This is a genomic window from Vibrio caribbeanicus ATCC BAA-2122, from assembly GCF_000165125.1.
GTDB classification, from domain to species: Bacteria; Pseudomonadota; Gammaproteobacteria; order Enterobacterales; family Vibrionaceae; genus Vibrio; species Vibrio caribbeanicus.
On the sequence record NZ_AEIU01000052.1, the window covers coordinates 1 to 57,671 of the forward strand.

Annotated in this window: 49 protein-coding genes, 1 pseudogene and 1 riboswitch (1 of these 51 running past the window's edge); of the genes and pseudogenes, 24 read left to right on the forward strand and 26 right to left on the reverse strand. The window is 41.6% G+C overall.

Annotation, left to right across the window (positions count from 1 at the left end; translation table 11 throughout):
- Positions 1-293, reverse strand: a pseudogene (locus RH40_RS04740) (replication initiator protein RctB domain-containing protein); the annotation flags it as partial.
- Positions 294-1,510: 1,217 nt separating this feature from the next.
- Between RH40_RS04740 and RH40_RS04745 the strand changes: the two are divergent.
- The 8 genes from RH40_RS04745 (at position 1,511) to RH40_RS04780 (ending at position 12,952) form a co-directional block, all read left to right on the forward strand.
- On the forward strand, positions 1,511-2,728 hold the full coding sequence (locus RH40_RS04745) for a ParA family protein (RefSeq protein ID WP_009600233.1): 1,218 nt from the start codon (positions 1,511-1,513) through the stop codon (positions 2,726-2,728).
- Positions 2,729-2,735: 7 nt separating this feature from the next.
- Positions 2,736-3,707: a ParB/RepB/Spo0J family partition protein gene (locus RH40_RS04750; RefSeq protein ID WP_009600234.1), complete on the forward strand. Its 972-nt coding sequence runs from the start codon at positions 2,736-2,738 to the stop codon at positions 3,705-3,707.
- Positions 3,708-3,826: 119 nt separating this feature from the next.
- Complete coding sequence (locus tag RH40_RS04755) at positions 3,827-5,845, forward strand: tRNA(Met) cytidine acetyltransferase TmcA (protein ID WP_009600235.1); 2,019 nt, start codon at positions 3,827-3,829, stop codon at positions 5,843-5,845.
- Between the two features lie 182 nt (positions 5,846-6,027).
- The gene (locus RH40_RS04760; RefSeq protein ID WP_009600236.1) at positions 6,028-7,707 is read left to right on the forward strand and encodes a flagellar assembly protein A; all 1,680 of its coding nucleotides are present in this window, start codon (positions 6,028-6,030) and stop codon (positions 7,705-7,707) included.
- A 425-nt stretch (positions 7,708-8,132) separates the two neighbouring features.
- A complete protein-coding gene (mrdA, locus tag RH40_RS04765; protein ID WP_439144643.1) occupies positions 8,133-10,037 on the forward strand; it encodes a penicillin-binding protein 2 in 1,905 nt (634 codons plus the stop codon).
- A gap of 138 nt (positions 10,038-10,175) precedes the next feature.
- Entirely contained in the window at positions 10,176-10,883 is a 708-nt protein-coding gene (locus tag RH40_RS04770; RefSeq protein WP_009600238.1) for a prephenate dehydratase domain-containing protein, read from the forward strand.
- Positions 10,884-11,003: 120 nt separating this feature from the next.
- Positions 11,004-11,106, forward strand: a riboswitch (TPP riboswitch).
- A gap of 69 nt (positions 11,107-11,175) precedes the next feature.
- Positions 11,176-12,006 (forward strand): bifunctional hydroxymethylpyrimidine kinase/phosphomethylpyrimidine kinase, encoded by an 831-nt coding sequence (gene thiD / locus RH40_RS04775; protein ID WP_009600239.1) that lies wholly within the window; start codon positions 11,176-11,178, stop codon positions 12,004-12,006.
- Between the two features lie 274 nt (positions 12,007-12,280).
- On the forward strand, positions 12,281-12,952 hold the full coding sequence (locus RH40_RS04780; protein ID WP_009600240.1) for a phosphatase PAP2 family protein: 672 nt from the start codon (positions 12,281-12,283) through the stop codon (positions 12,950-12,952).
- Between the two features lie 39 nt (positions 12,953-12,991).
- Here RH40_RS04780 and RH40_RS04785 read toward each other — a convergent pair whose 3' ends face one another.
- A complete protein-coding gene (locus RH40_RS04785; protein ID WP_009600242.1) occupies positions 12,992-13,282 on the reverse strand; it encodes a hypothetical protein in 291 nt (96 codons plus the stop codon).
- A 161-nt stretch (positions 13,283-13,443) separates the two neighbouring features.
- A complete protein-coding gene (locus tag RH40_RS04790) occupies positions 13,444-14,301 on the reverse strand; it encodes a LysR family transcriptional regulator (RefSeq protein ID WP_009600244.1) in 858 nt (285 codons plus the stop codon).
- A 101-nt stretch (positions 14,302-14,402) separates the two neighbouring features.
- On the opposite strand from RH40_RS04790, the gene RH40_RS04795 reads away from it, so the two are divergent.
- The 3 genes from RH40_RS04795 (at position 14,403) to RH40_RS04805 (ending at position 18,025) form a co-directional block, all read left to right on the forward strand.
- Complete coding sequence (locus tag RH40_RS04795; protein ID WP_009600245.1) at positions 14,403-14,774, forward strand: YybH family protein; 372 nt, start codon at positions 14,403-14,405, stop codon at positions 14,772-14,774.
- Positions 14,775-15,333: 559 nt separating this feature from the next.
- On the forward strand, positions 15,334-17,031 hold the full coding sequence (locus RH40_RS04800; RefSeq protein ID WP_009600246.1) for a hypothetical protein: 1,698 nt from the start codon (positions 15,334-15,336) through the stop codon (positions 17,029-17,031).
- A gap of 211 nt (positions 17,032-17,242) precedes the next feature.
- Positions 17,243-18,025, forward strand: a complete 783-nt coding sequence (locus tag RH40_RS04805; RefSeq protein ID WP_009600247.1) for an AraC family transcriptional regulator — start codon at positions 17,243-17,245, stop codon at positions 18,023-18,025.
- A 37-nt stretch (positions 18,026-18,062) separates the two neighbouring features.
- Here the strand turns inward: RH40_RS04805 and RH40_RS04810 are convergent, their stop codons facing one another.
- The 16 genes from RH40_RS04810 to RH40_RS04885 form a co-directional block, all read right to left on the reverse strand.
- Positions 18,063-21,170, reverse strand: a complete 3,108-nt coding sequence (locus RH40_RS04810; RefSeq protein ID WP_009600248.1) for an efflux RND transporter permease subunit — start codon at positions 21,168-21,170, stop codon at positions 18,063-18,065.
- Positions 21,170-22,324: an efflux RND transporter periplasmic adaptor subunit gene (locus tag RH40_RS04815; RefSeq protein WP_009600249.1), complete on the reverse strand. Its 1,155-nt coding sequence runs from the start codon at positions 22,322-22,324 to the stop codon at positions 21,170-21,172. Before RH40_RS04815 ends, RH40_RS04810 begins: the two co-directional genes overlap by 1 nt.
- A gap of 78 nt (positions 22,325-22,402) precedes the next feature.
- Positions 22,403-23,116 carry a glutamine amidotransferase gene (locus RH40_RS04820; RefSeq protein ID WP_009600250.1) on the reverse strand — a complete coding sequence of 238 codons (714 nt, stop codon included), beginning with the start codon at positions 23,114-23,116 and terminating at the stop codon, positions 22,403-22,405.
- A gap of 94 nt (positions 23,117-23,210) precedes the next feature.
- Positions 23,211-24,776 carry an ABC transporter substrate-binding protein gene (locus tag RH40_RS04825; RefSeq protein WP_009600251.1) on the reverse strand — a complete coding sequence of 522 codons (1,566 nt, stop codon included), beginning with the start codon at positions 24,774-24,776 and terminating at the stop codon, positions 23,211-23,213.
- Entirely contained in the window at positions 24,773-24,967 is a 195-nt protein-coding gene (locus tag RH40_RS04830; RefSeq protein WP_050790426.1) for a hypothetical protein, read from the reverse strand. The genes RH40_RS04825 and RH40_RS04830 overlap by 4 nt, the downstream gene beginning before the upstream one ends.
- A 142-nt stretch (positions 24,968-25,109) precedes the next feature.
- On the reverse strand, positions 25,110-25,979 hold the full coding sequence (locus RH40_RS04835; RefSeq protein ID WP_009600253.1) for an L-ribulose-5-phosphate 3-epimerase: 870 nt from the start codon (positions 25,977-25,979) through the stop codon (positions 25,110-25,112).
- Between the two features lie 56 nt (positions 25,980-26,035).
- Complete coding sequence (locus RH40_RS04840; protein ID WP_009600254.1) at positions 26,036-26,683, reverse strand: 3-keto-L-gulonate-6-phosphate decarboxylase UlaD; 648 nt, start codon at positions 26,681-26,683, stop codon at positions 26,036-26,038.
- On the reverse strand, positions 26,673-28,169 hold the full coding sequence (locus RH40_RS04845; protein WP_009600255.1) for an FGGY-family carbohydrate kinase: 1,497 nt from the start codon (positions 28,167-28,169) through the stop codon (positions 26,673-26,675). Before RH40_RS04845 ends, RH40_RS04840 begins: the two co-directional genes overlap by 11 nt.
- A gap of 51 nt (positions 28,170-28,220) precedes the next feature.
- Positions 28,221-29,051, reverse strand: coding sequence for a Cof-type HAD-IIB family hydrolase (locus tag RH40_RS04850; protein ID WP_039954253.1), 831 nt, complete (start codon positions 29,049-29,051; stop codon positions 28,221-28,223).
- 2 nt (positions 29,052-29,053) lie between these two features.
- Positions 29,054-29,752, reverse strand: coding sequence for an L-ribulose-5-phosphate 4-epimerase (locus tag RH40_RS04855; protein ID WP_009600257.1), 699 nt, complete (start codon positions 29,750-29,752; stop codon positions 29,054-29,056).
- A 127-nt stretch (positions 29,753-29,879) separates the two neighbouring features.
- Entirely contained in the window at positions 29,880-31,007 is a 1,128-nt protein-coding gene (locus RH40_RS04860) for a lactonase family protein (RefSeq protein WP_009600258.1), read from the reverse strand.
- Between the two features lie 29 nt (positions 31,008-31,036).
- Positions 31,037-31,909: a carbohydrate ABC transporter permease gene (locus RH40_RS04865; protein ID WP_009600259.1), complete on the reverse strand. Its 873-nt coding sequence runs from the start codon at positions 31,907-31,909 to the stop codon at positions 31,037-31,039.
- Positions 31,909-32,826 carry a carbohydrate ABC transporter permease gene (locus RH40_RS04870; protein ID WP_009600260.1) on the reverse strand — a complete coding sequence of 306 codons (918 nt, stop codon included), beginning with the start codon at positions 32,824-32,826 and terminating at the stop codon, positions 31,909-31,911. The genes RH40_RS04865 and RH40_RS04870 overlap by 1 nt, the downstream gene beginning before the upstream one ends.
- A gap of 74 nt (positions 32,827-32,900) precedes the next feature.
- A complete protein-coding gene (locus RH40_RS04875; protein ID WP_009600261.1) occupies positions 32,901-34,250 on the reverse strand; it encodes an extracellular solute-binding protein in 1,350 nt (449 codons plus the stop codon).
- Between the two features lie 67 nt (positions 34,251-34,317).
- Positions 34,318-35,406 (reverse strand): ABC transporter ATP-binding protein, encoded by a 1,089-nt coding sequence (locus RH40_RS04880; protein WP_009600262.1) that lies wholly within the window; start codon positions 35,404-35,406, stop codon positions 34,318-34,320.
- A 6-nt stretch (positions 35,407-35,412) separates the two neighbouring features.
- The gene (locus RH40_RS04885) at positions 35,413-36,144 is read right to left on the reverse strand and encodes a FadR/GntR family transcriptional regulator (protein WP_009600263.1); all 732 of its coding nucleotides are present in this window, start codon (positions 36,142-36,144) and stop codon (positions 35,413-35,415) included.
- 446 nt (positions 36,145-36,590) lie between these two features.
- Between RH40_RS04885 and RH40_RS04890 the strand changes: the two genes are divergently transcribed.
- The 4 genes from RH40_RS04890 to RH40_RS04905 all read left to right on the forward strand — a co-directional run bounded on the left by RH40_RS04890 (position 36,591) and on the right by RH40_RS04905 (position 40,165).
- Positions 36,591-36,977 carry an MAPEG family protein gene (locus tag RH40_RS04890; protein ID WP_009600264.1) on the forward strand — a complete coding sequence of 129 codons (387 nt, stop codon included), beginning with the start codon at positions 36,591-36,593 and terminating at the stop codon, positions 36,975-36,977.
- 118 nt (positions 36,978-37,095) lie between these two features.
- A complete protein-coding gene (locus RH40_RS04895) occupies positions 37,096-37,686 on the forward strand; it encodes a TetR/AcrR family transcriptional regulator (RefSeq protein ID WP_009600265.1) in 591 nt (196 codons plus the stop codon).
- Between the two features lie 77 nt (positions 37,687-37,763).
- On the forward strand, positions 37,764-38,633 hold the full coding sequence (locus RH40_RS04900; protein ID WP_039954260.1) for an alpha/beta fold hydrolase: 870 nt from the start codon (positions 37,764-37,766) through the stop codon (positions 38,631-38,633).
- A gap of 101 nt (positions 38,634-38,734) precedes the next feature.
- Positions 38,735-40,165: an NAD-dependent succinate-semialdehyde dehydrogenase gene (locus RH40_RS04905; RefSeq protein ID WP_009600267.1), complete on the forward strand. Its 1,431-nt coding sequence runs from the start codon at positions 38,735-38,737 to the stop codon at positions 40,163-40,165.
- Positions 40,166-40,272: 107 nt separating this feature from the next.
- Here RH40_RS04905 and RH40_RS04910 read toward each other — a convergent pair whose 3' ends face one another.
- Both RH40_RS04910 and RH40_RS04915 read right to left on the reverse strand, forming a co-directional pair.
- Positions 40,273-41,151, reverse strand: coding sequence for a dihydrodipicolinate synthase family protein (locus tag RH40_RS04910; RefSeq protein ID WP_009600268.1), 879 nt, complete (start codon positions 41,149-41,151; stop codon positions 40,273-40,275).
- Positions 41,152-41,161: 10 nt separating this feature from the next.
- Positions 41,162-41,938 (reverse strand): aldolase, encoded by a 777-nt coding sequence (locus tag RH40_RS04915; RefSeq protein ID WP_009600269.1) that lies wholly within the window; start codon positions 41,936-41,938, stop codon positions 41,162-41,164.
- A gap of 115 nt (positions 41,939-42,053) precedes the next feature.
- Between RH40_RS04915 and pdxR the strand changes: the two genes are divergently transcribed.
- Positions 42,054-43,526 carry a MocR-like pyridoxine biosynthesis transcription factor PdxR gene (gene pdxR / locus RH40_RS04920; protein WP_009600270.1) on the forward strand — a complete coding sequence of 491 codons (1,473 nt, stop codon included), beginning with the start codon at positions 42,054-42,056 and terminating at the stop codon, positions 43,524-43,526.
- A 312-nt stretch (positions 43,527-43,838) separates the two neighbouring features.
- The gene (locus RH40_RS04925; protein WP_009600271.1) at positions 43,839-45,431 is read left to right on the forward strand and encodes an ATP-binding cassette domain-containing protein; all 1,593 of its coding nucleotides are present in this window, start codon (positions 43,839-43,841) and stop codon (positions 45,429-45,431) included.
- A gap of 89 nt (positions 45,432-45,520) precedes the next feature.
- On the opposite strand, the gene RH40_RS04930 is transcribed toward RH40_RS04925, so the two are convergent.
- The 3 genes from RH40_RS04930 to RH40_RS04940 form a co-directional block, all read right to left on the reverse strand.
- Positions 45,521-46,486, reverse strand: coding sequence for an ABC transporter substrate-binding protein (locus RH40_RS04930; RefSeq protein ID WP_009600272.1), 966 nt, complete (start codon positions 46,484-46,486; stop codon positions 45,521-45,523).
- A gap of 118 nt (positions 46,487-46,604) precedes the next feature.
- On the reverse strand, positions 46,605-47,318 hold the full coding sequence (locus tag RH40_RS04935) for a response regulator (RefSeq protein WP_009600273.1): 714 nt from the start codon (positions 47,316-47,318) through the stop codon (positions 46,605-46,607).
- Between the two features lie 76 nt (positions 47,319-47,394).
- Positions 47,395-49,020: an ATP-binding protein gene (locus RH40_RS04940; RefSeq protein ID WP_009600274.1), complete on the reverse strand. Its 1,626-nt coding sequence runs from the start codon at positions 49,018-49,020 to the stop codon at positions 47,395-47,397.
- A gap of 232 nt (positions 49,021-49,252) precedes the next feature.
- Between RH40_RS04940 and RH40_RS04945 the strand changes: the two genes are divergently transcribed.
- From RH40_RS04945 to RH40_RS04970, 6 genes are all read left to right on the forward strand, one after another.
- Positions 49,253-50,251, forward strand: a complete 999-nt coding sequence (locus RH40_RS04945; RefSeq protein WP_009600275.1) for a tripartite tricarboxylate transporter substrate binding protein — start codon at positions 49,253-49,255, stop codon at positions 50,249-50,251.
- 100 nt (positions 50,252-50,351) lie between these two features.
- Positions 50,352-50,822 carry a tripartite tricarboxylate transporter TctB family protein gene (locus tag RH40_RS04950; RefSeq protein ID WP_009600276.1) on the forward strand — a complete coding sequence of 157 codons (471 nt, stop codon included), beginning with the start codon at positions 50,352-50,354 and terminating at the stop codon, positions 50,820-50,822.
- 3 nt (positions 50,823-50,825) lie between these two features.
- On the forward strand, positions 50,826-52,382 hold the full coding sequence (locus RH40_RS04955; protein ID WP_009600277.1) for a tripartite tricarboxylate transporter permease: 1,557 nt from the start codon (positions 50,826-50,828) through the stop codon (positions 52,380-52,382).
- 214 nt (positions 52,383-52,596) lie between these two features.
- Positions 52,597-53,040: a hypothetical protein gene (locus tag RH40_RS04960; protein WP_009600278.1), complete on the forward strand. Its 444-nt coding sequence runs from the start codon at positions 52,597-52,599 to the stop codon at positions 53,038-53,040.
- A 183-nt stretch (positions 53,041-53,223) separates the two neighbouring features.
- Positions 53,224-53,733 (forward strand): copper-resistant cuproprotein CopI, encoded by a 510-nt coding sequence (gene copI, locus RH40_RS04965; RefSeq protein WP_009600279.1) that lies wholly within the window; start codon positions 53,224-53,226, stop codon positions 53,731-53,733.
- A 468-nt stretch (positions 53,734-54,201) separates the two neighbouring features.
- Positions 54,202-54,921, forward strand: a complete 720-nt coding sequence (locus tag RH40_RS04970; RefSeq protein WP_009600280.1) for a CPBP family intramembrane glutamic endopeptidase — start codon at positions 54,202-54,204, stop codon at positions 54,919-54,921.
- On the opposite strand, the gene RH40_RS20785 is transcribed toward RH40_RS04970, so the two are convergent.
- Both RH40_RS20785 and dsdA read right to left on the reverse strand, forming a co-directional pair.
- Complete coding sequence (locus tag RH40_RS20785) at positions 54,916-55,110, reverse strand: hypothetical protein (RefSeq protein ID WP_158091818.1); 195 nt, start codon at positions 55,108-55,110, stop codon at positions 54,916-54,918. The genes RH40_RS04970 and RH40_RS20785 overlap by 6 nt on opposite strands.
- A 125-nt stretch (positions 55,111-55,235) precedes the next feature.
- On the reverse strand, positions 55,236-56,567 hold the full coding sequence (gene dsdA / locus RH40_RS04975) for a D-serine ammonia-lyase (protein ID WP_039954257.1): 1,332 nt from the start codon (positions 56,565-56,567) through the stop codon (positions 55,236-55,238).
- 260 nt (positions 56,568-56,827) lie between these two features.
- On the opposite strand from dsdA, the gene dsdC reads away from it, so the two are divergent.
- A protein-coding gene (gene dsdC, locus RH40_RS04980) for a DNA-binding transcriptional regulator DsdC (RefSeq protein WP_009600282.1) crosses the window boundary here: on the forward strand, positions 56,828-57,671 show its 5' portion. The gene runs 95 nt beyond the window's last position; the window shows 844 of its 939 coding nt (coding positions 1-844); the start codon lies at positions 56,828-56,830; its stop codon lies off the right edge, out of view.

The following is a 57,671-nucleotide window of genomic DNA, read 5'->3' on the forward strand; positions in this document are numbered from 1 at the left end:
GGCACTTGCTGAAAGAGGCCAATATTGACTGCGGCTCTGAGTCGTTGTTGTATTGCTGCTCTGGTGATATCTCCATCTGTAGCATTAATTAATTCAGTGGTGGAGACTAAGCCGTCCTTACTACTAAAGCCTTGTAACGATATTAAGTTCAATAGTTCAACAATACTCTTTGTTACACCTTTGAAATGCTGATATTGCTCTATCCAATTTACCGCAAGTTCAGAGACTTCAAATAAATGCCCATCTTTATGACTTCTAGGCGCTTTGATTAGTAACTTTTCGTTCAAACTCATTGTTAATTCCATGTTACATTTGCCGTAGTTGCGGCATAGTTCCGAAAGAATAATGAATATTAGATCATAAATAAAGAAAAATTTGCTGTTTTTAAATAACTGATCATAGTGATTATTTTGATCTAATATGATTATATGATCTAATGATCCAGTTAGGTTTCTGGTTTTATTGTATTGATTTTAAAGAGTATTTTTTTATGGCTCTTGAAAGCATGATCATAAGTTTAGGAAAGCATGATCATTAACTTATTGAAAGAATGATCAAATTCCGATGAAACAATGATCATCATTCTCTCGTAAAGATGATCATTAAGAAATGGAAACATGATCATCTAACATACACATCTTATCCACAACCGGGAGTGAAAGTTGTGGGCTTGAATAAGAAATTATAGTATTTGTCTGTTCAGTTTCATTGGAACAATGATCAAGGTGTGAGTCCTTTCTCTAACAAATGTACCAATTAAGCAAAGAATGTGGAGTTGAACATCTTCTTTGGAGCTTTTAAGCCCGGCAATAACCTTTATAAAGCCTCTTCGCCACTTCTCGAAAGCATGATCAAGAGATACATGCTGATATCGTTCTAAAGAGTTATGTTGTTGGATTGGTACAATCAAAATTGCATTTTAAACATAAATCCAATATCTGCCTGCATTCTTCCGTAATTTGTCTGCCTTTTTACATGCTTCCGGTAACTTAAGTTACTTGATCATTGATCCGTAATGGATCGTGTGATTCTTGTGTATTGAACCTGATATGATATAGCTTTTATTTCCTTGATCATTGATCCATAGTGTTATTTACTCCCAGAAGCATGATCAAGGATATAACCTTGATCATGCTTTCATACCTGAAGTTATATCAAAACATGGATTGTTCTTTCGTCGATTTTTGGTTTCTGAAAGTTGATTTATCAGAGGCCGTAAAATAGCGGCTATTCTCAATCGTTCCGATAAATGGCATAAATTTATACCCTTTACAATGTAAATAAGTGACACTGTAATATTTTAAAAATATTTTTTATCGCGATTACAAACCTGTTTGAGAAACTAAATATTTGACTCTTATTTAACGTTATCTTTCAGAATTTCGTAAAATTTAGTGTTAAATTACTCTTTAATGTGATTTTAATCAATTATTGCTTGGTCAGCTTTTTGTTGTTTATGTTTAATTTTGCTGTACAATTAGTAATAAGTCATCGTAATGGATAACAGTAAATGAAACGAGAAAATACAATTGATAATCTCATTCAATTAGCTGAAAAAACTGCTCAAGTTCAGGCAGACAGAATTGAGATTGTTTTAGAAGAGCGAAGTGATGAACATTTTCCTGCTATGTCAAAAGCATTAATGGAAACTCGTTCTGGTTTAACGCGTCGAAAGCTGGATGACGCCATTAGTAAACTCGAGTCTTCAGGACATCAGTTCACAAAAAATAATGCTAATCATTACTCAATATCATTACAAGAAGCGCATATGTTGATGGATGCTGCAGGCGTTCCCAAATTCCATCAAAGGAAAAACTCGGGTAACAACAAGCCTTGGATTATCAACGTTCAAAATCAAAAAGGCGGTACAGGAAAGTCTATGACGGCTGTTCACCTTGCTGCCTGTTTAGCCCTTAATTTAGATAAGCGTTATCGCATCTGTCTTATTGACTTGGATCCACAAGGCTCCTTGCGCTTATTTTTGAATCCTCAAATTAGCCTGAACGAGCATGATAATATCTATTCTGCGGTTGATGTTATGTTGGATAATGTGCCAGAAGAAGTAGAAGTTGACAGTCAATTTCTGCACAAAAATGTTTTACTTCCTACCCAGTATCCTAACCTTAAGACAGTGTCTGCGTTTCCAGAAGATGCCATGTTTAATGCTGAGGCTTGGCAGTCATTATCCCAAAACCAGTCGCTTGATATTGTTAAGCTATTAAAGGAAAAACTCATAGATAAGATCGCAAATGACTTTGATGTCATCATGATTGATACCGGCCCACACGTTGATCCTTTAGTGTGGAATGCTATGTATGCATCAAACGCATTGCTTATACCATGTGCGGCCAAGCGTTTAGATTGGGCGTCGACGGTTAACTTTTTCCAGCATCTCCCAACGGTTTATGAAATGTTTCCTGAAGATTGGCAAGGCCTGGAATTTGTACGTCTGATGCCAACCATGTTTGAAGATGACAATAAAAAACAAGTGGCTGTTCTGACAGAAATGAACTATTTACTAGGTGATCAAGTGACTATGGCGACGATTCCGCGTAGTCGGGCATTTGAGACTTGTGCAGATACCTACAGTACAGTATTTGACTTGACTACGAATGATTTCGAGGGGGGGAAGAAAACCCTGGCGACTGCACAAGATGCCGTTCAAAAAAGTGCGCTTGAGCTCGAACGAGTGCTTCATTCTAATTGGTCATCATTAAATCAAGGGTAATTAAATTATGGCTATTAAGACTTCAGATTTAAATGCACGTCTATTCGGAAAAGCGAACAAGCGACATGTATCTACCCCTCAAGAAGCTCAGCAGGCTGCAAAAGAGCAAGCGCAAATAATCGAGTTAGCTGTCGCAGGAGAGAAAACGGTTCAGTTTGAATTAGTGCGTATCCCTGCTGATGCTGTGAGTGAAAGAACAGTCGTTTTTGCTGAAAATGCTCGTGAGCAATCTTTTTTAAACGAACATGCTCTATCCGATGTTTTGGTTACGCTCAAAGAACGAGGCCAGCAATATCCTGCTGTTGGAAGAAAGCTAGAAAATGGAACAATAGAAGTTCTTGATGGTAGCCGGCGAAGAATGTCTTGTATTTTAGCCAATCAAGAGTTTCTGATTTATGTGGGGAAAGATATTAGTAAGGAACATGCAAAGTTTCTTTCTGATGTTGCTAATGCCCATAAGCCCCTTTCTTTATACGAAAAGGGAAAAGAAATGTTAGCCAAGTTAGAAAGTGGCGATGCTGAAGATCAGAAAGCGCTGGCGAAAATATTTCAATGTAGTGAAGCTCTTGTGAGTGGTGCGTTAAAAGCCGCTGATTTGCCGCTAGAGCTACTTCAAGCCTACCCTAGTGTTGCAGAGCTTGGACGACCGACGATCGTTAAACTGCATAAGCAATATTACCAATTAGAGCCATCTGGACAAAAAAAATTATTGGAAAAGTGTCGTTTAGGTGATGGTTTTATTTGGCAAAAGAGTCAATCGCAAGGCGTGGCTCGAATTACCAAAGAGGTAACCGAGACAATAGAAACATGGATTTCTGAATTGGCTCCAAACCCTAAGAGCAACACAATGAAAAAAGAACTGATCAAAGGAAGAGTTGCCTATACCAGAAAAGGCAGTAACCTTACACTAAATCTGAAGAAGGTGGATGAGCAATTTACTCAGGAATTGTTCGACTTTATCTCTAGCAGGTTAAGTTAGAAATATTATTAACCCAATCACTAAAGCCGCCGTCTGGCGGCTTTTTATCATAACGAAGGCACTTTGCTGTAGAAGTAATCCCTAGGTAATTTGGTTATAATACCTGTGTTTTATTTAACTTGGCATTAAGTTATGAACCCTCAAAGTACAGACACGTTTTTGTTGAACTTTTAAAATCTGCCTTATTCAGTAATCATCGCTTTGGTTTGGTTCTTGAGGGAGATGATAATTGGATAAAGCAACAGTGTTCCGCTCTATCCCCAATTTTTTCTCAAAACGTCGTTTTTCAGCTCGGCGGAAATCAGATAGACGAGTCGAAAAAAAGTGTTCGATACAATCAAGGACATTTTTTGTTAGGACAAGAGTGCCGTATTCTTATTTGTGATTTGCGAAGCGGCTTTGATGCTAATGCTTTTACCGCGGCCTCAGGCACTGTACTTGGTGGTGGGATAGTCCTCATTATCAAAAACCCCGACACCTTCAAAGGCTCTATTGCTAAGAAGTGGTTAAATGGCGCTTTTTCAAAGCTTAATGTGATCTCTCAAAACTCGCTTCTACCATCTTTATCCGTTTCTGAGCAGGCTTCTAAAAAATCTTTTGAAGAGCAACATAATGCGATCGAGAAAATTATCCGTGTTGCAGATGGACACAGAAAAAGACCACTTATTATGACAGCAGACCGTGGTCGGGGTAAGAGTAGTGCGTTGGGTATTGCTGCAGCGAAACTCATTATAAAAAAGCAACGTCATATTATAGTAACAGCGCCAAGTATTGCAGCTGTTCAACCTGTATTTGAGCATGCTAAACGTGAATTAGTTAATGTCGTTGAAAAGAAGACTTCGCTTCAATATGGACAAGCTACAATCGAATTTGTTGCTCCTGATGATTTGTTAACGCGATTGCCAAACTGTGATTGCCTTTTTGTGGATGAAGCTGCTGCTATACCTATCCCTATACTACAAAAGATAGCTCTGCATTATAATCGTTGCGTGTTTTCTTCGACAATACATGGATATGAGGGCAGTGGACGCGGTTTTTCTCTCAAGTTTCAAGCTTGGTTGAAAACGGTTCGTCCGAATGGTAATACGGTTCATATTCGCCAGCCAATTCGCTGGGCTGACAACGATTCGTTTGAGGAGTGGTTATTTGATACGTTTTTACTCAACGCTGAAAATGAACCTTACGCAGAGCCATTATCTAAAACAACCTTTTGTCGGATCCCACAACAACAATTAATCGAACAACCACACATATTAAAATCGTGCTTTGCACTTTTGGTGAGTGCTCATTACCAAACAACACCGAATGATTTGTTACTCTTATTAAGCGATGAGGCGGTACATGTTTATGCCGCGTTCACTAACAATCAATGTGTCGGATGTATTTTAGCGGTTGAGGAGGGAGAGCTTGATGATGACATACTCTCTGATATTCAGAACGGTAGTCGAAGACCTAAAGGTCATCTAGTGCCAGTTTTGCTTTCTAACCATCTTGGTTTGTCTGAAGCAGCACAACAACGAAGCTTACGTATAATGAGGATTGCCGTACATCCTGATTTGCATTCTAGAGGCATTGGTAGTGAGATGCTTTCAAAGCTCTTAGGCCTTAATGAATATGAATATTACTCATCAAGTTTTGGTGCTACTGAGGAATTAATTCGTTTTTGGCACAATAATGAATTTGTCCCGATTAAGCTAGGGAGCCACAAAGACCAAGCGAGCGGAACATACTCAGTTGTTATGGTGCATGGTCAGCATGGCTGGATTGATGACGCGCAGCAGTATTTTCGTGATGCGCTTTGCTACGGAGTTAGTAGTACGTGGTCTGAAATTGATACATGTCTTGTTCGAGCGTTATTGGGGACGTTAGCTCCGCTGAGCTCTAGCTCAATTCCTTACAGTTTATTAAAGCGTTACGCTGGAGGGGGAGCTAACTTTGATAGCGTTGCTGCCATATTGGATAAATGGTGGCAAGCTGAAACGAGCTTGATAACTAAGGTTGAAGATTTATTCATTCGGAGAGTTGTACAGAGAAAAGCTTGGTCTTACTGTGCAAGAGAGTTTGGCCTTACCGGGAAAAAACAAACAGAAAAAATGTTTCGAGAACAGTTGGGTAAACTATTAAAATCTTTGAATTAGGAGACAGTTTACAGTGTAAAGCTTAAAAGTAAGTTTGTTTAGATACCTTCTAGCCAATGTGCGCACATTTACACTGTAAACTTGTATTCTAGTGATGTAACCCAGAAAATGTCTAACTTATGATACAGAATTGAGGAAAAGTTAAGTAATATCAGAAGAGTGTATGCATAGGGAGTTTTGGCATGTGGGACAAGCTCATTACTTTTTCTGATGATAAACGGTTCGTTATTGCTAAGCTATCGGATGAACAAGTTACTGATAGCGATTTCAATACAGAAGACTTAGAAAACGCGCTGCAATTAATTGACGCCAAAGATTATTGCTTATTACAAGATGAAGTCACACGATTTATCAATTCTGCTAAAGAAATGAAAAGTGAGGCATATGAAGGTATTACGATTGCAGAGGTGCGAGATGCCAGTATTGAAGTTCTACTCTCTGATCAAAATATGCTTGCCAGCATGGTCGTTACTGGAGCGTACCGAGGAAAGCCTCTTAAAGGGCCCCAAATTGTACATGCTCTCGCAAAGGCGTTCGTTACCAAAGGAATAAACAAACTCGCTTTAAAGAAAGTTCTTGTTGTGAGTCATCAGCTTGGCGCCGGGGAAACCTTTACACAAGTTGTCGCCAAAGGAAAAGCGCCTATTCAAGGAACTGATACCAAGTTTACCCCATTAGTTGATGATCCAACAAAGCAGGTTTTGGCTCCCAGAGATACTAATAACGATGGGAAAGTCGATATGCTAAACCTTGGTGAAACTATAACGGTTGCTAAAGGACAACCTTTGATGAGGCGAACTCCAGCAACGAAAGGAACGCCTGGTTTGACAGTGCAAGGAAACGTTATTCCCTGTACCGCGGGTAATGAATCCACTTTTTATATTGGTATCGGAACAAAAGTGTCTCCGGAAGATCCGAACTTACTTATTGCAGAAGAAGGTGGAATGCCGATTCTTCAGGAGAGAGGGATGGATGTGGAGGATGCACTTTGCCTACCGAATATCGGTGTTGCTACCGGGCACGTAAAGTTCAAAGGTCATGTGGTGGTTACCGATAATATTGAGTCAGATATGATTGTTAGAGCGACTGGCTCTCTGACCGTTGGTGGGTTTATTGAGTCCGCTGATGTACAGGCTCAGGGTGACATTAATGTCGCGAAGGGGATCATTGGTCATAATGTTTCTGAAGATCAAAAAAGAAGTTGTGTAGTGAAGGCAGGAGGAAGCATTACCGCAAGCTATGGGCAATTTAGCGAACTTCAAGCAGGTGAAGATATCATCCTTTCGATTCACTGTATGAACAACGATATTCGTAGTGGAAGAGACTTAATTGTCTGCGATAGTGAATCAAAACAAGGGACATTGAGTGGAGGGCATGCTGTGATTGGAAGAAGAATTAGCTGCGTAAACCTTGGTGTAGAGGGAGATACAGCAACCTATGTCCAAGCATTTGCTCTGTACCAAAGATTCAAAGATCGTCAGGTGAAACTCCAAGAGGAATATAATGATGCTCAAGAGAGAACTATAGAGCTTGTACGCGAGGAGTTGGAGTTTAAGAAGATACCTAAAGGTGAGCGAGAACCAGAAAAAGAGCAACAGTTAGAATTGGATAAGAAGCTAGCAAAAGACAACCTAGAAGATGCTAAAAGCTTGAAAGAGACTAACGAGAGCGAGATGCAAATCGCTATAGATGAGAGTTATATTGAGGTTAAAACTAAAGTTTTTTCGCATGTTACTGTGCAATTTGGTGATGAAAAGGTAACGACTAAACGTTCTCATGGTCCAAGTTCGTTTAGATTTGATCAGTACAAAATTCATGTGACTTCTCTTCTGAAAGAAGATGATATCGAAGATAATGCTTAAACCAAATGAAAAAGAAGCCTACGGTGGCTTCTTCTTTTACTACACATTTCTTTCTTCTAATCAATTCTGGTTCAGCTCGATTCTTTTCTTTTGGAGTCTTTCCAATATTGTATGCGAATACGATGCAGTTGTGCTTTCCTAGCTTTCTTCATAAGTACCTACTTTCTTTGTTTATTTTTAATATGAAATAAGATTAGTACATTGGCTCTATAGTGCCAAAAAAAAAGTGTCAACATTTGCCTGCTAATGATCGCAAATTCCAATACTTGTAGAAGTAGGCTCGAATAAACTAACCACAGGCAAGTCAATCTCTCTATGTTGTTTACACTGCTCGTACATATTTTGATGACATAGCTGCTAGTGTTGGTAATAATGTAACAAAATGTAATTGTGTGGGTGTTTTTTAACCCAAGTTCCCAAATATGATTAGACATTATCATTCCAAAACAATTCGTAATTATCAGCAAGAAATAAGTCTATTTAGAAGGCGGGCACTTGCGGCTTTCATTGGAATATTAACTTTGATAGGAGTGCTCTTTTTGAATCTCTATCATCTTGAGGTTGAAGAAAAGAGTTATTACACAACTCGTGCCAATGATAACCGCATAAAAGTGGTTCCATTATCTCCCTCAAGAGGCTTAATTTTTGATAGGCATGGTGAAGTTCTTGCTGAAAACCTGCCGATATATGTTTTACAAATGATTCCCGAGAAAGTCGATGACTTAGCATCAGCTTTGGCAAGATTGAACAAGTACATAGACATAGAGGCTGATGATTTAGCTAAATTACGTAAGTCCCACTCTAAAAAATTTAATCCGGTGACGATAAAGACGGATTTAACCGATGAAGAGGTCGCAAGATTTTCCGTTCATCAATATGAATTTGAGGGCTTTTCAATTGATGTTAGGTATCGGCGTAACTATCCCTATGGTGAGATACTTACTCATGTCCTCGGCTACGTCTCACATATTAATGATAGAGATATTCAAAAACTGAGAGAGGCTGATGAGATATCCAACTATAGAGCGACAAAGGTAATCGGTAAACTTGGCATCGAAAAATATTATGAGAAATTACTACATGGCCAAGAGGGTTTCCAAGAGGTAGAGATTAATAGTCGAGGTCGCATAATTCGGGTTATTAAAGATGTTCCTCCAGTTGCGGGGAAAGACTTAATGCTAAATATAGACATCAACTTACAAAGGTTTGTGTTTGAAACTTTGGACCACCGTGAGGGTAGCGCGGTTGTTCTGGATCCAAAAGACAATAGTATATTGGCAATGGCATCAAGCCCGAGTTATGACCCTAACCTTTTTGTCGAGGGTATTTCTAGCAAGGATTATCAGAAATTACTCAGCAATCCCTTTCACCCTTTGGTCAATAGAGCAACGTTGGGGGTCTATCCACCGGGTTCAACCATTAAGCCATTTATGGCTGTGGCGGGGCTGAATGAAAATATCATAACACCGACAACGATACGTGATGATCATGGCACTTGGCATATCCCTGGTAGTGGTCGTCATGCAAAAGTGTGGCGCGATTGGAAACGTTGGGGACATGGGCCTGTTGATGTAACTATGGCAATCGAAGAATCAGTTGACTCATTTTTCTATCAAATGGCTTATAAGTTGGGTATTGACCGGATTTCTTCATGGATGAGAAAATTTGGTTTTGGTTGTCCCTCTGGAGTTGATATTCCAGAAGAAAGTTCTGCGAATATGCCGACCAGGGAGTGGAAAGAAGGACGCTATCGACAACCTTGGTATAAGGGAGATACGGTTCCTGTTGGTATCGGACAGGGATATTGGACAGCAACACCTTTACAATTAGCCAAAGCAACATCAGTCCTGGTTAACCACGGCTCAGTAAAAGTCCCTCACTTACTTAAAACTGTCATTGATCATGGAAATCCAGTAGCGTCAGCCACACTCAAGCAGACAGTCACTTTAGACAAGATTGAGGGAGTGAAGATGAGTACATGGGATCTTGCTTTAAATGCGATGCGCTTAGTTAACTCAGGCTCAAGAGGTTCTGGGCGACGTGCTTTCAGAAATGCGCCGTACTGCAGCGGCGGTAAATCAGGAACAGCTCAAGTATTTAGTTTAAAAAAAGATCAAGTTTACAAAAATATGAATGTCGCTTATAGCTTGAGAGACCATGCACTATATACAGCGTATATGCCATGTGAGCAGCCTAAATATGTTGCAACGGTTGTTATCGAGCATGGTGACGGTGGGGCAAAAGTTGGTGCACCATTTATACGTAAAGTGTTTGATTATCTTTATGTAAAAGAAGGCGCACATAAACAAGACAAACAAAAGACAAAGTGACGGTCGATTTACATTGTAAAATCAAGGAGTATGGATAAATACTCTGGAGTGGTGGGGATGTGATTTGAGTAATCCTGGGCTCGAGGAACAATAGATCCTGCCCACTTCTTTTTATTATTTGTCCAAGCTGGAATTTATATGAAACATCTGGTTATTGTTATTTCTTTTGTTATTTCATTGTGTTTTTTAATCTTTTCACGTGGCAGTGATACCATTTATGTTCAAGCTTCAAAAGGGAGTTTTAATGATGCCGCTATTCACCAGCTGTTTGAGCGAGATAAACATTTACAAGCGGAGCTCAACTTTTCTGGTACTCCCATCAATACCTTTATGAATGCTCATACTTATGGAGGTTATGCGTTTACTGCGGTAGAGAATAGCTCGATAGACGGCCGACTTGTACCAGCAACTGTTGAAGCATTAAAAAGCTATCAGATAGAAAAAGTTATAGCAAAAACCACTATGCCAATTGAGATGTGTGTATTGAGCAATCGTCGAGATGTTGAGAACAATATAGGAATAAGAAAAATAGCTTCTCATCCTGCGGCATTAAAACAAATATTGCGATGGAAAAGTGCTTTTTCGCCTGAAGAGATTGAGGTTCCAGAGGGGACTGCGTCTGCTGCTGAAAAGGTTGCTTTAAGTCAATTACCTCAGGGTACAGCAGCTATTGGACCATGTATTCTTGACCAAGTTTATAAAGGACTGGTAGTTGTTGAACGTGGAATTCAGGACAACAAGGATAATCAAACGACTTTTTTGCTTATGGATGTCAAGCCTAGAGATAAAAATGTTAGTGAACCTGAAGCTCGTCATGAGTTACGTATGGCGATTGAACGTGGCTAGATATCATATGGAGTTAATGTCAAACTAATCGAGAATACTTGTCTTGTAATTACTTGGAGATTTAAAAATCATAGCTTTAAATATTTAGCTGTAATGGTTGTAAATTTATTGGTAAGATTTTCGTCATAGTCGGGGAGCCTCAAAGATACAGGCTGAGATCGTCAAGAGACCCGTTGAACCTGATTCAGTTAATACTGGCGTAGGGAACTATGGATTTTAGTGTGCATTTTTGCGAGCTATTAAGTTCGGTGTACTTATTTTCTAGTTCTTATGCCTCTTCATAGGAGCTAAAATGCCATCTTATACTATGCCAAAACCCATTGTTCTTACCATTGCCGGCTCTGACAGTGGGGGCGGGGCGGGTATCCAAGCCGATATCAAAACAATATCGGCGACAGGCAGTTATGCGTGTTCTGTGATTACGGCGGTGACTTCTCAAAATACCCTAGGTGTTCAGGACATACACTCAATTCCTGCTCTGAATATTGAAAGTCAACTAGACTCGGTGTTTCAAGATTTAAATGTAGTGGCGGTAAAAGTAGGGATGCTTGCCAGTTCTGACATTATTTACATCGTTGCAAAAAAACTTCGACAGTACCGTCCCAAATATGTTGTGGTTGATCCTGTTCTTATTTCTACCAGTGGCTCTCGGCTTTTGAATTCAGATGCCTTAGTCGAGCTTAAAAAACAGCTTATCCCCATGGCTGATCTGCTGACACCGAATTTGTACGAGGGAGCAATATTAGCCTCAAGGTCGTGCCCCAGGAATGAACATGAAATGGAGGAAATGATCGAGCCAATGCGTGCTTTGGGTGCTAAGAGCATTTTACTAAAAGGTGGTCATTTGCAAGAGAGTCAGTACAGCAGTGATTTACTGATCCAACCTGACTCGAACGAGTTTCTAACCAGCAAAAGACATCAAACAAAAAATACACATGGTACTGGGTGTACACTTTCAGCAGCCATTGCTTCTTACTTGGCCCAAGGCAACTGTATCCACAAGTCGGTTTTTCTAGGTAAACAATATATTTCACAAGCCATCGCTTGTGCAGATTTACTTGAGGTTGGGAGTGGTTATGGGCCCGTCGAGCACTTCTTTTACGGGCATGAAAATGTTCGGTAATAAGGGATAGCAAGAAGCTCAACGAGTGAACTAATCGACGATTTATTCATCAGTTTTTAGTTTAAATGTAAGCTTAATCATGTGCTTATATTATTTCGAAGAGATTTATGGCGCAACTTTCAATAAATTGACACATTACTGATGAAGAGCTTACCCACCTAGGTCTACTATGCTGGTCAATAATAGTGTGCCGTGAATATGTGCCGTGAAAAATTTTGCAAATAATAACAGTAAAGGTCTTACCCTACTCACCATATATTTTTTGGTAGTGTTAATGCTATCAATTCTTGTGGGTAAAGTAGACTTACAAAGTAACGTCTCAGAGAGCGTGGGATTAATTATTAACCTAATTACTCATTCAGCTGGCCATGAAGGTTTTTGGATTACTTTACCTGTTCTAATTTTCTTATCGTGTAAACAATTAGTCAGTCGGCAAATTTTTTGGGTTAAAATGTTGCGGCTGTTACTCATTTTGGTTATCGGTTTTGCAGCAAAATCGGGTTTAAAAGCGTTGACCGAAAGTCCTCGCCCTTATACCGAACTACTCTCTTATGAGTTGCTGATACCAAACCCGGCACATTTCTATAAGTTGAGTAAATCACAACAAGATTTTGCCATTGATGAGCTCTCAAAGAGTGTTAGTGATTGGAGAACAAAAAATTGGAAGGGGGAGAGAGATTACTCTTTTCCTTCTGGTCATACTTTATTTGCTGCGATTTGTTTAGCTTTTTTTGGCGCTATTTTTTGGGAACAGCGACGATTTGGTTGGTGCATAATTTTAGGGTTTTGGGCGTCATCAGTCGCATTTTCAAGGCTGTGGCTAGGGATGCACCATCCCATTGACCTTTTAGGCTCGATTGTTTGCGTTGCCATTATTTACTTTTTTACAAGTAAAAGCGAGCCAATACTAGAAAGGTTGGGCAGTGCATTTGTAGGCTATTTTTGAAGAAACAAACAGGAGCCTTTTAACTCCTGTCTGAGCACTCTATAAATCGCGCATTAATATTTCGAACTCGTCTCTGGCTTCAGCGATTAGACGTGTCACCTCTTCTGCATCTTTTGAGTCCAAGTCTAATGTCCACTTTTTGCGCTCTTGTGTTCCGCATAAGCGAGTGTGATCCTCTATGGATTTGAAAGAAAGATCTTTAAACTCTGCCCAGTGGTGCTCTTTTTTCTCAACAATCTCAATATCAATGACACCGACCGGGTTGATTTCAATGTGAGCGTGGTTGTGGCTAATATCTTTAATTTCGTAAACGCGATGCACAGAAATCATAATCACTTCCTTATGTTGTTTTTCTGCATGGTTAGAAGATTATAGGACATAGAAATGAATAATTATTAACTATTTTATGGTTATTTTTGTGCGAGCGATCAATGAGATATCCATAGCATTTAATTTTTTATTTTTATCAATAAAATCATTTGCTTGGATGCCTAAAGATTGCTTAGTTCTTTACTTATAGCCTGTATAGCAAGCGAAACAGCAATAGGTGGCGTCCTTGGATACGGATGAATGGCATACACAGAAACTTTTGGTAAACGATGTTCTGGAAGACATGGGAATAGTTGAGGGCACCGTTTTAAGATAAACTCAGGAATCAGTCCAATTCCCATCCCAAGGCGAATCATAGATGCGACTTGATTGACGGAGTTCACCGTGTGTGATGCTGTGAATTGATACTCTAATGTAGATCCACTGGTTAGATGTTCAAATTTATGCGTGATCTTTTTGGGCTGCCAATGGTTAGCTATATAATCAGACTGACTCAGTACACTTGGTTTTGACTCTGAGCAGCAAAGTACATCTCTAAAACTACCAATTTTTCTTTGCTTATAATTACTGTCTGTAGATTCTCCAACTCGAATTGCAATATCAATATTACTCTGCATTAGATCTAACTGGTGATCGTCAGCTAAAAGCTCGAGCTGGACGTCTGGATATAACTTAAATTGTTCCGCTAGTGCTGTTGTGATGATTCCCTCCATTAAAGCATGTGGAGCTGTGATGGTCACTTTGCCTGAAGGAGTATTTTGTAGCTCAAGCATTTCATCCCATGCTCGATCAACAATATCGTTCATTGCTAAACAGTGTTGATAAAAGGCCTCGCCTTGTGGAGTGAGATGCTGTTTTCGAGTTGTACGTTTTAGAAGTACAGTTGATAGATCGGACTCAAGTTGTTTAAGTGCACTGCTCAATACTGATTTTGAAAGATCGAGTTTTTCTGCGGCTTTTGATATAGAACCGCAGTTTACAATGTGCATAAACAAGGTCATCTGGCGATGCTTTTTCATTTATTGTTCTCCATTTAAGAACATTAATTTCTAATATTTTTGTTTTTAAATGTCAATCTTCATTTTAAAGTGTCTCCATATTGTTAGAGGAGAAAACAAAAATGAACGAATCGGTATTGGATATTTGTAAATCAGCCCTTGAAGTGTGGGCAAATGCTTTTAATCGTCAAGATGCTAAGGGATGTGCGGAGCAATATGCTGAAGATTGTGTCATGGTTGCTAAGCCATTTGGACAATTCAAAGGTCGTGGAGAGATCGAAGCTCTCTGGCAAAATATCATTGATCAAGGCTTTAACGACGTTAATTATGTTGAGCCTGAATGGGAAAAAGTAGATGATAAAAGCTACATTCTGACTTCTAAATGGACAATGAATAAAGCTTATGGTGTTGTTCATAGAGAGCTATGGACCCTTCAAGAGGACGGCACTGCTAAGCTGACTTATGATGAATTTGAGGTTCAGGGCGAACGCTAGTCTACTGCCTTATAGTCTACCGCCTAAAAGCTGGGTAAACCGCCCAGCTTTTTCTCTTTCTCTAAACCAACAAGTTAAGCTTACTGTCTATTCTTCCTCAAATTCACCGTTCTGTAATAAATTTACCAAAAACAGTTTGGATAAATTGCACCCCTGAATCCTCTAGAATGAGGTGTCTTGACCCGCTAAGACGTTTTGATCGACTGTCTAGCACTTTAAATCTTTGCCTTGTCTTTAAGGTAAGTTATTCTCGCTTATATGTTTATAAGTAATAGATTTTTAGAGCTTTTTTATCTGTTTTTTCTTTTTAGTTGTTAGATATCTCATAAAATTAGTATTTATAAAATTACTAATGGGCTTGCGACGTTTATCATGTACTCCAAAGCTCAAGTGACTTAAAAGTATCGTTCTTGGAGTAGCATCACTGAGTGAGCTGTAGCAAAGTCAATAGATCAAGATTACTTGGTTATATTGCCTCTATAATAAGTGGATGTTTACTTTTTCTTATTTTTTTAGCTTCTCTTGATAGAGGCGTGTTCATTATTAATCGGAGTCGGCCGTGAAAAAATTAGTATTAGCAGCAGCAGTGGTTGCAGTGCTTGGTGTGGGTAGTTACGTTTATCAACAGAGTAAAGAGGCTAAAACAGGCGCTATTCTCGCACAAGTGCCTTCAGATACTCTGTTCTTATCTTATCAGACAGAAGCGATTGATTTGGGCGACTTCGTTGCCTCTACATCTGGTTCACAGCCAACTAGCACTCGAGAAATTTTTGCTGACGAGGATCTGTCAAGAGGTGCAAGCTTTATGCTTGATCTTTTTGATTCTTACTTACAGGCATCAACGAACCCGCAAGAACTGAAAGATTTTTTAGGTTTAGGAAACACAATTAATCCAGTGTTTTACACCCTTGGTGCGGTACCAGTGTTGAAACTTCCTGTCGAAAACCCAGCCGCTGTTTGGGATACCTTGGATAAGCAGGAAAGGAAGTCTGGATTTAAGCACGAACTGGTCAAAGAAGGTGCTATAGAATATCGTCGATATGAAATCAATAATGTTGGCGATAGCTTAGGTTTTGTCATAGCGGTCATCGATAATGTATTGACGGTTACTTTCGATGTGACCCCTTTTGGTCAAGATAATCCACTCAAACTTGCTCTTGGGCTCGAAAAGCCCGCTTCAAGTATGATGGATGTTGATCGCTTAACCAAACTAGAAACTCGTTATGGTAAAGAGAATACAGCATTTAGTTTTATCGATTTTCGCCAAGTTGCTACTGGCCTTACAACCAGAGATGGGAACTTACTTGCCCGTCAGATGAAGGTCTTCGAAAACGATGCAGAGTATGGTCAACTCCATATTTCATCGTGTAATACAGAGTTGACGCAAATTGCCAATAACTGGCCTCAATTGGTTGGTTTTGGTCGTTATGAACATAATTCTGATGAGCTTAATGTTAAAGGTAGTCTTGTTTTTGAGTCCAATAACCAAGTTATTATTGATGCTCTCAAATCTATTCGCGGTGCTCTCAATAGCACAGGTGAAACTCCGAGTATATTTGGCCTCTCGTTGGGTCTCGATGTTACTGCCTTGGCACCCGCTGTGAGTACAATATGGACGGAGTTGACCTCAACACAATACCAGTGCCCGATATTGGCTGATGCCCAGCTCAGTATGCAGCAAAATCCAGCTCCTATGATAGGTATGGGGGCAGGAATGCTGAACGGATTGAAAGGGGTAAGCTTCCAGTTATTTGATATTGATGTGGCAGCTAGTGGCATGAATGGGTCAGAAGTGAAGCAAATTGACGCTATGATTTCTGTCTCTGCGGACAATCCCGAAGCACTTCTCCAAACAGCAAAAATGTTTACTCCCGAACTGTCTAATATACAAATTCAGGCGGACAGTAAACCAGTGAATATTGGTCCTTTATTTACTCAGTACACTGGGATGCCAATGGATCTATATGCTCGTTTGAACGGAAGTCATTTGGCGCTTTATAGTGGTGAATTAGCGAAGAGTGCTAGTGAGAGTGTTATGATCAAACCGCTTTCCGCTGATGGCCTAATGAGCTTTAGCATGGATGGTCAGCGCTTATTCGAGTTCTCGAACAAAGCTGCTGAAATGACTGGAGAGGTGTTACCTAGTGATTTGACTTCTACTCTTGAAGGAGATGTTGTTGGAGAGATGAAAATGGATGTTATTGATCATGGCATTGCATTTGACTTTAACTATAAATTTACTAGCTTGAGCCACTAATAAAATAGTGAGTTGAGTATCGTAAGTCACTGCTCCTAGTGACCTCAAGCTGCTTACTCAATAGTTGGTTTGTGTGTAAAGTGCCACCTAAAAGGTGGCACTTTATTATTCTTATGAGTATGAAATATCGAGATTTTGCAATATATCCAAACATCTGGAAGCGACTCAGGTATAATGGTGCCGTTGTCATTGATTATACAGGGACGAGAGAATGGCGGTTCTGCAGTTTGGCGATCATTTTTGTGCTGATGAACATTTTGGATTAGTTACCGGTGTTGCTGCCGAGATAACCGGCCATGACTCTGGTTTGCACTTTCATAATAAAGACCAGCTGCTCTCATCCCAGCAGGGTTGTATGGTCATTACGCTTGATAACATTAAATATGTGCTTCCACCAATGCGGGCTGCATGGATTCCAGCTGGCTTAGTACACAACGCGCAATCTACTTACCTCGCTCACTATCGTTCTCTTTACTTTGATAACTCATTAATTCCCCGTCTACCACGCAAGGTGAAAATTCTGGATATCAGCCCTCTAATGCGTTTACTGATTGAACGTATGGCCTTTTGGCCTTTTGATAAACCAGACATTGAACAGCTCAATACGCTAAACCTTTTTATTGAAGAGTTAAATCAAGCCTCCGATGCACACCTTCACTTGCCGCTTCCTAAAGATCATCGTTTACAATCATGGCTAGCCGGAATTAATAATAGTGAATTTATGGCACCTACGCTTTCTGAGTTGAGTAAACAGGTAGGGGCCAGCGACAAGACTATAACCCGTATTTTTAATCGTGAAACAGGTATGCCTTATCAGAGCTGGCGTCAACAATGGCGTCTCTTGGGCGCCATTGAGCTATTATCAAATGGGATGAGCATCTCAGATGTCGCGCACCGCTTGGAGTTTTCCAGTGATAGCGCCTTTATCTATTTTTTTCGGCAGAAAACAGGAGTTACGCCTCTTAACTTTTTGTCACAGAAAGAGGGAAGCTAAAAGCCAGTCCTGTTTAGCTTCCGCTGGCTCCCTCAGGTTATTTCTTTTGCCCAATTTTTCTAGTGGCGAATGTCATCACGACGATAAAAAATACAGGGATAAAGAATATACCTAGGAACGTCGAGCTCAACATACCACCAAGCACAGCAGTGCCTAGCGCAGTTTTTGCTCCAGAGCCTACACCATGACTCATCGCTAAGGGCAAAACGCCCAAACCAAAAGCCAACGATGTCATAATGATGGGTCTGATTCTTGTCCTTACCGCATTGAGTGTCGCGTCGGTGAGAGATAGTCCTTGGGTGTACTGTTCTTTGGCAAATTCAACGATGAGAATCGCGTTTTTGGTTGCAAGTCCGACGGTGGTTAGTAGACCTACTTGGAAGAAAATATCATTCGACATTCCCCTTAAACCAACGGCGATTAATGTTCCAAGAATACCAAGTGGCACGACCAAAATAACGGCTAGGGGTACTGACCAACTTTCATAGAGTGCTGCAAGCACAAGAAAAACCACTAATATAGACAAGGCATATAAGAGAGGTGCTTGACTGCCAGCTAAACGTTCTTCATATGATAAACCATTCCAAGTGATATCGAATCCTTCTGGCAGCGATTTCTTCAAGCCTTCTATGTACTCCATGGCCTCACCCGTACTGTATCCCGGTGCAACATTTCCCTGAATATTAACGGCAGAAACAGCGTTGAAACGTTCTAGCCTGGGTGATTCGATAGTCCAATGTCCTTGAATGAACGAATTAAGAGGAATCATTTCACCGTGTGTATTTTTGGCATACCACATGCCAATATTATTTGGTGTTAGTCGGTAATCTTCATCACCTTGAATGTACACTTTTTTAATACGCCCACGATCAACAAAATCATTGACATAATTGCTACCGAATGCGCTGCTTATTATGCCGTTAACATCATCAACGGAGAGGTTGAATGCCCTTATTTTGCTGTTATCTATATCAAGTTGGTAAGATGGAGCATCCTCTTGACCATTCGCCCTCATACCGACGAGTTTCGGGTTTTTATTGGCTAGTTGAATGAGCTTGTCTCTAGCATTAAGCAGTGCTCTATGTCCGTGATTCCCTCTGTCTTGGAGGTAGAAGTCAAAGCCTCCTGATGTGCCTAATTCGAGTACTGCTGGGGGGGCAAAGGAAACGGCAACGGCTTCACGCATGCTAGCAAAGAAAGCCATAGAACGTTTGACTACAGAGTTGACATCTTGCCCTGCGCCTTGACGGTATTTCCAGTCTTTGAGGCCAATAAATGCTACGCCCATGTTGTTCCCGGTACCGGCAAAACTAAATCCGGAAGCAATAAAGACATTCTCGACGAGTTCAGACTCTTCTTCTCTAAAATACTTAGAGAGTTTTTCCATCGCTTGTTCGGTCTGTTTTTGGGTTGAGTTAGTGGGGAGAATGACTTGTGCAAACAAAATACCCTGATCTTCATCAGGTAAAAATGAGGTGGGTAAAGTGGCTGCATACCATGCTCCCAAACCAGTAAGTATGAGGAAGAGAAACATAAAACGAAGTGGTCTCTTTAACATCAAAGCAACACTCTTTTCATAGCCTTTAGCGCTGGTATCAAAATAGCGATTGAATAGGCGGAAAATGCCATTGGCCTGTTTCTCATTTTTTATAGGCTTGAGCATCGTGGCACATAATGCTGGTGTGAGGACTAAGGCCACGACCGCAGATAAAGCCATTGCCGTGATGATCGTTACAGAGAACTGACGGTAAATAACCCCAGTTGAACCGGACATAAATGCCATAGGGACAAAAACTGCGGAGAGTGTGAGCGCGATACCCACTAGAGCGCTTGAGATTTGCCCCATGGATTTATGTGTGGCTTCTCTCGGACTCAATCCATCTTCGTGCATGACACGTTCAACATTTTCAACCACGACAATGGCATCATCAACCAGTAAACCAATTGCCAGCACCATTGCAAACATGGTTAACGTGTTGACAGATAGCCCTAAAGCAAAGAGAACGGCAAATGTACCGAGCAGTACAACTGGTATGGCAATGGTTGGAATCAGTGTTGCCCTGAAATTTTGCAAAAACAGAAACATAATGAAAAAGACTAAAATGACTGCTTCAAATAGAGTATGAACCACTCCTTCTATCGATTTACCGACGAAAGGAGAGGTATCATATGGATATACCACATCCAAGCCATCTGGAAAAAAAGGCCTCAGTTCATCTATCTTTTGTTTTACTGCTGCTGAGGTTTGCAGCGCGTTTGCGCCAGGTGCGAGCTTCACTCCCAATGCAGCACTTGGGTACTGGTTATAAAAATTGGTCATGATGTAATCATCAGCGCCCAGTTCAACGCGTGCGACATCCTTTAGGAAAACACTGGCACCAACTTGATCCGATTTAATGATGATCTCTTGAAACTCATGAGCCGTTTTTAGACGGCTTTGCGCTGAAATGCTCGCATTTAGCTCAGTCTCGTTAGATGGGTTAGCTCCAAGTTGCCCTGCTGATACCTGCGCATTTTGTTCTTTAAGTGCTTTGATGATATCACTGCTGGTGAGCCCGTACTTCACAAGTTTCAGTGGATCAAGCCATATTCTCATCGCATAAGGTGCACCAAATATCTGAATCTCTCCCACGCCATTGACCCGGCTCAGCGGTTCACTGATATTTGAAATCATAAAATCTGAAATATCATTTTTATCCAAGCTGCCATCTTTGGAGTAAAAACCAGCGATAAGGAGGATATTAGCGCTCGATTTATTGACTTTGACCCCTTGCTGCTGAACTTCTAGAGGTAATAAAGGTAGCACCGATTGCAGTTTGTTTTGGACTTGTACTTGTGCGATGTCCGGATCGACATCAGAGTTAAAGGTGACGGTAATTGAAACATTTCCCGTATTGTCGCTGCTTGAGGAAAAATACCTTAAATGATCAATACCTGTTAAGGATTGTTCTATGACTTGGGTTACGCTATCCTCTACTGTCTTCGCATTTGCACCGTTATAGCGGGTGCTAATAATTATTGTTGATGGGGCAATACTCGGGTATTGCGAGACAGGCAGTTTGAATATAGCCAAAACGCCACATAGCATTATGAGGATAGCGATAACCCAGGCAAAAATGGGCTTATCGATAAAGTATCTGGACATTAATCACTTGCTCCTCTTCTAGGGGTGACTTCTTTTATCTTGGGTCTATTTTGTTCGATAGCTTCGACATGATCTCCTGAGTGGATCCTTTGCAGATTACTGATGACAACACGATCACCTTCTTCTAGGCCTGATGTGATGCGCCATTTATCACCAATGACTTCGGCTGTTTCAATTACTTTTTGTTTGACTGTGCCTTCTGGGTCAACGAGCATAACAATCGCTTGGCCTTTACTGTTTCTCGTCACCGCTTTTTGTGGAATTAAAATTGCGTTTGGGTCGGTTCCGATATTTAAACGTGCGCGCACATACATACCCGGTAGTAGGATGGCTTTTTTATTTGGAAATTCTGCTCGAATTGTCACCGAATCAGTGGCTGAATTCACGTTTACCTCAGTAAATTTGATTTTGGCGCGAGCTGGGTACTGTTGCGTTCCCATTAGTAGCGTAATGGTGGGCTCTGATTCTTCTCGAAACTCACCTTTTCGATAAGCATTCTTAATTTTGAATATTTCAGCGCTCGAACGAGAGAGGTCGATATTAATGGGGTCAAGTTGCTGAATTCTCGCAAGCATTTGTTCTTGCCCTGAAGTGACGAGCGTACCTTCGGTGACCAAAGAACGGCCAATTAAACCTGAAATAGGTGCTTTAACTTTGGTGTACTCAAGATTAATTTCAGCTTGATTTAATGCTGCCTCAGAAACTTGCAGTGCGGCTCGAGAAACTTTATAGGTCGCTAGAGTATCATCCAGCTCTTGCTGACTGAGTGCTCCACGTGAAACGAGGCGCTGGGTGCGTTTGAGTCGTGTTTCAGCGGCGTATAAGTTAGCTTTATTCGCTTCAACCTCAGCCTTTGCACTGACTAATTTTGCTTGATAGGGTGCTGGGTCAACTTGATAAAGAGATTCGCCTTGCTTAACAAAACTACCTTCGGTAAAGATTCGTTTGGTAATAATACCGTTGACTTGTGGGCGAACTTCAGCTTCCCTAAAGGCTTTGGTTCGGCCTGGAAGGTCAACCGATAAAGCTTGCTCGACTTGAGTTACTCTAATGGTATCGACTTGGATTGGCGAATTTTTTGGAGTTTGAGCTTTATCGCTATCGCATCCTACAAGGGATAGGATAGCAAGGAAAATGATGCCAGCTTTGTACATAGACCTTGAATTCTCTTATTGACAAATAATCTATTACTTTAGGCGCTGGCAGACAGTTTTTGTTAATGATAGTACGACTTAATATATCGATTTTAGGACAAGTTGATTAAATTTGGGCAAAATGGACTGCGCATTGACAGTGTCAGAAGTTCGATTAAGCCTTTGCTCAAGTTCTGATTGGGAAAGGTGTTGCCTATTGTCGTGCAAAATTGTTCGCATCACATTGGTACTAAACTCTGGGTGGAATTGGACGCCCCATGTTGTTTCTCCAATACGAAGAGCATGGTGGTTTTCCATATCATTGCGGGCAAGAATCGTGGCATTATCTGGCGCTGAAACAACGGATTGAAAGTGTATTGTATGAGCATCAAACTGCATTGGTAGAGTGGAAAATATAGGGTCAGTATGACTTTCACACGTTCGCCTCACTGTCACGGTTCCTATCTCTAGACCTTTCGGGTTCTCTGCCACATCGCCACCAAATGCCTTGGCGATCAATTGATGACCGAAGCAGATACCGAGTGTGGGAATACTATTTTCAGCCAGCCGTAGTACATCCACTTCAAGTTTTTTCATCCAAGGCAATTGCTGGGTTACCATCGCGGGCGAGCCCATGATAATTACACCTGCGAGTGAGTTCAGTGGAGGGAGCGGCTTATGAGTACCATCATGGAATTCCACTACGAGTTTCGTTTCACCAACAGCCGACTTAGCCCAATGTTCAAAGTTTCCGTATTTTTCGACCAGCAGTGTGGAAGCTGAACCGACATTTACTATCAATAAACGTTTCATATGTTTTCTATCTTTGCCAAGTAGGATCAAATAATCACATTATGGAAGTCGACCGAGTGAAACAATATAATTTATTGAAGTTGTGATTAAAGTGTTAATCCAGCCAAAGCTTTGCGAAGTCACACCAACCTATCTTGTTGATCTTGACATTTTTCAGGCGGGAAGGAACGTTGAGTGTTAGATCCTCTGAATTTATAATGGTCATTATATTGTCATCATCAAGCTGTTTTAGTATTTTATCGACGATATATTCCCTTTCATGAGGCGAGTAACTGGCTCGTATTTTTCTTATTTGGGCTTGTAACTTACTATGCTGATCCCAGCTTAAATCTCTCTTCCAGTATGGGTAAAGCTTGAAAAAAGCAACAAAGCTAGTCACTTTGTCATATTCACAGCGAATGCCACCAATCCTTATATCCTGACGTTGAGTTGAGTGCCCAAACGTTACCTCTTCACTTATTACGTTTGGCAAAATGCTTTTTAGTTTCTTCGCTAACTTTCTGCTTTCATTATTATTCTCATGGCTCAAGTTGACCGGGACAGTCAGGTTTAGATTGGGTGTTTCTCCCGTTTCTAGCAAGCGCACTAGCGGCTCTTTTATCTCATTGCGCTGAAGTTCTCTGCGATTTAACAGTAAAAAAAAGTAACCAATCTCTTTGGTTGATACTTGGTAACTATCTTCCTGATTGTGAATAAAAAAGAAGTTCTGGTCGCACTTTTTTTCCTCAGCCCAGTTTTCGTAAATCCAAAGCTCGATTTGATTAATAAGTGCTGTGACACCAGTGTATTGGGGGTAGCGTTTTAGGCGAATAAGACGACTAGAATGAATGTCGACCATAAAAGGACCAGAACCTATGGGCGTATAGGCATGGCTTGGTTGGTATATTTGATTACTGGGCATGATGGCTGTTTCTGCCCTACTAAGGAGCTGAGCAAAGCTATAGTCAGTTTCTGAAAGTGTAAACTGAGCCACATGCGAAGAAATGGCTTTTACCTCAATCATATGCTGGTACAAGGAGTGCCAGTAATCAGAGATAGATAGGGCTTTAAAGTTATTCACAACTTCGTATGCGTCTATGGGTGAGCCATCATGAAAGGTCGCCGACTCTCTCAGATAAAACGTCCATATTTTTCCATCATCACTACACTTCCAAGTATGTGCTAGTTCAGGCTTGATCTCGTGGTTTTCAGAGTTAACGAGAGTTTGGAAAATTTCATGAATAAGATGCCGCTCTGTTCTTTCAAAAGCCAAATGAGGATGTAGCTGGTTTATTTGACGATGGAATCTCGCAAAAATAGTGCTGGAGTTTTGTTTAACACTTGATGCTAGATAACGCTTGAGACCCATTGAGACGTCTCGTTGATTAAAGCCCAAAAGATGATCTACTTGGTCATATTTTTCTGCTGCGACGGCATGATTCACTAATAGGTAACAGGCACTTTCAGGCTCGATGAGACAGGTGATTTGTCCTTTCTGCCCACGACCTTTTGTAGGTAACCACTTCAACCATAGATAACTCGACATTTGCTTGAGTAATGTCCGGGCATGTCGTTCGCTACAAACAAAGGCTTTAGCAATGTCTGCCATCATAGTATGACTGGTGTGTGGCCCGTATTGCTTAAAAAGTGCTTCATAGAGCTCTAGTTTTCGTCTGTTCATTTGTGCTTTGCTTGATGCCCATTATTTTCAGGGGTATTTTCCCAAAATTTATCCGTGGCGTATATCTCATTGAGTCGCTCAATTCTTTGTGCTGGAGTGAGATAAAAACACTGAGCCAACCATCCAGTTTTTTTGTCGTAACGGTGTGATCGATTAAGTATCTCGGCGAAATGATTGCATATTTTCATCATAATTCCTCTTGATTGAAGTCAGATGAGATTAAATTGTCCAGCGACAAAAAAACCGGAACAAATAAAAAATTTGTTCCGGTTTAATTATGACTTAGGTTATCTCTGACAACGTAGAGAAAATTCTTGTTGTAAAATATGCTGCCTATAGGTCGAAACCAGCCCCGTGGGCGATCTCTTCAAGCTTGGTCTTGGCATCAATCATGTTCTGATACCAATGCTCGTCTTGCGCCCACATTTCAATGACCAAAGGAGCACAGTAATCCATATCCTTAAGTGCCGTAAAGATTGAGTGAAAATCGACTTGGCCTTCACCGATAACAAGATCACGAAATTGCCCGGGGTGGGTATCGGTTACTTTAAGTGTATCTTTTAAGTGGACTTGAACAATATGTGATTGGCTGAGTTTTAGTTCAGTTACAACATCATAGTTCCACCCTGTAATATTTCCGACATCGGGATAAGCCATAAAATAAGGAGATGGGATGTGACGCTTGAGTACCTCAAATTTACTCAAAGAATTCAGGTACGGTGTATCCATAATTTCGACACCGAGCACAATACCAGCCCGTTCAGCCATTTTGACAGCTTTTTGCATACCATCGATAAAGCGTAAATGCGTTTCTTGAGATTGTTTTTCGTAGTAAACATCGTACCCAGCCATTTGAATACATCGAATGCCAAGTTTGAACGCGAGGGTAATGGCTTTCTCCATAATAACAAATGCATGCTCACGAGTGGCCTCGTCCATCGATCCGAAAGGAAATTTTCGATGAGCGCTTAGGCACATAGACTGGAGCGGCATCTCGAGCTGTTCACACAAGTCTCGGATACGATAGATTTCTTGATCACTCCAATCTAGACGTGCACGACGTTCATCAGATTCATCGATCGAAATTTCCACAAAATCGAATCCAGCTTCTTTGGCTTTTTGAAGACGAGCTTCCCAATCTAATGAAGCTGGCATTGCTTTCTCGTAGATCCCTAAACGGAATTTTTTTTGGTGATTGATCATATATTGTCCTTGTTACGAAAATGCATGTTTCAGTTAATAAGTGGTGAAACTCTGTGTTACCAATAACGCGAGATTTCTTGACGAAATTCATTGGCGATATCTCGCCCTTTATCACTGGATAAAGCACGACCAGCAATGAATGATTTTACGTTAAGATCTTTAAATAAGGCGATATCTTGAGGGGAAATCCCCCCTGTAATCGAGAGTTCAATTCCTTTTTCGGAAAGCTGGTGCATTTTTTCTAAGTCATCTTTATTCCAAGTGACTCCTGACAATTCAGCATCACGAGAGCGATGGTATATTGCTTGAGAAATACCTAAATCACGCCAGTTTTGAACATCTTTCATAGTCCAATTACCGTAGAGCTCGATTTGTATTTCTCCGTTATACTGATCCATGGTCTCTTTTGCAGCACGAATGGTTTCAATATGTGCCGCAGCACTGACTGTTACCCAAGTCGCCCCATTTCTGGCCGCAATCTCGGTTAATATTTTGCTTGCATCGGTGATTTTCATATCACAGACAAGAATATGGTTGGGGTATTTCAGGCCTAATGTTTTGACCGCTTCCATTCCTTCACTAAACGCTAAGATCGTTCCGACCTCAATCACGTCAACAAACTGACTGACTCTATTTGCATGTTCTAATGCGTTGGCCAAATTGGGTGAATCGAGAGCGATTTGTAGTAGTGGCTTATTCGGCATCTTTTGATTCCTCCATTGCTTTAAATAAAGTCACCAGTTTTTGGTAGCGGGCATATTTTTTTTGATAATAATGTTTTTTTGAAAGCTGGGGTTCAAAGTGACGAACATCGCTTTCAAAATGGCTGATCGCAGAAACGACATCGGCATAATCTCCTGCACCCACCATCGCAATGGTTGCTGCACCCAATGCGCCAGTTTCTTGTACATTTGGAATTTCAACTTTCATCCCCGTAACATTCGCGAGCATTTGCATCCAAACATCGGATGCAGTTGGCCCGCCAGTAACCCGCAACACATCCGTATTAGGGAAACGATGCTTCATTCTATTCAAATGCAGATTGTGACAGAATAAAATGCCTTCCCAAACAGCTTTTACCAGGTCGCCTCGAGTGTGGTGCGACTGCAAACCATAAAAGCCTGAACGGAGGCCAAGGCCTTGGTTAGAGCCATAGAGAAAAGGCACGAAAAGTACGTCATGTTCCTCATCGATGACCTCAGTGACTTCTTTAGCAATGGTATCGTGGTCAAAGGCATTTTCATCGCCAAAGTAGCGGCAAAACCATTCATAATTACTGGCTGAAGTCGGGCTTGCCTCATGTACGATATATTGGTTTGCTATGGCGTGGTAGCCATAGACAAAATTGTATTCTTCTTGTGTGACTTTATCAGTGATGCCTGAGGTAACCGACCACGTTCCCATCACATAATTGAGTTTCTCGTTATCGGCATTAATGCCCGAGCAGAGCGCAGTCGAGACGACATCAAATAGTCCGCCGTAGACGGGAGTTCCGGGAGCTAAACGAGTTTTGAGTGCGGCTTCGTCGGTAATGTACCCTGCAAGATTATCGGAAGCGATAATTGGTGGAAGGGCTTCCCACATTTCTTCGATACCAAACATACTCAGAAGGTTTTTGTCGTAATCACTTGTCTGGGCGTTGAAAAAATTACTCTCAGACATATTTGTTAGCTCGGCATGGACTGAACCTGTAAGTCGATAGCGTAAATAATCGTGAGCCATAAAGATAGCACCGACATTTTTATAGTTGTCTGGTTCGTGTTCCTTTAACCAACGCATAATCGAAACAGGATGGCCTGTCCATAATGTTTGTTTGGTGGTTGGGTAAATTTCTGTATTTAGGCCTTCTTGGTGCCATTGTTTAACAATCGACAATGAGCGGCTATCTGAAGACAAAATACCATTGCGTAGATTATCTCCTTTTTTATCGATAAGGTATACACCTTTACCCTGCGCGGAAATACTGATCCCTTTGATTTTCGTCGGACAAATATCCGTTGTATCTAGAAGATTATTGATGGCGCTACATGCATCGCTCCACAAATGGTCGAGGTTTCGCTCTACCCAGCCTGGCTTTTCAGTGATAACACTGGCACTGACTTTGGCAAGGCCATGTAATTCTCCTGCACTGTCATAAAGTCCAGCTTTCATAAACGTGCCACCAGAGTCCAACCCGATGAAATAATTCATTAATCGTTTACCTCATAATCTATCTAAGTCCAATATGGCTCTACTATCGTTTTATTGGTGTTCAAATATTGAACTCAATAGCTCGGCGAGCCCAGCTTCACTATCGTGATCATGCTCTGTGACAAGTTGAGCATGTTCTTTGACCCCATCGGCGGAATTTTTCATCGCAATTCCAAGCCCAGCATATTGCAGCATAGAGAGGTCATTAAAATTATCACCTACTGCGACTACCTGACTCGAACTAACGCCTATTTTTTTTACATACCGTTCTAGTGCTGTGCCTTTGACATTACCCTTCATGGCAAAGTCGAATCGATTTACCCATGAGCGCTCCGCTGTGAAATGCTCTTGAACTAGGGCTTCTGACATAAAGTCTTTAAGTGCCTCTTGGCTGCCTTCAACGACAAATTTCCACACGTGATTGGTGTTGAGTATCTCGTTGTGGAAGTCGTCTACTTTTTGAATGTTTGGCTTTAGATGTCCTTGATACTGTTCAGACCATAACTTGAGGCGTTCCATATACTCGATGGGCCTAGAGTTGGAATACAGCATTGCATCAGCGATATAGACGACTAAATTAAGCTGGTACGAGTTTGCTAGGTGAAGGAAATTAGCCGCAAGATCTTTTGGGATGGCATTATGTTGGATAACTTTTTCTGACTGGTAGTCATATTCGTAAGTGCCATTACAGCAAATGATTGTTGTATCTAAACCCAGTTCATAATAATAAGGTTTTGCAGCAGTGTGGTGTCGCCCAGTGACAAGAATGACGTGGGTGGGACCACTGTGTATCGACGTTATGGTGTCTCTTAGTTGTTGGCTGATCTTTCCTTTCGAATTAAGAACAGTACCATCCAGATCCAGAGCTAATACGTTGTACATCATTATCCCTTTTTCTGTCCGTAATAAGCATCTTTGCCATGTTTACGGTTGTAGTGCTTGTCGAGTAATTCGTCTTGAATTCTTATCGAAGCATTAAGTATGCGAGTACTTGTCGCCATCGCTGCAATTTCTTCTAGCACTACGGCATTGTGCACTGCATCAAATGCATCCTTACCCCATGAAAAAGGTGCATGTCCTGAAATAATTGCACTAGGTAGTGCAGTAGGGTCAAGTTGGCGTTTGCCAAACTCCTCGACAATAACTTTGCCGGTATTCAACTCATAGTCATGCTGGATTTCGTCGGCAGATAACTGTCGAGTACAAGGTATGTCACCATAAAAATAATCAGCATGAGTTGTGCCTAAAGCAGGAATATCGAGCCCAGCTTGAGCCCATATGGTTGCATTTCTTGAATGGGTATGAACTATACCGCCTATGGTATCAAAAGCTCGGTAGAGCTCGACATGGGTAGGGGTGTCGCTTGAGGGATTAAGGCTACCCTCGATAATGTTGCCATCCAGATCGATCACCACGATATCATCGACCGACATGGTTTCGTAAGAAACACCTGATGGCTTAATAGCGATCACGCCTCTCTCTCTATCTATTTCGGATACATTCCCCCATGTAAATGTAACTAAGCCGTAAGAGGGCAACTGTAAATTCGCTTCCAAAACACGTCGTTTAAGTTCGTTATACATATAAACACCTTTAAATTAGTGACTTGCTCTGATGGCTTTGACAAGGTTGTTGCGTTTTATCAGACCAAGCCACTGTATAAAATTGTTTTATCCATCCACAGCTGTGAGGGCATGTGGTAGGTTAGTTTTAATCCAAAAAGCGGATGTAGTTAGGTGCTGGCACCTCAATGACTTCATCCGTCATTTTGATGATTCCTGTCTCAATATCTCGATCGAAAACAATGACATTTCCCGTGTCTTGGTTGGAAATAATGGCAGCCTTACCACAAGGAGATATGGCGAAATGACGCGGGAACTTGCCATTGGTTGGTACGATATCCACACGTGTCAGTTCGCCTGTCTCTGATACTTTGAAGATCGCAATAGAATTATCTCCACGGTTAGATACGTAGAGGAACTTGGCATCTGGAGAAAGCTTTATCTCTGAAACATAACTAATCTGATCGAGGTTTTCGATCGTCGACTCGTATTGGAATGGGATCAAACGCGGTTTAATGCTGTCAGGATCTGAATGATCCAATTTAGCCGCACAAACGGTGTTGAACAATTCGTTTGATACGTAGCAAATATCTAATGTAGGATGAAGGACCATATGCCTTGGCCCAGAGCCGGGCTCGAATTCGATCCAAGTTTCCCTAGTTAGCTGGCGAGTTTCTTTGTTCCAACGGTATTGGAAAACGGCGTTTTCACCTAGATCTGGGATAAACACCCAGTCATGCCAAAAATGGGCACAATGTGCGTGAGGACCGACTTGGCGGTTACCCCAGTGATCCTCCCGATTCTCTACTTGTCGCCATTGCTCTTCGGGACGATAGAATTGTTTAAAGCTCTGAATCACTTCACCCAACTTACCATTTTCATCAACGTCGACGACATCAATAATGGCATCCCAGTAGTTGATCACAATCGCGGCATCTCGATTGGGAGAGAAAGAGATATAGCAAGTAGATTTACCGTTAGCCCTAAAACTACTGATCTCAACCAGGCTACCATCATTTTGGACCTCATATTGAACAACGGTGCCATTTTCGCGAATGGTCTCTAAAATAGCATACAGATACTTTTTATCTGGGCTTGGGATCAATACCGCTGGGTTTGTCGCAGCTACTGAATCATTGACGATCAACTTGCCTGCTTTGGTCAATGTTGCACAGTACATGCCTTCACCTGGCTTTGGTGAGTAGGGTTGGTGCGCCAAAGCGTCAATATCGCTATATGTGCCGATGACTAGTTGATAATTTTTTTCTAAATTCATAACAATACCTAATTTCTGTTGAATTAAAATTAACCTTTTACTGCGCCGGCAGTCATGCCTGTAATGATTTGTTTTGAAGCGACAAAAGTAAAAATAATGGGTGGGACTGCTAATAACATTCCAGTGGCCATAATGACGCCCCAGTCAATGTCGTACTCGGTTAATGAATTAACGATGGTGACAGGGACGGTCCTTGTATCCCTTTGTAGTAATGCGTTAGCGAGTAGAAACTCGTTCCAAGCTATACGAAATGTAAAGATTGCAGCGGCAGCTAAACCGGGTTTAATGATTGGTAAAACGACGAGGAAAAAGATCTGTAACGGATTCGCACCGTCGACTTTAGCTGCTTCTTCTAGTGGCATCGGTACTTGAACTATGAAACTCTGGAGAATCCAAATCACGAAGGGCAGGTTCATAGCAACATAAAGCAAAATAATTCCGCTATAGGTGCCATCAAGTTGATAGTCGAAGGTCCAAATACCAAATACTGGAACAAGTAAAACCGCTGGTGGTACCATTCGCATCATCAAGGTTGTCAGAGATACAACGCCTCTGCCCATAAACCTGAATCTCACTAGTGAGTAGGCAGCCATACACCCAATGATGAGGGTTATTGCTGTCGATACCAGAGCGATGAAGATAGAGTTACCTAATGAACGGGTAAACGTAGGACTACAGAAATCGACATGCTCAGGTTCATACCAAAGAACATCACATAAGACGGTTTCATAATTTTGGAGAGTGGGTGTAAAAAATAAACCACTCATATCATTCATGATATCAACATTTTGTTTAAATGATGTCATTATCATAAGTAATATAGGTCCAATCGACATGACGACCAAAGCAACTAATAATGCGTAAAATGCAGGGTTTTGCTTATTTTCCTTTATTTTTTTCATTATTCTTCATCCTCATTTATAAGCGTTTTCTTGGCAGTTCTTTTTTCATTAAACTTGTTATAAATAAACATGGTTAATGTGAGTACGAGAAGAACAATTAGTAATAGATTTGACATGGTTGCAGCCATACCTAATTCTCTAAACTCAGACGCTGTGCGAGAAATTCTAAGAGCGAGAATCTCAGTTGATAGACCTGGCCCTCCATTTGTCATTACTAAAATAACTTCAAGCACCTTAAATGCATCGATTAATCTCAGTAGACACGTGACAATTAATACAGGAAGCATCAAAGGAATTTTGATATAGAGGATTTGTTGCCAAGCTGTTGCTCCATCAATACGAGCGGCTTCCAACGTCGATTTGGGTAAAGATTGCAGCGCTGCAAGAGACAGGATGAAAATAAAGGGTGTCCATTGCCAGATATCAGCAATGATAATGGATGTTAAAGACCAGCTTGGGTCAGACAGCCAAGGAATAGACTCAAAACCAAGCGCATTTAACGTTCGGTTAAATATCCCAATGGTCGGGTGATACATGTATCGCCACATTAGTCCAACAACAATAGGTGCTATCATCATTGGTAATATGAAAATTGTTCTTAGTAGAGATAAACCTCGAATATTTCGGTCAAGCAATAATGCTAAGCCAACACCGATAAACATTTCGATAGTTACAACAAAAAAAGCAAATTTTAATGTGACACCAAGAGATTCACGGAATGAAGGATCAAAAAATAAAGTGGTATAGTTTCTAAACCCAACCCACTCAGCTTCGCTAATTAATTGACTTGGATTCCACTCTAAAAAGCTCGCATATATCATGTAAACAATTGGATAAAGCAGTCCAAATAATAATACTATCCCCGCCGGAAATAAGAACATATACGGCGTCATGCGATTTAAATTATTAAATTTCATTAAAACATACCTAATGTACAAGGAGTAATAGGTACTTCACCATATGACTATATAGTGAAGTACCTTGCTATGAATTACTTAGCTTCACTCCAAGAATAGTATTTTGCATCTGACATAATTTTCTCAGCACGCTTAGCAACGCCATCAAGGGCTTCTTGAATATCTATATCTTCAGTGAGCACTTTTGATAGTGTTGTTCCAAGGTCGGAGTTGATTTTCCCCCAAACAGGGATAATCGGGCGCCAATCTGGATCAGCATATTTTAGTGCTTCACCAAAGATCTTCATGTGAGGGAACTTAGCATTGACCTCTGCATCAAAGTGCGTTGAGTAACGTGATGGGTTTCCGCCTTGCAGCGCGATCAGTTTGTCGACTTTTTTCGATGTTAGCCATTGCATTAGCAAAAATGCCGCTTCTTTGTGCTGAGCATTTTTGGGAATTCCAATACCAAACCCACCTGTTTGCGATGCTTGTTTAACGCCTTTTGGATGCGGAGCCCACGCAACTTTTCCGACCACTTTTGAACGAGTAGGGTCGTTAACTTGCCCAGCAAACACCGTTGAATCAAGGAACATTGCAGACTCACCTTGTAGGAAGGACGTTCCCGCCTCAGCAAAACCAAACGTCTTAGCGCCTTCTGCACCACAGTTAACGATCTTCTTAAGTGCTTTCGCTGCCTCTACTCCCTGCGCATTATTTAAGATTGGTTTCCACTGATCATCAAAAATGCGTCCACCTAATGGTGCTAAGTGAAGTAAGAAGGCATGAGAGGCGTGATGTCCAGAAGCCGCTCGGGAAGCGAGTCCGCCCATTCCTGGCTCTAACTTAGGTATTTCACATGCAAGTTTAAGTAGCTCATGATAATTCTCAGGGACTTTGAGGTTGTGCTTTTCAAAGATATCTTTGCGATAACCCAAAATAGAGGTTTCTGCACCAAAGGGTAAGCCAAACAAGGAACCTGTAGGACCTTTTAGATAGCCTTTTTTACCACCAGCGACACCAATATTGGCAACATAACCGTCGATTAAGTCTTCCGCATCGAAATTAGGGTCGGCAAGGGCTGGGTTCATGAAGTATTTCGCGAGGTTCTCAAGTTGATCGGCATAAACGTAATCAGCCTTGGAGAAAACAACGTAAGCGATAAGGTCGTAGTCCCCTTTACGTTTGGTCAACTCTAAGGTTTGCTTTTCACGCATACGAAGATATTGGAGTTGGTCAACTTCCACATTGATCCCTGTTTCTTTCGTAAACTCAGGTAAGACTTTCATCACCGCCTTGTAGTGCGGGTGAGCGGGGAAGTTAACAACTAGTGTTGTATTTTTATATTCATCGTATGGGCTTGCGGAAGACATTGTTGCGAATGTTCCGGTCGCCAATGCCACGACGGTTGCTTTACAAAAAATCCTTTTCAAATATATAAGCATGTTGCCTCCAATAGAGAAAAGTAAATGTTCGGGTTTTGAGGGTGTATGTTCTAATTGACCAAAATGATTAATAAATGGCCTCTTCCGTATCTTTGTCGAAGACATAAATATCTTTAGGGTCCACTTTAAATCGCACGGTCTTGCCAACTTTGAAGTCATGTAAAGAGTCAACCTCAACCATGAAACGCTGTCCTTGTACTTCTGAAATGAGAACGGATTGTGTTCCTATATACTCGTTAACATTGATGGTAAAAGTGATCGCATTTTCTATATCTGAGTCACTGCCTGGGGTAAGAGCAGATGGTCTGATCCCAATAATTGCTTCAGGGGTTTGTGGAAGACTTTTCGCTGTAGAGAGGTGGGGTAGTTCAAATTTTATGTTCTCTCCAAGTGCATAAAACTTATCGTTAATTTTTTCAACGGTCAGTTGCAGAAAGTTCATTGGCGGCATGCCAATAAATCCGGCAACGAATTTGTTGCTAGGCTTTTCAAACAGTTCTCTAGGTGTACCATGTTGTTGAATGTAGCCATCTTTCATCACGACGATGCGATCGGCAAGCGTCATGGCTTCGATTTGGTCGTGAGTTACATAGATAATGTTCTTTTTAATGTTTTTACTCATCATCGCCAACTCTGCACGCATTTGCCCACGAAGTTTGGCATCAAGATTAGACAAGGGTTCGTCCATCAGTAAGGTCGAAGAATTTCGCACCAAGGCTCGACCCATTGCAACGCGTTGTCTTTGACCACCAGATAGTTCAGCGGGTTTACGATAGAGATACTCTTTGAGACCAAGCATTTCAGCGACTTCAGTAACGCGTTTTTTGATGTCATCTTTAGGATGTTTTGCAAGCCTTAGCGCGAAAGACATATTTTTGAAAACGTCCATATGCGGGTACAAGGCATAGTCTTGGAACACCATGGCAATATCGCGATCAATGGGTTCTAAGTCAGAAATACACTTGCCATCCATTTCTATCGTACCATCGGTAACTGTCTCTAGGCCCGCAATCATCCTTAATGTGGTCGATTTACCACAACCAGATGGACCAACGAACACAGTGAATTCATTATCTTCCATAGTCAGATCGATTTGGCGAATAACCTCTGTCGACTGGTATTTTTTGGTGAGTTTATTTAGGGTAATTAAAGGCATACATTGTTACTCGTTATCTGTATTTTGCATGATGAATGTTGATTTGAAGATGCTATCAACATGCCCCAAAATGGAACGCTCTGCGGCGTCAGGATCATGATTTTTCAACGATCTTAAAATTTGGTGATGTTCGCGTAGACTTCGTACGGTTGATTTTTCGTCTGATAAAACCGCGGTCCTGTGCTCAAGAGCGTAGGAGTAGACTTCAATGGCGATTTTCGATAGCAGTGTATTTCGGCAAGCTTGATAGATTATGGTATGGAATTCCCTATCTGAGACTTGAAAGGCAATGTGGTCATCGGTCACCGTTTCTTGATATTCAATCAGCGTAGAGAGTTTGTCTAAATCTTCTTGACTGATATTGATTGCAGCTGAGCGCAGTATTGCTGACTCAATCACTTTTCTCGTCTCTACGATGGTTAAGACGTCGTAGTCTTGTAGAGAGTCTAAAATATTATTAGATTGAACGATTTGTTCTGACCCTATCGCTACCGTACTCTTTTTACCCCGAGAGATAGCAATAATTCCTTTTTGACTGAGTAGGCTAAGCGCACCACGTATTGTCTCTCTACTGACGTTATACGATTTGGCAAGATCTCGTTCAGATGGCAAAGGTTCACCCTCTTTGATCATTTGAGACACGATCAAAGCACTCAACTTGTCGGCAATTTGCGCTTTGAGCGTCAACCGAGACACATTTGAACTTTCGTTCGGCATATCAGTAAGTTTGAGCGGCATTTACTTCCCTCTATCTGGCGCCTGTTCTGTTGAGTTCACTGGCATTGAATTAATACCAGTTTGCTCTCTGCTTGTCCGTTTCTAACGTCACACTTGTTTTTAAAATGTTAACTGAGGGTAAAATAACCAGACTTTGATGCTTATTTCAACAGCTAGTGAGGATTTAATGGCCACTTATTGACCTAGTTATCATAAAATGCCCTTTTATAGAATAATGTCTTGTTTATCTGGTACGGTATTAATACCAATTTAAGGGTTTTGAAGTGATTTTCTGTAGATCTCTATTGAGTATAAGCTCTAATTTTTTGTGTTGTATTGGTGCGAATTTGTTGATTATCTAGCATTCTTAAAAACGCGTCTTTTTTTATCTAACTGGCTGATTTAGAGTACGCCTATCGATAAATTACTCATGATTTTAAACAACACAAAATGGAGAGGAAATAGGCATGATTAGCGTATTTTATATTGTTTTTTGTAGTGCCGTATTAATGTGGCTTTCATTTGAGGTCATTAAACAAAGGCGAAAGTCTAAAGTGAAGTATTCGGACGGGGGTGAAGAGGCCCTGATAAGAGCAAGAAGTGCTCACAGTAATGCAATTGAATACATGCCTATTACTATGCTAATGCTGGTACTTGCGGAGTATAACGGCGCCTACTTATGGACGATTCATTTATGTGGTTTAGTTTTTATCGTTGGTAGAATATGCCATGGGCGTTCGATTTTATCTGACACGTTAACTGGACGCCGATTTGGTATGTATTGTACCTTTTCAGTAATGCAAGCCTTAATGGTAATTAACGTGATTTGCTTACCTTGGCAAAACTTTTTCTGAGTTTGCTTAAACTTGGGTGTGACTTTGAGGGCTGTGTTTTTAACAAAAATTTGATCACACAGCTTCAAAAATAGTACGACTGTGCTAAATTGACAGAGTCAATACAGAGATTTGTTATATGAGTAAAGGCAAAGCAACTCGAGAGAGTATTTTGAGTAAAGCGTTTGTACTGGCTAGCGAAAATGGTCTAGATAGTCTGACTATTGGTGAGCTGGCAAAGTATTGTGGGATGTCTAAAAGTGGCTTGTTTGCCCACTTTAATTCCAAAGAAAACCTGCAAATTTCCGTATTAGAGCATGCTAATCAGGTTTTTACTCAAAGAGTGGTTACTCCAGCGAGGGAACTTGGCGCTGGGAGCGCAGAGAAAAAAATACGATTTTTATTAGAAAGTTGGTTGGGCTGGAATCACTCATTTCAGGGGAGCTGTATGTTCTTGGATGCTTGGAAAGAGTGCAATTCTGAAACGCCCCTAATCCAAGGTGCACTAAAGCGTACCATTACTTCGTGGATAGACTACCTGAGCATTCAGATTGAGAAAGGTGCAGAGAGCGGCGAATTTCAATCTAGCCTAAATTCCAGGCAGGCCGCTTTTGAGCTTTATGGTATGTACCTAAGCGCACATTTATTTTATTCCGCTTATGGTGAAGAGGTAAGTAGCGAGCACTTTTGGACAGGAGTCGATCGGCTTTTAGTCAGTTGGCAGAATTGAACCATGGTTCAAGTGTATCGATGAGTATTTTTTTGACGTTAAAAAGCACGGTCGTTCTATTTTTAGTTGAGGAAAGTATGAGTGAAAAAATTTATTTCAGTAATCCGAAGAAGTTTAGTGTTAAAAGAAGCGCGGTGAACCTTATTACACGCCTGCATTATTCTATTGCGCCGAATCATGCTCGTAGGGTAGCCCGCAAGCTCTTGTTAACACCGTCAAGGATGACCGAAAAGAATGCCAAGCCGATTGGATTGGTTGTAGGGCGGGTTAATTCAAGTGAGGGGGCACTTACTACCTATAAGTTGGGTGAAGGGCCAGTATGGATAATGACACATGGTTGGTCGGGTAGCGCAAGTCAGTTTTTTCCTTTGATGGAGTATATTGCCAGTCAAGGTTATACCGCTCTTGCTTATGATCATCCTGCTCATGGTAACAGCGGGGGCTTATACGGGCATATGCCAGCTTTTATTATTGGTTTAGAGGCTGTTTTGGATAGTGTTGATGAAGTGGCAGGCTTAGTCGGGCACAGTATGGGTACTGCTGCAGCGTTAGAATGCCATCATATTAAGTTGGTTGATAAGCCATTTTTATTGATTGCACCTGTCCTTAATTATGTTGAAAACCTGCTTTCTAGTGTTGCTCGTTCAGGCTATTCACTGAAACTATTTAATTCTGTCGTTAATGAGATCGCCGACCAATATCGATATCCAGTCCAAGCAGTCGATCCTTTCGCGAAGCTAGGTCAGCGAAATGCTAAGACCATTATTGTTCATGATGAAAATGACAAATTCGCCAACTATTCTATTTCTCACAAGGCCTCGCTGCAAATGGAGCGAGTATGTTTAGTCACGACTCAGGGCCAAGGACATGGAAGAATTATGAAAAGTGCGCCAGTTAAAGAAAGTTTCGACCAATTGACGGTAGCTCAAGCAAATATTGATGACTAATTGTATTGTTTGGTGTTTTGCTCATAATCGGCTGTTCAGCCACAATGATTTATGGTAAATCATTGAAAGTTAAAATATCTTAATCAGGTTAGGTTGAATGTATGAAAGCGATAGTTAACCGCACTCTCACTGCAATTCTCCAAGAGAGTGAGCAGGCAAGTGGTATTCGGGTCGATAACCCGGCAACAGGAGAATGCTTGGGCTTTGTGCCCACGTTATCAACTACCCAAATTTACCAAGTGATTGAGCAGTCTCACCAAGGTCAAACTGAGTGGAACGCAAAGCCAATCAAAGAGCGCTGTGGAATCTTAAAAAAATGGCACCAATTGGTCATAGAGAACCAAGAAGATTTAAGCCGATTGATTACCCTTGAGCAAGGAAAACCATTATCAGCGGCACAAGCGGAGGTTCTCTATGGGGCAAGCTTTATCGAGTGGTTTGCCGAAGAAGCTCGACGAACCTATGGAGAAACAATTCCTTCGCCTAATGGTGATAGGCAACTGATGACTATTCGACAGCCCATTGGTGTGGCAAGTGCAATTACTCCCTGGAATTTTCCGCTGGCGATGATTGCTCGCAAAGCAGCGCCTGCATTAGCCGCGGGATGTAGTTTTATCGTCAAGCCTGCTGAAAAAACTCCGCTCTCTGCTTACGCACTTGCTGAGCTTGCTTATCAGGCAGGGGTACCAAAAGACGTCTTGCAAGTCGTATTAGCAATCGAACCAGAGGAAGTGGGCAAAGTGTTCACCTCACACCCATTAGTGCGGAAATTATCGTTTACTGGTTCTACTCGAGTTGGCAAACTTTTGATGGAGCAATCTGCGAAAGATGTGAAGCGTACTTCGATGGAGCTGGGGGGTAATGCTCCATTTATCGTTTTTGAGGATGCTGATATTGACTTGGCGGTAGAAGGTGCGGTTGCTTCGAAGTTTCGCAATTCAGGACAAGCATGTATTTGCTCTAACCGATTCTACGTTCATTCTCAGGTCTATGATGAATTTATTGCTAAATTTTCCGCTAGGGTGGCCACGCTCAAAGTTGGCAATGGACTCGATAAGGATGTCGTCATTGGGCCACTTATTAGTCTAGAGGCCAAGCGTAATATCGAGCAGCTAGTCGATGGTGCAATCGCTCAAGGTGCGAAGCGAGTTAACGCACCTGAGAATCTCGACGGTTGTTTTATGTCTCCTGTCATTTTAGAAGACGTAAAACATGATATGGATATCAATCGACATGAGATTTTTGGTCCGGTCGCCCCGATTATACGTTTTGATAGCGAAGAGCAAGTGTTAAAGATGGCCAATGATACCGTCTACGGTTTGGCTTGTTATTTCTATACCGAAAACATAAATCGTGTTTGGCGTATGTCGGAAAGGTTGGACTATGGAATGGTGGGTATTAATGAAGCAACTATATCCACAGAAGTTGCGCCTTTTGGCGGCGTGAAACACTCTGGTATCGGCAAAGAGGGTGCGAAGCAAGGTATCGATGAGTATATGAATATTAAATACCTATGCCTAGGCCGACGCTAGTTTGTGCAACAAACAATAAAATAAACCCAGAGTGATAAATCTGGGTTTATTGTTAATTTGTAAAAGCGCCTATTCGATATTCAATGGTATCAAAGACTCTTTTTTCGCTAGTTATTGCTATCCATCAAAGATTTGAGCAATTCAATTTCTTTATCCGTAGCACCTCTCAATGGACGGCGCGGTAAACCAGCAGAAATGCCTTTTAGTGCCAACCCCGCTTTAATGGCTTTCGGTATACCTCCAGAAACAATAAAACGTAACATCGGGAGCTGCTGATAAAATATTTCTCTTGCTTCATCAAGCTTACCGGTAGCAATACTCTGGTAAAGTTCTTTGGGCTGCTTATCAATGAGATTGGGGGCCGCTGTGCACCAACCTGAAGCACCGGCACAAAGTGCCTCTAGGGCTAATGGGTTACTACCATTAAAGAAGGGCAGCTCACCGGAACTCAGAGTAAACAATTTGTGCATTCGTTGAATATCGCCGCTGCTTTCCTTCACCATAGTGACGTTGTCTATTTCATTAAACATCCGCACCAGCAATTCGGGAGACATATCAATGCCGCTTGTTGCCGGGTTATTGTATACCATGATAGGTAGGCTAATCGCTTCAGATATCTCTCTGTAATAATCGAAAATTTCTTGTTCTGTGAGCTTCCAATATGAAACGGGAATGATCATCACTGCGTCCGCGCCAATAGATTGTGCAAATCTCGCTTTGCTGATCGCTTGTAGTGTTGTTAACTCAGAGATACCGACAATTACAGGGACTCGTCCAGAGACAGTTTTAACTGTAAAGTCAGCGACTTGACGCCATTCTTCTAAGCTTAAATAAGCGCTTTCTCCTGTGCTGCCAAGTGGAGCGATAGCGTCACTTCCATTTTGAAGAAGAAGTTCCAGTGTTTCACCAAGCACATCAAAATTAATGCTGCGCTCATCAGCGCTAAATGGGGTAATGGGATAAGAAATAATACCAGATAGTTTCACGTTGTTGTCCTTATATACAGTCGGGGTGCGTTTTCAGTACTTGTCTTACGTAGTAGGCAAAATTCACTTTGTTTCGTTTGTCAGTGGATACCCAGTCATGAGCTTCATTGGCGAGAGCTGGTGGGATTTGTTGGATCTGTCCTGCTGCCATCGCAAGCAGTTGCAGTTTTGCAGCTCGTTCAATCAAAATGGCGAGATTGCATGCTTCTTCAATCGTTTTTCCTGTTACCAACTGACCATGGTGAGCGAGCAAAATGGCCCGATTGTTTCCCAGTGCGTTCGAAATCAGCACGCCTTCTTCGTTACCCACAGGGACACCCGGCCAATCACCGAGAAAGGCACAATCATTGTAGAGACCACACGTATCCATGTGAGATACCGTTAATGGGACTCTAAGCATGGAGAGTGCCGCAACATAAGTTGGGTGGGTGTGAATGATGCAATTCACTTCGGGGTGCTCTTTATATACCCAGGTATGAAAGCGATTGGCAGGGTTGGCCATACCCTTCTGATCCAAGGGTTCAAGGTCCTGGTCTACTTCGAGAAGGTTATCAGCAGTAATTTCATCAAAACCTAAGCCAAATCTCTGGGTTATGAAGGTGTTAGGCTTATCTGAGCGACAAGTGATTTGGCCCGCCAGTCCTGAATCATGCCCTTTTGTGAATAAAATTCGGCAGGTTAGTGCTAGCTTCTGCCTATCGGTTAAATTGAGATCAGGGATGGTGGCTTTCATGCTGTTCTGTGCCATTTCCATCAGGGCTTGTTTACTGAATGTATCGGTCTTCATTATCTTTCCTCCCAAGACTATTGCGTCTCCTAAATTTCACTCTCATAATATGTTTTTTCTGGACCCTTAATAACAGCCAGATTATCTTTCTTTACTGGTCCAGATGGAGGTGTGTGTGTTACGTCCTTGGCAGACTAAAATTTGGCTCTCGCGTAAAAATGGAGAGTCTATTTATACAACGCTGAGTAATCAGATAGCAGAGGACATTTGTTCTGGGCGTTTAGCTCCCGGTCATATGATGCCCGGCTCTAGGTCGTTGGCACTCCAATTAGGGATTAACCGTAAAACAGTTCAGCAGGTGTATGAGGAACTCGAGTCACAAGGTTGGTTGGTTTCTAAACCACGCCAAGGCACATATGTAGCGGACATGTTGCCTGAGCTGTCTTTGTCATGTGAGAACCAAGAATTAGTGGGCCGCGCACAAGGAGCTCCCTCGGCAGGATGCTCGTTCGAAGCCAAACTACTTTCCTCCCATCATATTATGGGGTCCAGTACTATTAATGATGGTGTTCCTGATACAAGGCTGATTCCATTTGAATTGTTGTCTCGTGCTTTTCGCAGAGCAATAGTACAAACTAGCAGACAACCTTATTTTGGCTACGGTGATCCTAAGGGCACAGAAGCATTGCGTCAGTCACTCCAGCGTATGCTTAATATGGATAGATTTATGAATGTCACCACAGACCAAATATGCGTTGTCCGCGGCAGTCAAATGGGAATTTATCTCTCATCTAAGGTATTGGATCCGGCAAAAGGGGTCTTGGTGGTTGAGTGTCTCTCTTATTCGCCAGCAGTTTCTGCATTTGAATCCAATGGATTTAACGTGGTTCGATGTCGACAAGATGAGAGAGGGCTGGATGTAGAAGATTTGGAAAAGATCCTGTCTTGCTACCAGGTGGCAGGTGTCTATACAACACCACATCATCAGTATCCAACGACAGTTAGTCTATCTATGGACAGGCGTCTTAAACTCTTGCAGCTTTCTAAAATTCACGGATTTGCCGTATTGGAAGACGATTACGATCATGAATTTCATTATGAGAGTCGACCCATTCCACCGCTAGCCAGTCTTCCAAATAGTGAAAACGTGGTTCATATCGGGTCGTTATCAAAGGTTTTTGTCCCAGGTTTGAGGCTTGGATACGTGGTGGCAAATTCGGTATTTATCAACCGTATTGCTGAGGAAATTACTCTGATTGATAGACAAGGTAGTACGGTGACTGAGCTCGCTGTCGCGGATCTGATGCAATCGGGGGATGTCAAAAAACACATACGCAAAGTTCGCAAGATATACCAAGTTCGCCGAGACCACGCTGCGAGTGAATTACAGCGTATTTTCAGCGATAAAGTTTCGTTTTGTCTGCCGCCGGGGGGGCTAGCACTTTGGATCGATATTTCGCAATTATTGATAGCCGCTGGTAGTAATAATTCAGAGCACCTTTTGTCACACTTGCCGGTTTTGTCAGGCAGTAAATTGTTCACTAGTGCAGAGTCGATATTCCCTACGCATGTACGGTTTGGCTTTGGCGCATTGACTGAGTCTGAAATTACTCTCGCGCTGGAGCAGTTTGCTGAACAACTGATGTAATGATTCATTGCCGACTACGAAGTAAAAGGTTGTTTTACCTTACTTAGAATTCCTTCCTTGACTTAACCAGCGTGACTGGATTAACCTCTGGTTTGTCAAATCTTCAATCGAGGTCCTACGCAAACATGAATAATTAAACCTGTTATCCACTTATTACTTCATTTTTTGGATTTACAGGGTTAGTGTGCGTAGCTCAATTTCAGATATTCCTTTTAGACTTCTGTCGTTTATTCAATATCGTTTGTTTGAATTAATTTAATTGTCATCAATAACGAGCTGTCGTGTGCGCCCTCGCCATACCGGAGGCGTATTATGCCAATATTACAAGCTCACAATATTAGTTATCAGTTTGAAAACGGCGAGAAGCTGTTCGATAACTTATCCTGCTCAATGACACAGCGCCGCGTTGGACTCGTGGGGCGTAACGGCGCAGGAAAATCGATCCTTGCGTCAATCTTAAGTGGCGAGAAAACACCATCAAGCGGAACAGTGACCCAAGCAAAATCTGTATTGGCGTACCGTCAGCAAGCCTCTGATTTGCTTGCTATGCCTCTTTCTCTGTCACAATTTTTGGGGAAGCACGACGTGCTTGAGGCTTTAAAGCGTGTTGAAGCTGGGGATTGTTCACAGTATTGCTTTGATGTTATTGGTGATCAATGGACTTTATCTAAGCAACTCAATCAGCAATTGAAAGCACTTGGTCTACCGCAACAAGCCGACTTTCCTTGTGCTCAGCTCAGTGGGGGGCAACTTGCTCGATTGCAATTATGGAATATGTTTGAGAGTGATGCTGAGTTGCTGTTCCTTGACGAACCCTCGAACCACCTTGATGTTGGGGCGAAAGAATGGTTGTTGGGGTCAATGTGTGAATTTAAGGGCGCGATTTTTCTGATCAGTCATGATCGGACATTATTGCGTGAAATGGAAGAGATTTGGGAAATCTCTGAACTTGGATTGCAAGTGTTTGGTGGAAACTATGATATTTACCATCAGCGTAAACACGCGGAAATACAAGCGGTAGAACGCCAACTCATCAGCTTTGATAAACAGAGAAAACACTTGCGGTCTCAAATTCAGTGTAATCGAGAAAAAGCAGAGCAAAGAGCTGCTCAAGGCAATAGGTTGCGGAAAGAGGGTAGTCAAGCAAAGATGATTCTTGATGGTGCAAAAAACCAAGCAGAAGCGAGCGCTTCAAAACGCAACAAAAACCAGCAACACAGACAAATGAAGCTGGATGATAAACATCAGGCGTTAATGGCAAGAAAAGAACTTCTCAAAGAGCAAAAGCTTTATCTTGAAGATGGTGCTTGTCGCTCGGGTAAAGTCATACTTTCGATTCTCAATGGTGTGTTGGCTTACGGTTATAGCAATGTGTTTTCGCTACAAGTTTATGCCAATGAAAAGGTTCATTTGGCTGGGCCTAATGGATGCGGCAAGTCGACGTTATTGAAAATGTTAGCAGGAAAAAAGTCTCTAAAGCACGGAGAATGTCGAGTGAATGCACCCTTGTGTATGCTTGATCAACACTTTGGTATGATTCAATCTGAATTATCGATGCTTGATAATCTGCTGCAACAGTGCCGTGGGATTAAGGTAAGCGAGGCAAGAACTTTACTTGCGGGGATAGGATTTCGCCGTGATAGTGTTTTCCGGTTGGGGAGGGTGTTAAGTGGCGGAGAGAAAATGAAATTGGCGATGCTTATTGTCAGTCATCAGCCCGAGCAACCATTCCTGCTACTTGATGAACCAGATAACCACCTTGATCTTGAATCAAAAATTAGCCTAGCACAGGCGCTGCTCAAATATCGTGGTGGTTATATTCTGATAAGTCATGATCATGACTTTGTTACTGAATCTGGTGTACAGAGAACTATGAGGCCATTTGGCCAAGAGTTGCCTTGTTAAGTAGACTGGCTAACTCTATGACTATTTGGGACACACACTAGCCCTAGTTGATTTTGTGTGTCCTTAACGGGCTCTTACAAGGTGGTGATTTAATCAATAGATTGCCAATGAGGAGGGATTTCTATATTCCATCTAGCTCGCTCTGTTTCCGAGTAAATTGCTTTGCCTTTAGTACCCGTCACCATAAGGATTGGTTGATTGTGACCGCTACTGATTATTTTGTTTACTAGGCGTGCAGCCTGTTCTCCTTGGCTATAACCGGATAACACCACGCCACCGACGGCTTTCTTTTTACCGACAGCAAAGTCCCAAAAAGCAAAAAGTGGCAACTCGGAATGTTGGTTTGTCCAACGGATAATTTGCTCCGCTGGTATACTGTTGCCCCGCTCATCGACTAGGGTTTGATACAGTCCAACAATAATGACTTTGAAACTGTCTCTTTTTGCGTCTAATACCTCACGTTGCCAAGCTTGTTGAGTTGTGATGGTTTTCATATCAACCTCTATCCCTAAGTTGTCTCGAATCAAGGCGTATTGTTTCTTAATATAGTTCTTTGAAATGTGCGACGTGATACCGGAATCAAAGAGGATTTTTACCTTGAAGTCTTGAGTGCCGAATAGCTTTCTAAGCTCGACAAGTGACTTGGTAAAAAGCGGGCGTTCTAAAACCCCCGTGACTTTTGCTTGGCCACGATATTTTGATAATAGCTTCCTAGGGTTGGAATTTATCCCGAGAAAAACAATTGAAATAGGTTCATCAAACAGCATAGGTAACATATAGGAGAGCGCGTTATCATCGCCGAGAATAACGATATCAGGTTTGAAGCTTTTATACTTTGCGTAGGCCTGAATCGCTTTTCCCGCATAGCTTGATTTGGGGATACGTTTGGTATCCATTTGGAAGGTGTCCAGCTCTATCGTATTGGTTAGGGCTGCGGTTAAACCTTGGATATAACTTTGGTCCCAAGGGTATTCCGAATGATAGCTTTCAATAAGTAATACCTTAGCCGCAAAAGCTTGGGACGAAAAGACCCAACAAAGTAAAAGCCAACGCATCTGCGTCTCCATTAATTACTGTCCTATCAACTATAGTCCCACTTTTAGAAGTTTTTTTAGACATTGGAACGCTTTCAGTGGCCATTTAATTGGGTGTAAGTGCCACGAAGGGTGGCGATTAAACTAAGGCCTTTTTATAGCGCCTTTCTGGCCGACCAACAGAACCATAGTTTATTTCTGCCTCTAAATGCCCGTTACCGATCATATACTCCAAATAGCGTCGCGCAGTAGTCCGACTTGCGCCAATGATGTGGCCAACTTCTTCGGCACTGAGTTTCTCCGTTTTGTTATTGAAGACAGATTCGATCTTTTTTAATGTAATCGCATCGATACCTTTTGGAAGGCGGTGAACAATAGGTTCATCTGAGGAGTTGTTACGGTGGGGTAAAAAGCTGTCGATATCATCTTGGCGAAGGGACGCGACGTTATTAATTTTTTCTCGATGCCGGATGAAGTTAGACAATACGTCGTGCAAATGCTCAAAGATGAGCGGTTTTACAATATAATAAAATACACCACATCGCATTGCTTCCTGCAGTGTTTCTACTTCTTTGGCTGCCGTAACTAGAATAACGTCTGTTGCTGCATTTTCAGCGCGGATTCGGCGAAGTAAATCAAGCCCTGTACTGGATGGAAATCTAACATCAAGCATCAATAAGTCGGGCTTTAGAATATCAACCAACTCCTCAGCATCCTTCAGGTTATATGCGACTCCCACCACTTCAAATCCTGGTATTCTTGCGATAAAACGCTGTTGAATCGCTGCTATTTGCTTATCATCTTCAGCAATAACGACGCTGATCTTTTTACTATTGTCCGATATGTCACTCATCGTTTACTTGTCCTCATCCATGGTCAAAGCATCTTTGATTTAGTGGTTTAATGAGCAATACTCGTATATCGCTGCGTCAAACTGGTCTTATTTTGGGAATGGTTACGACGCATCGGGTTCCTTCTTTTAGGACAGACTCGAAACTGATATACCCTGAAAGGTCATTGAGCAATTGTTTAACAAGATGTAGGCCTAATCCGTGTCCTGCTTCTTCTTTGCTGCTCACTCCTTTATCAAACATATTGGACTGTTCTGTATCGGTGAGTCCTTTACCTTGATCCTCGATTTCGAAGATTAAATCATTACCTAAATCTGTCATTGACAATGATATCATTTTGCCATGGTTATTCAATGTCGCTTCAAGGGCGTTGTCTATCAAATTTCCGAGAATCGATACTAGCTTTTCCCGTGAAAGTGAGTCAGGTATTGCCTGCATACTGCTGTCAGGATCAATGAAAAGCTCAAGTCCCATTTCTTTTGCTCGGTTGAACTTTCCGAGTAAACACCCTGAAACAATTGGGTCTGGTACCGCTTTTAACAACAAGTTTATCAATGCTTGGTGGCTACGAGATTCCTGGCCTGCATAGGATAAAGCCTCTTCGAAGGCATTGATTTGAATTAAGCCTGCAATGGTGTGTAGTTTATTGGAGTATTCATGGGCTTGACTGCGAAGAGAATCAGCATACGCCTCAACTTCAGCCAGTTTGCTTGTAACCGCATCCAGCTCATCTTTTCTCCGAAAACTAGAGACAACCCCGACTATCTTTTCGTCTGAGATAACGGGCAACCTGTTGACTATTAATTTTTTCTCTTTCAACCAAACTTCTTTATCAAAATCTGGTTTGCCTGTATCCAATATTTGCATGAGCTCACTATCGGGAAGTACGTGATAGATGTGTTTTCCTTTTATAGGTACGTTGTTGTCGAGGCCTAACGTGTTGATCGCCGCCTGATTAAAGGTGGTAATAACGCCATCATTGTTGATAGCTATAATCCCTTCTCGAACAGATTCTAGTGTTGCGTTTCTTTCCTGAAATAGTCGAGCAATCTGCTCTGGCTCAAGTCCGAATATGGCTTTTTTAAAGTGGTTGGCAAAGCCAATAGCGATGAATACGCTCGCGATAAAACTGACCATAATGACGGTCATCAAGGTTACTTGGTAGCGGTTAAGGATATCTTCAACTGCTGCAAGAGAAAAACCAACGGATACGATACCGATAACTTGTTCACTTTTGGGATCAAAAACTGGCGCTTTGCCGCGCACAGACGGCCCCAGACTGCCAACTGCTTTCTGGATATAGGGTTTGCCATGAATTAAGGCTGACACATTGTCATCTCCTTCATCATCGTGCATAGGTTTGCCTAGTTTTGCGGCCGTAGGGTGGGCCAGTCTAATGCCTTTTTTATCACCAATAACGACAAAAAGAGCATCATTTCTTTGCGCTAACTGCGATGCAAGAGATTGTAAGGTATCACTGTCATTGTGCTCGATTGCACCTATCACTGTAGGCATTGTTGCGATTGTCTTCGCAACATGGAGCGCACGTTGGCCAATTTGCTCATCCAATGATTGGCTGATATAGGTAAGCGTGAAAACTCCAATCACTAAGGTCTGCAACAGACACATCATCCCCAGTAGCAGAATCATTCTGGTTCTGAGTCTTATACCTGCTATCCAATGAGCCTGTCTTTTATTGTTCATTCCCCTAGTCACTGGAGCTCCTTAATTGTCTGGATACAAGGCAACAAATACATCACCTTTGAACCATAGCCTAAGTGAATTTCTGAAAATACGGGAGTGAACAATATGAACAAAATAACTTTTATATGGTTAAAGAATATTATTTTCTAAATATGGGAAATATCAGAAGTCTATTTTAGTTTAATGCTCATGATGAAAGGACCATCTACTCACAAACGAAAAGGACAAAATCATGATGCATTTAGATAAGGTAAGTAGGGTATTGGCACACAGCCTCAAGACTCTATCGATAGCAGGGCCATTGTTGCTTGGAGGCTTTTCACCTTTTGTGCAGGCAAGCACAGAAAGTATCCACTTTCTTATTCCCGGTGGAGCAGGCGGCGGGTGGGATGGCACTGCAAGGGGGACCGGAGAGGCCTTAACGAAATCTGGCATTCTTGAGACGGTATCATACGAAAACATGTCCGGTGGTGGTGGCGGTAAGGCAATTGCACACCTGATTGAAACCGCAGAACAAGCCCAAAATACCTTGATGGTCAACTCTACTCCGATTGTTATTCGGTCTCTATCTAAAGTCTTCCCTCAGTCGTTCAGAGATTTGACCCCTATTGCTGCCATTATTGGTGATTATGCAGCTTTTGTTGTCCCTGCTAATTCTAAATATACCAGCTTTACTCAGGTGGTTGCCGATTACAACAAAAACCCAAGATCGATTGCGGTAGCAGGTGGATCAGCACGGGGAAGTATGGACCATCTTGTCGCTGCTATGGCGTTCAAAGCTGCGGGCGGAGAGCCTAAAAGGGTCAAATACGTGGCTTATGACGCTGGTGGTAAAGCTATGGCGGGAATCCTATCAGGCGAAGCGCATCTTCTTTCGACGGGATTCAGTGAAGCACTGGCGTTAAAAAATGCAGGTGAAGTAAGAATTCTTGCAATGACAGGAGATAAACGCTCACCTTCAGCTCCCGATGTTCCAACACTAAAAGAACTTGGTTACGAGACGTCCTTTGTGAATTGGCGTGGTTTTTTTGCTGCTCCGGGTGTGTCAGATGCTCAAGCAAAAGAGTATCAAGAGATCCTTAAAAAGATGTATGACACTGAGGCCTGGAAGACCGTACGTGACCGTAATGGTTGGACTGAAATCTACAAGCCCGGTGATGAGTTTGTATCATTTCTTGAGGTGCAGGAAAAAGAAGTTGGTTCACTCATGAAAGAGCTTGGTTTCTTGTAGTCAATAACCTCGGCTCTACTGTTTGATCCGAGGCCTTTCTTATTTTCAATTAGATGTAGAGGGTAGTTGCTCATGGATGGAATGGAGCAAGGAGGGCGCAATGTCTATTAGTAGAGACCACATTGGCGGATCTATTTTTTTAGTTTTGTCGGTCACATACGGTTATTACGCCCAGCGTATACCTATGCTTCCCGGTGATGAGTTTGAACCGTTTCATGCTCAGACATTGCCCATCGCGCTGTCTTACCTTGGCGGAATTCTTGGTATAGCGATGTTGGCGACCGCAAAAGGGTCGGTCGGAAAGAGCTTCGATGTTGTCGGGCTAGATTTTTTATTAGTGGCGAAGCTTTTAGCAAACATCGTGCTCTTTGCTCTGGCCTTGGAGTGGATTGGTTTTACGTTAGCAACGATTTTATTTTTAATGATTGGGTACTGGCTGCTTGGTGAACGAGAGATAAAAACGTTGATCCTCGCTTCTGTCCCTTTTGCTATTGGCATCTGGGTTGTGTTGGTAAAACTGCTGGATATTTATCTGGCACCAGGACGATTATTAAGTGGCTTTGGGAGCTAAATTATGTGGGATGGAATTACAACGGGCCTGACTACCGCCATTATGCCCTTCAATATTATGATGGTCGTTTTAGGCTGTTTCGCAGGCACTTTTATTGGAATGCTTCCTGGGCTCGGGCCAATTTCAGCGGTCGCTCTCATGATCCCAATTACTTACAGTCTTGACCCCGCTTCAGGTATCATTTTGATGGCGGGCGTTTACTACGGTGCGGTTTTTGGTGGTTCAACCTCGTCGATTCTGATCAATGCCCCCGGTTGTGCAAGTACGGTAGTCACTGCTTTTGACGGTTATCCAATGGCACAGGGGCGACATGCTGGGAAAGCACTTGCGTTGGCAGCCTATAGTTCGTTTACTGGTGGAACGATAGGGGCATTAGTGTTGTTGGTCGCCGCTCCTGCCTTGGCATCTGTTTCTCTTAGTTTTCAGTCGAGTGATTACTTTGCATTGATGGTGCTTGGACTCACGGCTGTATCTGCATTCTCTGGTGAAGGAAAAGTGCTCAAAGCTATGAGCATGACAGTATTTGGTTTAATGATAGCAACAATAGGTACTGATGTGATCTCGGGAGCGCCACGATTCACCTTCAATAACCTAGACTTGGTTGATGGGATAAGTTTTCTTCTACTGGCGATGGCAACCTTTGCACTTGCCGAAGTCATTATGACGGTGCTAAAGGGTCAATATAAAGAACCAGAAGCGGATATGGACATGGCGGAGCTTGGTAGCATGACATTGACCAAAGCGGAGATCAAAGAGGTCGCCCCAACTGTCGCTCGATCATCTATTTTTGGTTTTATTGTTGGAGTCTTACCGGGAGCAGGTGCAACCATTGCCTCTTTTCTTGCTTATGGTTTGGAAAGAAACCTGGCGCCCAAGCACTTAAAAAAACAGTTTGGTCGAGGAGCGCTTCGTGGTCTAGCTGCACCTGAAACCGCCAACAATGCAGCTTCAACAGGCTCATTTGTCCCACTATTGACTTTAGGTATTCCCGGTTCAGGGACAACAGCAATAATGCTTGGTGCATTGATTGCCTATGGGATACAGCCTGGACCTCGTTTGTTTGTTGATAACCCAGATGTATTTTGGTCAGTCATCATTTCGATGTATTTCGGCAACCTGGTTCTTTTGATTCTTAATTTGCCACTGATTCCCTATATATCACGGTTATTGATTATACCAAGGCCTATTCTCACTCCTCTAATCCTGTTTTTCTCAATAACTGGTGTATATCTGGTGAGTTTCAATACCTTTGATATTCATATGATGGTGATCATTACTGTGATTGCGATATTTCTGAGGCTACTGGATTTTCCGATGGCACCGATGTTACTAGGTTTCATTCTTGGCGGCATTATGGAGAATAACCTTAGCAGAGCGTTGATCATCTCAGATGGAAGCCTCTCCTTCCTATGGGAACGGCCGCTAACGCTTACCATTATCCTTATCTCTGGATTGGTACTGGTTATGCCTCTGCTTATCAAAGTGGCCGAAAAAATTGGCTGGTTGGGGCATAAAAAAAAGTTAAAGACGGTATCTGGTTCTGATGGGCATGTTGATTAGTTTTACTGTTCAGGACACACACCTTTTAGCAGCGCGCCTTTGATAAAACTTGAAAATAATAGAGAAATAAGAAAATCGGTGTTTTTCATCGTAAGTGATAAGCTGTGTTGCGTTTAAGAATATAATTGCATATGAGGTAGTTGAGTTTAAAAAGTATTGACCTTAACCCAGGGGCAAGGTCTACACTTCCAGTGTTACTTTGTAAAGGTATGTTATGAATCACTCTTTTAAAAACACATGGGTTACTCTCTTCAGTATCTTTGCGATGTTGATGTCAAGCTTTGTGTCGAGTGCGCCGATGATGGTGATCAATAGCACGCCTCATGCTAACTCTAAGGTGGTAAGTTCTCACCACAACCACACTTCTTCAGATCATCTTGATACAACTGCATCCGCTAATAGCAACAGTCAGCAAATGGATTGTCATTCTGATAAGTTCTTATCTCCGCTAGCTAGTCAGTTGGAGAGGGACGGTAGTCATTGTGATAGCCTCAGTTTTGATAGCTGCTGCGCTTCTGTATGTACAACTGTCTCTTACCCAATACAAGCCGCCGATTCACCAAGTATTTTAGCTCCTACCTTAGCTCTGCATAAGCCCATAAAGATCGGTAATAAAGTATCATGTATACAAAGCTTACTGCGCCCACCTTCCGCTTAATTCAATAACAATTATTGCCAGCACTCAAATCTACACTCAGTGTGGGTTGAGCTATATCTACATTTTTATCTTTGGAAAACGCATGAAATTCAACAAACGTACAAGACTTGAGAGCGCGACTGGTCTTTGAGCTGAAGGGATTTTTAGCCCTTGATATTTATATAAATGAGTAAGGAGCAAACTATGAAAAAGATACTTTTCGTAATGTTACTGTTGGCCCCGACAGTATCTGTGTGGGCAGAGATAAGTCATTCAAAAATGAATCATGGAGAAATGGATCATAGCAAGAAGGATCACTCCATGATGAACATGGAGGGCATGTCTGCAGTTGGGATGCCTGCAGTAGGGGCAAAGCCAGACAAAGTGGTTCATGTATTGTTAAGTGATGATATGACCATCAAATTTAAGCAAGAGGTCAAGATTGAACCTAATGACGTGGTTCAATTTGTCGTCATGAACATAGGTAAATTGGAGCATGAATTCGCCATTGGTTCAGAAGCTGAACAACTAAAGCACAGAGAAATGATGAAGGGTATGGCTCACCATGCACATGATTCTGGCAGTGTTGTCACCGTTGAACCAGGCAAGGCAAGGCAACTTCTTTGGCATTTTCATGGAGAGAATAAGGTCGAATTTGCCTGCAATATTCCAGGTCATGCCGAAGGGGGGATGATCAAGAAGATTTCCCTATAGGTGTTTTTAGATATGACATTAGAGGTTCTAATTTTGAGAGCCTCTTTTCTATACCTAAGTAACCTCAAGATGTAAGATTCAGCAAGACAACTCGCCCTTTGGGAGCGTGCATTTTGACGTCACTTGAGTATATATCTCAGGTTATTTGACGTTGGAGTGATATTCTCCCTGATTTCCGCTCTCTATTATATTTTAAATAATTAAAAATATATACAATAATGTCAGCAAAGTGCTTGGTTCATCTTTCCCAATTTTATTTATTTACAATCCCATTGGTAATATATCACTTAATTTTCTATTGAATTTACAAGCAAAAAATGGCATGTTTATTTCTATATTATAAAATTTATACAGTTTATTTAAGCTATATTTCAAACTTGGGTTTAATAATTAATGTCAATTCTTCAAGTAATTTTTCTAGGGATAATTGGTTTCTTTCTTCCTCACTTTATTAGTTTGGAAGTTGTAATGAAATATCTTTCATCTAGTTCACCAAAAATAATGGATGGTGCTTATTTCATGATACAAATAACATTATTTTTTGTTATCTCTATCGCTTCCTTTTTTTTTGTTAAGATAGAAAAAAACAAAGGAAAACAGTTCAGTTTTTACTCATTCTTTGTAATTTCATTTGGCTTTTTGTCCTTTTTATTATTTTTTAACATCGCCTATGAATCTGTTTGCTTTTACTTTTTTAATGACCACTTTAAACTTCTTTACTCTGAATTAACAACGGTCATTCCTACCAGCGATGGTGATGTAGATTGGGTATCGCTTGGTGAGAGCATTCTTTTATTTTGTGTTTTAGTGCCGATTTGTGAGGAAGTTTTCTTTCGTCGAGTTATTTTCCAGTTGCTTATAATAAATCATGGTTTCTTATTATCTTCTGTTGTGTCCAGTGTTATATTTGGTCTTTATCATAACGTTTTTTTAATTCCTTTTTTAGCCTCCATTGGGCTAAGTTTTATCTATCAAAAGTTTGGGTTGGTAGGCTCGATAGCCACACATGCAATTTATAACTTACTTTTTCTCCTTGTACACCTTGTTTATTTTAAGATTCACGATTATCACTTGACGATGGCCAGTGAATTGAATACTAAAACGGTAGTGCCCATGATTGTATCTGTGCTTCTATTATCTTTATGTTTGGTTTTGTATAGGAGACATCCACTAAAGCGGAAATTATGAGTAAATCGGTATATACCCAAGTGACTTCAAAATGCAGGATTCAGAGCGTTGCCACAGTGTTGAGTTCAAGGAAAATAACGCAGCGTAATAGTCGACTCTTACCAAGTTGTTTGACGATGAAATCGGCACTGTGGCACGCTCCCAAAGGGCGAGTTGTCTTGCTTTACATGCTTCGTTACCGATTTTCAATTTAGATGACTAGATTTTCAAATCGTTGCCTTGCCTGTCAAGCAATCCATTCTCGCTGAACCTAGCATCTTGAGGTCACTTGGGTATATCATTGAACAGAAGGTATTTCACTGGCAACTTGATCATTAGATTCCGGAGCTTTCCAGATAAGAAGACATTTCAGCCTCAGGTACCATGCCGCCACCTGTTGCCCAAACAAGATGAGTCGCACGGCTCATGACGGTATCGTCGAACTGCATTCGTTCTCTGTAATCGCTAGCATTGGTTACCACGATAGGCCCTAACATACCAGCGAGTGCAGAGGGTTCAAGCTGGATATCTTCATATTGGTTGAGCTGACCTAATAATCGAAACATGCGTTTGTCAGTGATGGTAAAATAACCATCTATTAACCTTTCCATCGCTCGACCAACAAAGCCAGATGCTCTGCCCACTGCTAAACCGTCCGCTGCGGTAATGTTGTCGATACCAATATCCTGAACACTTATGTTGTCGTGCAGGCCGGTATAGACACCAAGCATCATCGATGGAGAGTGTGTTGGCTCAGCAAAAATACAGTGAACATGGTCACCAAAAGCCATTTTAAGGCCGAATGCAACACCTCCGGGGCCCCCGCCAACACCACATGGTAGATAAACGAATAGGGGATGATGGGCATCAACCAAAATTCCTTTTTCATCAAATTGCTTTCTTAGGCGCTCACCAGCGACGGAGTAACCTAAGAATAAGGTTGGTGAGTTTTCGTCATCAATAAAAAAGCACCTTGGATCATTTTGGGCTTCTTTACGCCCCTGAGCCACAGCAACACCGTAGTCTTGCTGATATTCAATTACATTGACTCCGTGAGAACGAAGTGTATTTTTCTTCCACTCCCTTGCATCTGCTGACATGTGAACAGAAACAGAGAAACCCAACTTAGCACTCATTATCCCAATGGACATACCCAGATTTCCAGTAGATCCGACGGCAATGCTGTACTGTTTAAAGAAATCGCGAAATTTTTGATCAAATAATTTGCTGTAGTCATCTGATTCCGTCAGTAGGCCCGCTTCCATGGCAAGTCTTTCAGCATGTGTCAGCACTTCATAAATCCCACCCCGTGCTTTTATAGAACCAGAAATGGGTAAGTGACTGTCTTTTTTAAGCAATAATCGACCTGATATCTTGGTGCCGTTTTCATGTCCAACAAGGGCTTTCATACTAGCAATTTCAACTAGGTCAGATTCTATAATTCCATTTGTTTTGGCTGTTTCAGGAAATGCTTGGACAAGATAAGAAGCGAATCTACTTAGTCGTTGACTGGCGTCCAAAATATCTTTGGAGTCCATTCTAACATAAGGCAAAGCGTGTTTTAGATTAGTAATTGATGGATTAAACCAAGCACATTCTTTGAGCTCGGTAAGATCTTTTACCAGCGGGTAACGCTCGATAAGTTGATCAATGTTAGTCGTCATCATAGTACCTTATTGTTATTTAATGAAAGCGAGGAAGAACCTGCTAAGAATGATGCGATAAAAGTAGTCATACTGACAAATGATAAATTATCATTTTCACATGAGCTAGATTTAAACAAAGGCGTGAACTGTTCGAGTTTTTCAATAAAAAATACTTAATGTGTGCATTAATTTCATAACATGCCTTATGATTTATGCTGACTAAAGTCTATTGGCTATAAGCTGTATAAACGCCGGACTGTGCCTAAACAAACAGAGTTATTATGTACACCAAAGAGAATATTTTTACCAAACATAGCCGACTTAATAGTTTTCAGCTATCTAAACTACACACATTTGAGGTTGCAGCAAGGCACTGCTCCTTTTCTTTGGCTGCTGAGGAACTGTCCCTTACGCCCAGTGCAATATCTCATCGAATTAACAAGCTTGAGCAAGAAATTGGTATTAAGCTTTTTGACCGTACTCATAGAAAAATTCTGCTGACCGAAGAAGGTAAGCGCATCTATCAGTCTTTAAAAAGAACATTGAATCAACTCAATCAAGAAATTCTCGATGTAAGAAGTGGTGATGTGTCTGGTTCACTTACTGTATACGCTCGTCCATCTTTTGCTCAATATTGGTTGGTACCGAGAATAGGTTCTTTCAAAGCGTGCTATCCATCTATCGAACTGAAATTATTAACAGGAAATGAGAATATAAACTTTCAAGGCTACGGTATTGATGTAGCGATATATTTCGATGATCACATGCCCGATACGCTTTTGTGTAAAGAAATATTCTCCGAGACGATCATACCTGTTTGCACCAACGAGTACGCCGAAAAGTATTGTCTGATCAACTCAATCGAAAACCTAAACAGAACCACATTACTGCATGATAATCAGGCATGGGATTATGACTCAAATGGGGATGAGTGGCAGGAATGGGCGAAAGCCAATCAAGTTGAGAATATATCAAATATTTCTAGCATAGGTTTTGATCGTTCGGACTTAGCGATGATCGCTGCTATTAATCATGCTGGTGTTGCTATGGGGCGAATCAGTTTGATAAAAGATCGCCTTCAATCTGGTGAACTAATCACGCCTTTTCCAGAGTCACAAGTGGTTT

What these genes read in the sequence shown, in the direction of transcription:
- RH40_RS04770 (WP_009600238.1), top strand. Translation starts at nt 10,176, where the DNA reads ATGAAACATCTGGTTATTGTTATTTCTTTTGTTATTTCATTGTGTTTT.
- thiD (WP_009600239.1), top strand. Translation starts at nt 11,176, where the DNA reads ATGCCATCTTATACTATGCCAAAACCCATTGTTCTTACCATTGCCGGC.
- RH40_RS04915 (WP_009600269.1), bottom strand. Translation starts at nt 41,938, where the DNA reads ATGAAGACCGATACATTCAGTAAACAAGCCCTGATGGAAATGGCACAG.
- RH40_RS04940 (WP_009600274.1), bottom strand. Translation starts at nt 49,020, where the DNA reads ATGAACAATAAAAGACAGGCTCATTGGATAGCAGGTATAAGACTCAGA.
- RH40_RS04870 (WP_009600260.1), bottom strand. Translation starts at nt 32,826, where the DNA reads ATGAAATTTAATAATTTAAATCGCATGACGCCGTATATGTTCTTATTT.
- RH40_RS04970 (WP_009600280.1), top strand. Translation starts at nt 54,202, where the DNA reads ATGAAATATCTTTCATCTAGTTCACCAAAAATAATGGATGGTGCTTAT.
- RH40_RS04810 (WP_009600248.1), bottom strand. Translation starts at nt 21,170, where the DNA reads ATGTCCAGATACTTTATCGATAAGCCCATTTTTGCCTGGGTTATCGCT.
- RH40_RS04785 (WP_009600242.1), bottom strand. Translation starts at nt 13,282, where the DNA reads ATGATTTCTGTGCATCGCGTTTACGAAATTAAAGATATTAGCCACAAC.
- RH40_RS04955 (WP_009600277.1), top strand. Translation starts at nt 50,826, where the DNA reads ATGTGGGATGGAATTACAACGGGCCTGACTACCGCCATTATGCCCTTC.
- RH40_RS04805 (WP_009600247.1), top strand. Translation starts at nt 17,243, where the DNA reads ATGGCGGTTCTGCAGTTTGGCGATCATTTTTGTGCTGATGAACATTTT.
- RH40_RS04780 (WP_009600240.1), top strand. Translation starts at nt 12,281, where the DNA reads ATGCTATCAATTCTTGTGGGTAAAGTAGACTTACAAAGTAACGTCTCA.
- RH40_RS04935 (WP_009600273.1), bottom strand. Translation starts at nt 47,318, where the DNA reads ATGAGTGACATATCGGACAATAGTAAAAAGATCAGCGTCGTTATTGCT.
- RH40_RS04890 (WP_009600264.1), top strand. Translation starts at nt 36,591, where the DNA reads ATGATTAGCGTATTTTATATTGTTTTTTGTAGTGCCGTATTAATGTGG.
- RH40_RS04745 (WP_009600233.1), top strand. Translation starts at nt 1,511, where the DNA reads ATGAAACGAGAAAATACAATTGATAATCTCATTCAATTAGCTGAAAAA.
- copI (WP_009600279.1), top strand. Translation starts at nt 53,224, where the DNA reads ATGAAAAAGATACTTTTCGTAATGTTACTGTTGGCCCCGACAGTATCT.
- RH40_RS04925 (WP_009600271.1), top strand. Translation starts at nt 43,839, where the DNA reads ATGCCAATATTACAAGCTCACAATATTAGTTATCAGTTTGAAAACGGC.
- RH40_RS04815 (WP_009600249.1), bottom strand. Translation starts at nt 22,324, where the DNA reads ATGTACAAAGCTGGCATCATTTTCCTTGCTATCCTATCCCTTGTAGGA.
- RH40_RS04860 (WP_009600258.1), bottom strand. Translation starts at nt 31,007, where the DNA reads ATGAATTTAGAAAAAAATTATCAACTAGTCATCGGCACATATAGCGAT.
- RH40_RS04875 (WP_009600261.1), bottom strand. Translation starts at nt 34,250, where the DNA reads ATGCTTATATATTTGAAAAGGATTTTTTGTAAAGCAACCGTCGTGGCA.
- RH40_RS04950 (WP_009600276.1), top strand. Translation starts at nt 50,352, where the DNA reads ATGTCTATTAGTAGAGACCACATTGGCGGATCTATTTTTTTAGTTTTG.
- RH40_RS04835 (WP_009600253.1), bottom strand. Translation starts at nt 25,979, where the DNA reads ATGATCAATCACCAAAAAAAATTCCGTTTAGGGATCTACGAGAAAGCA.
- RH40_RS04790 (WP_009600244.1), bottom strand. Translation starts at nt 14,301, where the DNA reads ATGAAAAAGCATCGCCAGATGACCTTGTTTATGCACATTGTAAACTGC.
- RH40_RS04930 (WP_009600272.1), bottom strand. Translation starts at nt 46,486, where the DNA reads ATGCGTTGGCTTTTACTTTGTTGGGTCTTTTCGTCCCAAGCTTTTGCG.
- RH40_RS04750 (WP_009600234.1), top strand. Translation starts at nt 2,736, where the DNA reads ATGGCTATTAAGACTTCAGATTTAAATGCACGTCTATTCGGAAAAGCG.
- RH40_RS04885 (WP_009600263.1), bottom strand. Translation starts at nt 36,144, where the DNA reads ATGCCGCTCAAACTTACTGATATGCCGAACGAAAGTTCAAATGTGTCT.
- RH40_RS04855 (WP_009600257.1), bottom strand. Translation starts at nt 29,752, where the DNA reads ATGTATAACGAACTTAAACGACGTGTTTTGGAAGCGAATTTACAGTTG.
- RH40_RS04795 (WP_009600245.1), top strand. Translation starts at nt 14,403, where the DNA reads ATGAACGAATCGGTATTGGATATTTGTAAATCAGCCCTTGAAGTGTGG.
- RH40_RS04825 (WP_009600251.1), bottom strand. Translation starts at nt 24,776, where the DNA reads ATGAACAGACGAAAACTAGAGCTCTATGAAGCACTTTTTAAGCAATAC.
- RH40_RS04820 (WP_009600250.1), bottom strand. Translation starts at nt 23,116, where the DNA reads ATGAAACGTTTATTGATAGTAAATGTCGGTTCAGCTTCCACACTGCTG.
- RH40_RS04960 (WP_009600278.1), top strand. Translation starts at nt 52,597, where the DNA reads ATGAATCACTCTTTTAAAAACACATGGGTTACTCTCTTCAGTATCTTT.
- RH40_RS04945 (WP_009600275.1), top strand. Translation starts at nt 49,253, where the DNA reads ATGATGCATTTAGATAAGGTAAGTAGGGTATTGGCACACAGCCTCAAG.
- RH40_RS04845 (WP_009600255.1), bottom strand. Translation starts at nt 28,169, where the DNA reads ATGAATTATTTCATCGGGTTGGACTCTGGTGGCACGTTTATGAAAGCT.
- RH40_RS04850 (WP_039954253.1), bottom strand. Translation starts at nt 29,051, where the DNA reads ATGTACAACGTATTAGCTCTGGATCTGGATGGTACTGTTCTTAATTCG.
- dsdA (WP_039954257.1), bottom strand. Translation starts at nt 56,567, where the DNA reads ATGATGACGACTAACATTGATCAACTTATCGAGCGTTACCCGCTGGTA.
- RH40_RS04840 (WP_009600254.1), bottom strand. Translation starts at nt 26,683, where the DNA reads ATGCCGAATAAGCCACTACTACAAATCGCTCTCGATTCACCCAATTTG.
- RH40_RS04905 (WP_009600267.1), top strand. Translation starts at nt 38,735, where the DNA reads ATGAAAGCGATAGTTAACCGCACTCTCACTGCAATTCTCCAAGAGAGT.
- RH40_RS04760 (WP_009600236.1), top strand. Translation starts at nt 6,028, where the DNA reads ATGTGGGACAAGCTCATTACTTTTTCTGATGATAAACGGTTCGTTATT.
- RH40_RS04830 (WP_050790426.1), bottom strand. Translation starts at nt 24,967, where the DNA reads ATGATGAAAATATGCAATCATTTCGCCGAGATACTTAATCGATCACAC.
- RH40_RS04900 (WP_039954260.1), top strand. Translation starts at nt 37,764, where the DNA reads ATGAGTGAAAAAATTTATTTCAGTAATCCGAAGAAGTTTAGTGTTAAA.
- RH40_RS04880 (WP_009600262.1), bottom strand. Translation starts at nt 35,406, where the DNA reads ATGCCTTTAATTACCCTAAATAAACTCACCAAAAAATACCAGTCGACA.
- RH40_RS04895 (WP_009600265.1), top strand. Translation starts at nt 37,096, where the DNA reads ATGAGTAAAGGCAAAGCAACTCGAGAGAGTATTTTGAGTAAAGCGTTT.
- RH40_RS04865 (WP_009600259.1), bottom strand. Translation starts at nt 31,909, where the DNA reads ATGAAAAAAATAAAGGAAAATAAGCAAAACCCTGCATTTTACGCATTA.